Source organism: Vibrio penaeicida (genome assembly GCF_002933855.1).
Lineage (GTDB): Bacteria > Pseudomonadota > Gammaproteobacteria > Enterobacterales > Vibrionaceae > Vibrio > Vibrio penaeicida_A.
This window is the reverse complement of the sequence record NZ_BFAQ01000044.1, coordinates 1-57,671: the sequence shown is the minus strand read 5'-3', so window position 1 is coordinate 57,671 and position 57,671 is coordinate 1. Positions and strand designations below refer to the sequence as shown.

51 protein-coding genes, 1 pseudogene and 1 riboswitch (1 of these 53 running past the window's edge) are annotated in these 57,671 nt (G+C 43.7%); of the genes and pseudogenes, 25 read left to right on the top strand and 27 right to left on the bottom strand.

Going from position 1 to position 57,671, the window contains the following annotated elements; translation table 11 throughout:
• From VPNCDNU1_RS22900 to pspF, 3 genes are all read right to left on the bottom strand, one after another.
• Positions 1 to 638, bottom strand: the 5' portion of a protein-coding gene (locus VPNCDNU1_RS22900) for an ABC transporter permease (protein WP_104402497.1). 325 nt of this gene lie to the left of the window's left edge; the window shows 638 of its 963 coding nt (coding positions 1-638); its start codon is at positions 636 to 638; its stop codon lies off the left edge, out of view.
• A complete protein-coding gene (locus VPNCDNU1_RS22895) occupies positions 638 to 2,260 on the bottom strand; it encodes an ABC transporter substrate-binding protein (protein ID WP_104402581.1) in 1,623 nt (540 codons plus the stop codon). Before VPNCDNU1_RS22895 ends, VPNCDNU1_RS22900 begins: the two co-directional genes overlap by 1 nt.
• A gap of 176 nt (positions 2,261 to 2,436) precedes the next feature.
• Positions 2,437 to 3,453, bottom strand: a complete 1,017-nt coding sequence (pspF, locus tag VPNCDNU1_RS22890) for a phage shock protein operon transcriptional activator (RefSeq protein WP_104402496.1) — start codon at positions 3,451 to 3,453, stop codon at positions 2,437 to 2,439.
• Positions 3,454 to 3,633: 180 nt separating this feature from the next.
• Between pspF and pspA the strand changes: the two genes are divergently transcribed.
• The 7 genes from pspA to VPNCDNU1_RS22855 all read left to right on the top strand — a co-directional run bounded on the left by pspA (position 3,634) and on the right by VPNCDNU1_RS22855 (position 10,969).
• On the top strand, positions 3,634 to 4,305 hold the full coding sequence (pspA, locus tag VPNCDNU1_RS22885; protein ID WP_101115309.1) for a phage shock protein PspA: 672 nt from the start codon (positions 3,634 to 3,636) through the stop codon (positions 4,303 to 4,305).
• Between the two features lie 20 nt (positions 4,306 to 4,325).
• Positions 4,326 to 4,556 (top strand): envelope stress response membrane protein PspB, encoded by a 231-nt coding sequence (gene pspB / locus VPNCDNU1_RS22880; RefSeq protein WP_101115310.1) that lies wholly within the window; start codon positions 4,326 to 4,328, stop codon positions 4,554 to 4,556.
• Positions 4,553 to 4,945 carry an envelope stress response membrane protein PspC gene (pspC, locus tag VPNCDNU1_RS22875; RefSeq protein ID WP_101115311.1) on the top strand — a complete coding sequence of 131 codons (393 nt, stop codon included), beginning with the start codon at positions 4,553 to 4,555 and terminating at the stop codon, positions 4,943 to 4,945. The genes pspB and pspC overlap by 4 nt, the downstream gene beginning before the upstream one ends.
• A gap of 131 nt (positions 4,946 to 5,076) precedes the next feature.
• On the top strand, positions 5,077 to 6,111 hold the full coding sequence (locus tag VPNCDNU1_RS22870; RefSeq protein ID WP_104402495.1) for an efflux RND transporter periplasmic adaptor subunit: 1,035 nt from the start codon (positions 5,077 to 5,079) through the stop codon (positions 6,109 to 6,111).
• A gap of 1 nt (position 6,112) precedes the next feature.
• Entirely contained in the window at positions 6,113 to 7,192 is a 1,080-nt protein-coding gene (locus VPNCDNU1_RS22865) for an efflux RND transporter periplasmic adaptor subunit (RefSeq protein ID WP_104402494.1), read from the top strand.
• Positions 7,189 to 10,281, top strand: a complete 3,093-nt coding sequence (locus tag VPNCDNU1_RS22860; RefSeq protein WP_104402493.1) for an efflux RND transporter permease subunit — start codon at positions 7,189 to 7,191, stop codon at positions 10,279 to 10,281. The genes VPNCDNU1_RS22865 and VPNCDNU1_RS22860 overlap by 4 nt, the downstream gene beginning before the upstream one ends.
• Before the next feature lie 133 nt (positions 10,282 to 10,414).
• Positions 10,415 to 10,969 carry a DNA-3-methyladenine glycosylase I gene (locus tag VPNCDNU1_RS22855; protein WP_104402492.1) on the top strand — a complete coding sequence of 185 codons (555 nt, stop codon included), beginning with the start codon at positions 10,415 to 10,417 and terminating at the stop codon, positions 10,967 to 10,969.
• 81 nt (positions 10,970 to 11,050) lie between these two features.
• Here VPNCDNU1_RS22855 and VPNCDNU1_RS22850 read toward each other — a convergent pair whose 3' ends face one another.
• Together VPNCDNU1_RS22850 and cls are read right to left on the bottom strand one after the other, a co-directional pair.
• On the bottom strand, positions 11,051 to 12,259 hold the full coding sequence (locus VPNCDNU1_RS22850; protein WP_104402491.1) for a cystathionine beta-lyase: 1,209 nt from the start codon (positions 12,257 to 12,259) through the stop codon (positions 11,051 to 11,053).
• A 75-nt stretch (positions 12,260 to 12,334) separates the two neighbouring features.
• Positions 12,335 to 13,789 (bottom strand): cardiolipin synthase, encoded by a 1,455-nt coding sequence (gene cls, locus VPNCDNU1_RS22845; RefSeq protein WP_104402490.1) that lies wholly within the window; start codon positions 13,787 to 13,789, stop codon positions 12,335 to 12,337.
• Between the two features lie 431 nt (positions 13,790 to 14,220).
• Here cls and VPNCDNU1_RS22840 point away from each other — a divergent pair, with 431 nt between their 5' ends.
• From VPNCDNU1_RS22840 to VPNCDNU1_RS22825, 4 genes are all read left to right on the top strand, one after another.
• Complete coding sequence (locus tag VPNCDNU1_RS22840; protein ID WP_104402489.1) at positions 14,221 to 15,555, top strand: sodium-dependent transporter; 1,335 nt, start codon at positions 14,221 to 14,223, stop codon at positions 15,553 to 15,555.
• Between the two features lie 247 nt (positions 15,556 to 15,802).
• Positions 15,803 to 17,425: a methyl-accepting chemotaxis protein gene (locus VPNCDNU1_RS22835; protein WP_104402488.1), complete on the top strand. Its 1,623-nt coding sequence runs from the start codon at positions 15,803 to 15,805 to the stop codon at positions 17,423 to 17,425.
• Between the two features lie 206 nt (positions 17,426 to 17,631).
• Positions 17,632 to 18,330 carry a TIGR01621 family pseudouridine synthase gene (locus VPNCDNU1_RS22830; RefSeq protein WP_104402487.1) on the top strand — a complete coding sequence of 233 codons (699 nt, stop codon included), beginning with the start codon at positions 17,632 to 17,634 and terminating at the stop codon, positions 18,328 to 18,330.
• Complete coding sequence (locus VPNCDNU1_RS22825) at positions 18,327 to 19,259, top strand: class I SAM-dependent methyltransferase (protein ID WP_104402580.1); 933 nt, start codon at positions 18,327 to 18,329, stop codon at positions 19,257 to 19,259. Before VPNCDNU1_RS22830 ends, VPNCDNU1_RS22825 begins: the two co-directional genes overlap by 4 nt.
• 38 nt (positions 19,260 to 19,297) lie before the next feature.
• Here VPNCDNU1_RS22825 and VPNCDNU1_RS22820 read toward each other — a convergent pair whose 3' ends face one another.
• The 9 genes and pseudogenes from VPNCDNU1_RS22820 to VPNCDNU1_RS22780 all read right to left on the bottom strand — a co-directional run bounded on the left by VPNCDNU1_RS22820 (position 19,298) and on the right by VPNCDNU1_RS22780 (position 28,245).
• Positions 19,298 to 21,241 carry a tetratricopeptide repeat-containing diguanylate cyclase gene (locus tag VPNCDNU1_RS22820; RefSeq protein WP_104402486.1) on the bottom strand — a complete coding sequence of 648 codons (1,944 nt, stop codon included), beginning with the start codon at positions 21,239 to 21,241 and terminating at the stop codon, positions 19,298 to 19,300.
• A gap of 143 nt (positions 21,242 to 21,384) precedes the next feature.
• Positions 21,385 to 22,011: a thiamine phosphate synthase gene (thiE, locus tag VPNCDNU1_RS22815; RefSeq protein ID WP_104402485.1), complete on the bottom strand. Its 627-nt coding sequence runs from the start codon at positions 22,009 to 22,011 to the stop codon at positions 21,385 to 21,387.
• A gap of 88 nt (positions 22,012 to 22,099) precedes the next feature.
• Positions 22,100 to 22,885, bottom strand: coding sequence for a hydroxyethylthiazole kinase (gene thiM / locus VPNCDNU1_RS22810; protein WP_104402484.1), 786 nt, complete (start codon positions 22,883 to 22,885; stop codon positions 22,100 to 22,102).
• Positions 22,882 to 23,559, bottom strand: coding sequence for a thiaminase II (gene tenA / locus VPNCDNU1_RS22805; RefSeq protein ID WP_104402483.1), 678 nt, complete (start codon positions 23,557 to 23,559; stop codon positions 22,882 to 22,884). Before tenA ends, thiM begins: the two co-directional genes overlap by 4 nt.
• Positions 23,560 to 23,572: 13 nt before the next feature.
• Positions 23,573 to 24,559 carry an ABC transporter substrate-binding protein gene (locus VPNCDNU1_RS22800; protein ID WP_371410808.1) on the bottom strand — a complete coding sequence of 329 codons (987 nt, stop codon included), beginning with the start codon at positions 24,557 to 24,559 and terminating at the stop codon, positions 23,573 to 23,575.
• An 18-nt stretch (positions 24,560 to 24,577) separates the two neighbouring features.
• A pseudogene (locus VPNCDNU1_RS22795) lies at positions 24,578 to 25,300 on the bottom strand (ABC transporter permease); the annotation flags it as partial.
• Between the two features lie 100 nt (positions 25,301 to 25,400).
• On the bottom strand, positions 25,401 to 26,192 hold the full coding sequence (locus VPNCDNU1_RS22790; protein WP_104402579.1) for an ABC transporter ATP-binding protein: 792 nt from the start codon (positions 26,190 to 26,192) through the stop codon (positions 25,401 to 25,403).
• 19 nt (positions 26,193 to 26,211) lie between these two features.
• Entirely contained in the window at positions 26,212 to 27,063 is an 852-nt protein-coding gene (thiD, locus tag VPNCDNU1_RS22785) for a bifunctional hydroxymethylpyrimidine kinase/phosphomethylpyrimidine kinase (RefSeq protein WP_104402480.1), read from the bottom strand.
• 74 nt (positions 27,064 to 27,137) lie between these two features.
• Positions 27,138 to 27,235: riboswitch (TPP riboswitch) on the bottom strand.
• A gap of 140 nt (positions 27,236 to 27,375) precedes the next feature.
• Entirely contained in the window at positions 27,376 to 28,245 is an 870-nt protein-coding gene (locus VPNCDNU1_RS22780) for an AraC family transcriptional regulator (RefSeq protein WP_104402479.1), read from the bottom strand.
• 128 nt (positions 28,246 to 28,373) lie between these two features.
• Here VPNCDNU1_RS22780 and VPNCDNU1_RS22775 point away from each other — a divergent pair, with 128 nt between their 5' ends.
• On the top strand, positions 28,374 to 29,528 hold the full coding sequence (locus VPNCDNU1_RS22775) for an aminotransferase-like domain-containing protein (RefSeq protein ID WP_104402478.1): 1,155 nt from the start codon (positions 28,374 to 28,376) through the stop codon (positions 29,526 to 29,528).
• 112 nt (positions 29,529 to 29,640) lie between these two features.
• On the opposite strand, the gene VPNCDNU1_RS22770 is transcribed toward VPNCDNU1_RS22775, so the two are convergent.
• Positions 29,641 to 30,354: an SDR family NAD(P)-dependent oxidoreductase gene (locus VPNCDNU1_RS22770; RefSeq protein WP_104402477.1), complete on the bottom strand. Its 714-nt coding sequence runs from the start codon at positions 30,352 to 30,354 to the stop codon at positions 29,641 to 29,643.
• A 186-nt stretch (positions 30,355 to 30,540) separates the two neighbouring features.
• Complete coding sequence (locus VPNCDNU1_RS22765) at positions 30,541 to 31,431, bottom strand: LysR family transcriptional regulator (protein WP_104402476.1); 891 nt, start codon at positions 31,429 to 31,431, stop codon at positions 30,541 to 30,543.
• A 294-nt stretch (positions 31,432 to 31,725) separates the two neighbouring features.
• Between VPNCDNU1_RS22765 and ppk2 the strand changes: the two genes are divergently transcribed.
• Entirely contained in the window at positions 31,726 to 32,472 is a 747-nt protein-coding gene (gene ppk2 / locus VPNCDNU1_RS22760; protein WP_224055442.1) for a polyphosphate kinase 2, read from the top strand.
• Between the two features lie 35 nt (positions 32,473 to 32,507).
• On the top strand, positions 32,508 to 32,801 hold the full coding sequence (locus VPNCDNU1_RS22755) for a hypothetical protein (protein ID WP_104402475.1): 294 nt from the start codon (positions 32,508 to 32,510) through the stop codon (positions 32,799 to 32,801).
• Positions 32,802 to 32,917: 116 nt separating this feature from the next.
• Here the strand turns inward: VPNCDNU1_RS22755 and VPNCDNU1_RS22750 are convergent, their stop codons facing one another.
• The 11 genes from VPNCDNU1_RS22750 to VPNCDNU1_RS22700 all read right to left on the bottom strand — a co-directional run bounded on the left by VPNCDNU1_RS22750 (position 32,918) and on the right by VPNCDNU1_RS22700 (position 42,459).
• Positions 32,918 to 33,793 carry a BspA family leucine-rich repeat surface protein gene (locus VPNCDNU1_RS22750; RefSeq protein WP_272897584.1) on the bottom strand — a complete coding sequence of 292 codons (876 nt, stop codon included), beginning with the start codon at positions 33,791 to 33,793 and terminating at the stop codon, positions 32,918 to 32,920.
• Positions 33,794 to 34,058: 265 nt separating this feature from the next.
• Positions 34,059 to 34,724: a CDP-alcohol phosphatidyltransferase family protein gene (locus VPNCDNU1_RS22745; RefSeq protein WP_104402473.1), complete on the bottom strand. Its 666-nt coding sequence runs from the start codon at positions 34,722 to 34,724 to the stop codon at positions 34,059 to 34,061.
• Positions 34,717 to 35,364, bottom strand: coding sequence for an ATP-binding cassette domain-containing protein (locus tag VPNCDNU1_RS22740; RefSeq protein WP_104402472.1), 648 nt, complete (start codon positions 35,362 to 35,364; stop codon positions 34,717 to 34,719). The genes VPNCDNU1_RS22745 and VPNCDNU1_RS22740 overlap by 8 nt, the downstream gene beginning before the upstream one ends.
• A complete protein-coding gene (locus tag VPNCDNU1_RS22735; RefSeq protein ID WP_104402471.1) occupies positions 35,330 to 37,045 on the bottom strand; it encodes an ABC transporter permease in 1,716 nt (571 codons plus the stop codon). Before VPNCDNU1_RS22735 ends, VPNCDNU1_RS22740 begins: the two co-directional genes overlap by 35 nt.
• Before the next feature lie 48 nt (positions 37,046 to 37,093).
• On the bottom strand, positions 37,094 to 38,236 hold the full coding sequence (locus tag VPNCDNU1_RS22730) for an ABC transporter substrate-binding protein (protein WP_104402470.1): 1,143 nt from the start codon (positions 38,234 to 38,236) through the stop codon (positions 37,094 to 37,096).
• Positions 38,237 to 38,750: 514 nt separating this feature from the next.
• Positions 38,751 to 39,155 carry a GspS/AspS pilotin family protein gene (locus VPNCDNU1_RS22725; RefSeq protein ID WP_101115339.1) on the bottom strand — a complete coding sequence of 135 codons (405 nt, stop codon included), beginning with the start codon at positions 39,153 to 39,155 and terminating at the stop codon, positions 38,751 to 38,753.
• 4 nt (positions 39,156 to 39,159) lie between these two features.
• On the bottom strand, positions 39,160 to 39,456 hold the full coding sequence (locus tag VPNCDNU1_RS22720) for a YciI family protein (RefSeq protein WP_101115340.1): 297 nt from the start codon (positions 39,454 to 39,456) through the stop codon (positions 39,160 to 39,162).
• Between the two features lie 130 nt (positions 39,457 to 39,586).
• On the bottom strand, positions 39,587 to 40,063 hold the full coding sequence (locus VPNCDNU1_RS22715; RefSeq protein WP_104402469.1) for an NUDIX hydrolase: 477 nt from the start codon (positions 40,061 to 40,063) through the stop codon (positions 39,587 to 39,589).
• 56 nt (positions 40,064 to 40,119) lie between these two features.
• A complete protein-coding gene (yciA, locus tag VPNCDNU1_RS22710) occupies positions 40,120 to 40,506 on the bottom strand; it encodes an acyl-CoA thioester hydrolase YciA (protein WP_101115342.1) in 387 nt (128 codons plus the stop codon).
• A gap of 221 nt (positions 40,507 to 40,727) precedes the next feature.
• The gene (locus VPNCDNU1_RS22705; protein ID WP_104402468.1) at positions 40,728 to 41,258 is read right to left on the bottom strand and encodes a septation protein A; all 531 of its coding nucleotides are present in this window, start codon (positions 41,256 to 41,258) and stop codon (positions 40,728 to 40,730) included.
• Positions 41,259 to 41,337: 79 nt separating this feature from the next.
• On the bottom strand, positions 41,338 to 42,459 hold the full coding sequence (locus VPNCDNU1_RS22700; RefSeq protein WP_167404866.1) for a PQQ-dependent sugar dehydrogenase: 1,122 nt from the start codon (positions 42,457 to 42,459) through the stop codon (positions 41,338 to 41,340).
• 198 nt (positions 42,460 to 42,657) lie between these two features.
• Between VPNCDNU1_RS22700 and VPNCDNU1_RS22695 the strand changes: the two genes are divergently transcribed.
• From VPNCDNU1_RS22695 to VPNCDNU1_RS22645, 11 genes are all read left to right on the top strand, one after another.
• Positions 42,658 to 43,446: a TetR/AcrR family transcriptional regulator gene (locus VPNCDNU1_RS22695; RefSeq protein ID WP_104402467.1), complete on the top strand. Its 789-nt coding sequence runs from the start codon at positions 42,658 to 42,660 to the stop codon at positions 43,444 to 43,446.
• Between the two features lie 179 nt (positions 43,447 to 43,625).
• The gene (locus VPNCDNU1_RS22690) at positions 43,626 to 45,983 is read left to right on the top strand and encodes an efflux RND transporter permease subunit (RefSeq protein ID WP_104402466.1); all 2,358 of its coding nucleotides are present in this window, start codon (positions 43,626 to 43,628) and stop codon (positions 45,981 to 45,983) included.
• Positions 45,984 to 46,032: 49 nt separating this feature from the next.
• Entirely contained in the window at positions 46,033 to 46,812 is a 780-nt protein-coding gene (locus VPNCDNU1_RS22685) for an outer membrane lipoprotein-sorting protein (RefSeq protein ID WP_104402465.1), read from the top strand.
• Between the two features lie 9 nt (positions 46,813 to 46,821).
• Positions 46,822 to 47,976, top strand: a complete 1,155-nt coding sequence (locus tag VPNCDNU1_RS22680) for a hypothetical protein (RefSeq protein WP_104402464.1) — start codon at positions 46,822 to 46,824, stop codon at positions 47,974 to 47,976.
• Positions 47,977 to 48,531: 555 nt separating this feature from the next.
• Entirely contained in the window at positions 48,532 to 49,515 is a 984-nt protein-coding gene (pheS, locus tag VPNCDNU1_RS22675) for a phenylalanine--tRNA ligase subunit alpha (RefSeq protein ID WP_104402463.1), read from the top strand.
• Between the two features lie 18 nt (positions 49,516 to 49,533).
• On the top strand, positions 49,534 to 51,939 hold the full coding sequence (pheT, locus tag VPNCDNU1_RS22670) for a phenylalanine--tRNA ligase subunit beta (protein ID WP_104402462.1): 2,406 nt from the start codon (positions 49,534 to 49,536) through the stop codon (positions 51,937 to 51,939).
• Between the two features lie 200 nt (positions 51,940 to 52,139).
• On the top strand, positions 52,140 to 52,895 hold the full coding sequence (locus VPNCDNU1_RS22665) for an outer membrane lipoprotein-sorting protein (RefSeq protein WP_104402461.1): 756 nt from the start codon (positions 52,140 to 52,142) through the stop codon (positions 52,893 to 52,895).
• Positions 52,896 to 52,934: 39 nt separating this feature from the next.
• A complete protein-coding gene (locus tag VPNCDNU1_RS22660; protein ID WP_104402460.1) occupies positions 52,935 to 54,164 on the top strand; it encodes an ABC transporter permease in 1,230 nt (409 codons plus the stop codon).
• Positions 54,154 to 55,377, top strand: a complete 1,224-nt coding sequence (locus VPNCDNU1_RS22655) for an ABC transporter permease (RefSeq protein ID WP_104402459.1) — start codon at positions 54,154 to 54,156, stop codon at positions 55,375 to 55,377. The genes VPNCDNU1_RS22660 and VPNCDNU1_RS22655 overlap by 11 nt, the downstream gene beginning before the upstream one ends.
• 2 nt (positions 55,378 to 55,379) lie before the next feature.
• The gene (locus VPNCDNU1_RS22650; RefSeq protein ID WP_104402458.1) at positions 55,380 to 56,090 is read left to right on the top strand and encodes an ABC transporter ATP-binding protein; all 711 of its coding nucleotides are present in this window, start codon (positions 55,380 to 55,382) and stop codon (positions 56,088 to 56,090) included.
• Positions 56,087 to 57,280: a hypothetical protein gene (locus VPNCDNU1_RS22645; protein ID WP_104402457.1), complete on the top strand. Its 1,194-nt coding sequence runs from the start codon at positions 56,087 to 56,089 to the stop codon at positions 57,278 to 57,280. Before VPNCDNU1_RS22650 ends, VPNCDNU1_RS22645 begins: the two co-directional genes overlap by 4 nt.
• Positions 57,281 to 57,671: the final 391 nt, after the last annotated feature.

The window sequence follows — 57,671 nt, the reverse complement described above, 5'->3', positions numbered from 1 at the left end:
TAGTTCTGCTGCATTACTTCCGCTACCGAAGCCCTCATTAAACTGATGATTTGTGTGGTAGGTGCGAGAGCGAGAACGATACACGGTAATATTAGATGTTGCAGTACGCTATGAAGCGCGTGCGCTCTCAGCGGGCTTTCCGATAGCATGGCATCAATAATAGCAAACCCAGTGACGTGGTCGATCTCGTAGAGTAGGTCATAACGTCCTTCCACTGGAAAAAGCTCCCAATTTAACGAGAACACGAGAATCAGCATCAGTGCTACCCAAAATAGTGGGGCAGCAAAGCCAGACATAGAGGTAAATGAGATAACCGTATCAATCCATTTGCCTTGTCGAGTTCCGGCAACGGTACCAATAGGCAATCCGATCAATAGCGCAATAAGAAAGGCAAAAAAGCACAATTCCAACGTAGCAGGGAACACTATCATAAGGTCGTCCCAAATAGGTGTCCCTTGAGCGTTTAGACCGAAATCAAGTTGACTGATTTCACCGATGTATTGAAACCAACCAGGAATCAGATCATCCAGTGCCGCAGGTGAATTTGGGTCAAGCCTAAGAATACTGAACCCTACAAATGTAAGGATCAGCAAAGTGATGATGAATAAGTTCAGTCGTCGAATGGTATACAGAAACATTATTCGCTCCTTTCAACGGTATGAAATGAGCGAACATTAAACGGGCTCATTTGAAACCCGCTCAGCGAATTGTGGTTGGCTTGATACTGAATACCATGTGCAAGTGGAATGACAGGCATTTCTTGATTCAACAGATTTTGTGCCTGACGATATAGGTTTAGTCGATACCTTGGTTGGTTGGTTTCTCGGGATAAATCCAACAAAAAATCGAAATCTGGGTTACACCACATAGAGACATTCAACCCTGCTTTTTCAGCGTTACAAGATAAAAGCGGACGCAGGAAGTTATCTGGGTCGCCCGTGCTAGCTGTCCAGCCTGTAAGTAACATATCGACATTAGGTAAATTTTTATTTAGCTCCGCACGGCTAAACCTATCGTCAGTCAGCAAATTCAACGTTACCCCAATATCAGCAAAGCTTGCTTGTATTTGCTCCGCTGTTTTACGTGGGCTAGGGTTGTACGGACGAGGCTCCAACGGAACCCACATGGATAGAGTGAGCCCTTTGGATAGCCCAGCTTCTTCTAATAACGCCAATGCATAGTTGCGATCATAGCGAATCTGAATACTGTCTTTTTGATAAGCCCATGAGCTTGGTGGCAAAAGAGTATAAGCAATTGAGCCTGTACCGTAATAGACGGAATCTAAGATTACTTGTCGGTTAATGGCAAGGTTAAGAGCCTTACGTACGCGGCGATCTTTTAATGCAGGGTGTGACGTGTTCAAAGCAATAAACGCCACATTCATCGCTGGCTTTGCATGCAAAACTAATTCTTCATCTTCAATAATAATAGGCAACTGGCTAGAGACAGGCGAAGATAATACATCGCATTCATTGCGTAGCAATTTTGCCAACGTACCGGTTCCGCGCGTTGATATATCAAATACCACTTGCTCCATTGCGGGTTCACCTTGCCAATATTTTGCGTGCTTCTTCACTCGAATCAAATCACCCGTTTGGTATTCATCCAAGTAGAAGGGACCGGTTCCTATTGGTTGGGTATCAATGTGATGTTTGTTGCCTTGCTCGATCAATTTACTTGCGTATTCACTGGAGTGAATAACCGCATAGGGTGTCGCAATGTTAGGGAGAAAAGTATTGTCTGCTCGGGTGAGAGTAAACTTAACTTGATTGTCGCTAATCGCTTCGACCGATTTTACCAACCCTCTAAAATCGATACCCTCAAACCAAGGGTAGCGACCTTGCCCTAAATAGTGAAATGGGTGTGAACTTTTAAGAATGCGTTCGAAACTGAAGACGACATCATGAGCTGAAAAAGGTCGGGATGGAGTAAACCAAGGCGCGGTTTGAAACTCCACATTTTCTCTTAGATTGAAAAGGTATTCGGTTCCATCTTCATTGACGTCCCAACTTTTGGCTAAGCTCGATATTGGTTCGTGAGTTTCAGGCTCAAGCGTTAAAAGTGTATTAAATACTTGCTGGCTAAGTGCCTCAGAAGTTAATCCGCTGTCTACTTGTTGAGGGTTAAATGAAACAGGTGAACTTTGACCACAATAAACAAAGCCTTGTTTTTTTACGATGCTGTGATCAATATCATCGCTGCATGCACTGAGAATCCATGCACTGGCGACGGTTAAAGACAATTGTATGAACGCTTTCATAGAGACGAGAATTCTGGCACTTAACGAGGTAATAATGTATCTGCTCATTAGTACCTCTCGATCTGGCTAATTTAACATTTTTTACCTGACAGACCAAACGATTAGTCTGATTTCGAATGGGCAAATGAGAATCATCGCACACCCTTTTTCATAAAGGATAAAGCTGAAATGAAACTTTACTCAGATTGTTGACCAACGAGATTGTATTTTCTCAACATGCCCCTTAACTGATGGTAGCTCAAACCGAGCATTTTCGCTGCTTGTCTTTGATTATGTTTGGATTCGTCGAGGACTTTGTGCAGTAAGGCGAGATCTTGGTCCTCTTGCCATCTTTTGTAGTCGATAGGGAATTGCATGCGAGAAATATCGCTCATCGTGTCGTCGGTCGAAGGTTCATCTTCGTTTTGAACCAGTTCAGTTTGCCAATCTGTGCCAAAGGGATTGAATACCAGTTCATCAATAGGGTATTCCCCCGCGCCTTGCTGATAAATGGCGCGCTCTATGACGTTTTTTAATTCACGCACGTTGCCAGGCCACTGATAATCAAGCAGAGATTGTATTGCATGATCCGTGAAACCGACAAAGACGGGCAGAGACAGCTCACGGCACATTTTAATGGCGTATTGCTCGGCGAGTAAAAGGATGTCTTCTTTTCTATGGCGCAGCGGTGGGATGTGAATGACGTCGAACGCTAAGCGATCAAGTAAGTCTGCTCTGAATTCTCCATTTTCTGCCATTTCTGGTAGATCAGCATTGGTTGCACAAATCAATCTCACATCGGCAGAAAGCGTTCGGCTACCACCCACTCGCTCATATTCGCCATATTCGATTACCCTCAAGAGCTTTTCTTGCACAGATAGGGGAGCAGTAGCGAGTTCATCCATAAAAAGTGAACCATTTTCTGCACGCTCGAAACGACCTTGGTGTTTGCCTTTTGAACCGGTAAATGACCCAGCCTCATGCCCAAATAGCTCTGAGTCGATTAACCCTTCACTTAATGTTGAGCAGTTCATTGAGACAAGTGGTTGATCCCATCGCTTTGAAAGGTAATGTAAACGCTGGGCGATCAGTTCTTTACCCGTCCCCCGTTCTCCAATGACGAGAACAGGTCTTTCAATAGGCGCTAGCCTTGATACTTTATCGAGAACAGAGAGAAAAGAAGGGGATTCCCCTATAAGATTTTGCTGTTTCACGATACGTTCCTTAAGCTGGTGGCGAAATTTACCAAGTGTTGGTGCAATTAATCATAACATAGAAAATAAAAAATCATATTTTTATCTATCTCGTTGTATTGTATGGTAAATAAAAGTTGGCACGCATTGTGTATTATAGAAACCATACCAAGTTGAACAGTCATAAACAGGAGATCAATTATGGGTATTTTTTCTCGCTTTGCGGACATCGTGAATTCAAACATCAGCTCACTTCTCGACAAAGCTGAAGATCCTGAAAAAATGATTCGTCTTATCATTCAGGAAATGGAAGACACGTTGGTTGAAGTACGCACAAACTCTGCTCGCGCCATTGCGGACAAAAAAGAATTGTCTCGCCGTGTTGATACAGTAGAGCGTCAAATCGAAGAATGGCAAGAGAAGGCAACACTTGCACTTACCAAACAGCGTGAAGACTTGGCTCGCTCTGCGCTAATTGAAAAGCAAAAACTGGAAGAAATGGCGCGTGGCTTACACACAGAGCAAACGCTAGTTGATGAAACCATTACTAAGTTAACCGGTGAGATTGGTAAGCTTGAAGCCAAGATCAACGAAACTCGCGCCAAACAACAAGCGCTTGTGATTCGTCGCCAAGCTGCTGGTAACCGCCGTGATGTGCAAAAGCACCTGCACACTAGTCGCACCGCAGAAGCGATGTCCAAATTTGAGCAGTACGAGCGTAAAATAGATGAACTAGAAGCGGAAGCAGATAGCTTTACATCGACAGGACGCTCTCTGGATCAAGAGTTCGCAGAGTTGCAAGCACAAGACGAGATTGAAAAAGAGCTCGCAAAAATGAAAGAGCAAATGAGTCAAAATAAAGAAGACAAGTAATTAACTAACGGAGTCTCTGTATGTCAGCAGCGTTTATCACAGCCCCATTGATTGTATTTCTAATCTTTGTGGCACCAATATGGCTAGTGCTGCACTATCGCAGTAAACGTAAAACGGCGCAGGGATTGTCAGACGAAGACTTTGAAAAGCTGCAATCCATCACTCGCCACGCAGAGTCGATGCAGCAACGAGTTCAAACGCTAGAGCGTATTCTCGATGCTGAATCGCCAAACTGGAGGCAAAATCAATGAGCCAAAAGAAGAGCTTATATAAAGACCCTGAAAATGGAAAAATCGCCGGCATTTGTGCCGGCGTAGCACAGTACTTTGGTGCCGAAATCTGGTTAGTTAGGATTTTGGTCGTGTCAGCAGCGTTACTAGGTTTTGGCTTTTTTGTTATTGTCGCTTACATCGCGTTAGCATTAATGCTAGAGAAGAAACCGAAAAGTATTAAACAAAGTAGTGCACCTCAATTTGAGCACAAGTTGAAAAGCAAGCCTTGGCAGTCAGGAGGTACTCCTAGCCAAGTGATTCATAACCTAGAACGTGAACTGTCTGATCTCGAAGCTTCGATACAAAACATGGAAGCGTACGTAACGTCAGACGCTTTCAAAGTTAATCGAGAGTTTAAGAATCTCTAACATTCTGTACGTGTTTCAGGGAGCATGAAACAAGAAGTTAGATTTCATACATTTATCTCTGAATTGCACTGGAACGCATATCCGTTTTCATCTATGTTATTACGAAGTTTCAAAACATGGATGAACACGCTATGCGTTTCAAATTTCATATACTTGCTCTATCCGTCGTAACTTTAGCTGGTTGTGGTCGAGAGTTACCCCCTGTACCCGAACCAGAATCCCGACCTGCAAAACTCCTCACCATTTCCCTTAGTGAAAAGCAACTTTTCCGCGAGTTCCCTGCTACTTCTGAAGCTGGAGATAAAGCTGTGTTGGCGTTTCGTGTGCCAGGTCAACTTCAATCGATTCCTGCAACAGCGGGTAAGCAAGTCAACAAAGGCGATATTCTTGCCACGCTTAATCCTGATGAATACCAACAACTGTTGAAACAAGCGCAAGCGAATTTTAACTTGGCTGAAGTGCAATATTTACGATTCAAGAAACTTCGTAAAGACAAGGTAGTTTCAGAGCAAGACTTCGATAAAGCTGCTGCGAATCATAGCTCAGCGCTGGCGAGTTTAGATCAAGCGAAAGCAAATGTAAGTTATGCCTCGCTTAAAGCGCCTTACAGTGGAACCATTTCCATCGTTAATGCCCAAAATTTTGAATTTGTAGGCGCACAACAAGGGGTAATGAACATCCAAACTGATCGGATTTTGAAAGTTGTATTCCAGCTTCCAGAACACATATTCCGTCGTTTTTCCATTGGTGACGTTGTTTCTGCAGAAATGAAATTTGATACGTACCTTGATCGTACATTCCCTCTTACTTTCCAAGAAATAGACACGGAAGCGGATCCAAAAACCAACAGTTATAAAGTGACCATGGTGATGGAAAGACCAGAAGACGTCGGTTTACTGCCAGGTATGTCGGGCATTGTACGTGTAGAAATTCCTGAGGGGAGAGAAACAACGATTCCTTCAAGCGCTGTAATGATGAGTGAAGGGCAATCCTACGTATGGAAAAGAAACAGCGATGGCTCTGTTGAGAACACTTCTGTGAGCTTGGATGATAGCTATCACATTATCAGTGGCCTCGAAGATGGCGATCAGATTGTTATTTCCGGCGTTTCAAAATTGAAAGAAGGCATGAAAGTGCGCGAGTGGATTAAGGAGCGAGGTCTGTAATATGAATATTAAAGTACCTTTAACATTACTTGCGGTATCTATATTGTCGGGTTGCGGTCAAGTTACTGCGGTGGAAGATAAGCCTTTGCCCAGAGTGAAAGTCGTTGAACTCGGAGAGTCCATTCAAAAAGAACAAATGTTTTTCCCAGCCGTCGCTGAGGCGGCCGACAAATCCGCGCTGAGTTTTCGAGTGTCTGGCGAAATCAGTAAATTAACTGCAAAGGAAGGTGATCGCGTTAAAAAAGGGCAAGTTATCGCGCAGCTTGATCCTACCGACTACCAATTGAAAGTTAATAACGCTCAGGCAAAGTTCTCTGTTGCGGATAGTCAATATCGTCGGTCAGAGCCTTTGGTTAAAAAGGGGCTTCTAGCGCAATCGCAATTTGATGAACTTGCTGCTCAAAGAGAAATAGCATTAGCTGAACTTGAACTCGCCAAACTTCATCTTTCTTTTACCAAACTACTTGCTCCGATGTCGGGGATCATTTCTCGCGTTAACGTTGATCAGTTTGAAAATATTCAAGTTGGTCAGCACATCGTGAATATACACAGCACAGAGCAAGTGGATGTGTTAGTGCAGATACCAGACAGATTGTTTGTTGCACAGCCTAAAGATTTGGATATTGAAAACATTCAAGTTGTCGTGCGTTTGAAAGAAGGGGTGGAATACCCTGCGGTAATTAAGGAATACACCACCGAGCCTGACCCTAAAACCGCGACTTACAACGTAACGCTTACTATGCCAATGCCGGACGACACCATTATTCTGGATGGTATGGCTGTTGAAGTAGCGGCACAAGGTCAAAACCAGGGGCTTAATTTCCGTCTAGGAATTAGCGCTCCCATTGAAGCGATATTCAATAGCGACGGTGATAATTTGGACCGGAACAATAAGTTTGTTTGGGTAATAGACGAAAACAATATTGCGCAAAAAACACCGATCGTAACTGGGAAAGTAAACCTGAGCGAAGTTCAAATAATCGAGGGATTAGAGCAGGGGCAGCGGATTGTAACCGCTGGTGTTGCGAGATTGCGTAATGGTATGAAAGTAGAATTAGTCAAGCAGGGGGCAGGTCAATGAGTAATGCAAACCAGCCACTAAATCCTGAAGAGAAAGGCGTCGCTGCGTATTTCATTAAAAACCGCGTGATCAGCTGGATGGTAGCACTTATCTTTTTGATTGGTGGTGTATCGGCGTTCTTTGGGTTAGGTCGTTTGGAAGATCCGGCATTCACCATTAAAGATGCCATGATCATAACGTCTTACCCGGGTGCTACTCCACTTCAGGTTGAAGAGGAAGTCACTTACCCGCTAGAAAAAGCCATCCAGCAGTTAACTTATGTAGATGAAGTTAATTCGACATCTTCACGTGGGTTATCGCAAATCAGTGTGACGATGAAAAGTAATTATGGTCCCGACGATTTGCCACAAATATGGGATGAACTTCGTCGTAAAGTGAACGATACCCAGTCTCAACTGCCTCCTGGTGTTAACCCTACTCAAGTTATTGATGACTTTGGGGATGTTTACGGAATTCTGCTTGCTGTTACAGGGGATGGTTACACATACAAGGAGTTGCTGGATTATGTCGACTACCTTCGCCGAGATTTAGAGCTTGTTGATGGCGTCGGTAAAGTGAATGTATCGGGGCAACAGCAAGAGCAAGTGTTCATTGAGATTTCAATGAAGAGAATGAGTACATTAGGAATTGCGCCAAGCACGGTATTCAATCTTCTATCCACCCAGAACACCGTCAGTGATGCCGGAGCGATTCGAATCGGCGATGAATATATCCGTATTCAGCCAACAGGTGAGTTCGAAAACGTCGATAAGCTTGGTGATTTGATTCTGACGGAAGGGGGCGCTCAAGGGCTAATCTTTTTACGAGATGTCGCCGAGATAAAGCGTGGATACGTAGATGTTCCTAAAAATATCATTACTTACAATGGTCATGTTGCGCTGAATTTAGGCGTGTCGTTTAGCCAAGGTGTAAATGTTGTTGAAGTAGGCGAAAGGTTTGACCGTCGGTTAGCCGAGCTGAAATACCAGCAACCCATCGGAATTGAAATATCAGAAATATACAGCCAGCCGAAAGAGGTAGATAAATCGGTTAGCGGATTTGTGGTCAGCTTAGGGCAAGCTGTAGCGATTGTTATTGTTGTGCTTCTGTTCTTTATGGGGCTGCGATCTGGCTTGTTAATCGGCTTGATTCTGTTATTGACGGTATTTGGTACCTTCATATTTATGAAGTATCTAGCCATAGATTTACAACGTATTTCACTGGGTGCTTTGGTCATCGCACTAGGGATGCTGGTGGATAATGCGATTGTGGTTGTGGAAGGGATACTCATCGGCACCCAAAAAGGTCGAACGAGGTTACAGGCTGCGACAGATATTGTAACCCAAACCAAATGGCCACTTCTTGGTGCTACGGTTATTGCTGTTACGGCTTTTGCTCCAATCGGTTTGTCTGACGATGCGACGGGTGAATATTGTGGGACCTTGTTTACGGTTCTGTTGATTTCACTGATGCTGAGTTGGTTTACCGCGATTTCACTGACGCCTTTCTTCGCAGATATGTTCTTTAAAGAGCAGAAAACTGACAAGAGTAAAGAGCCTTCAGACCCGTATAACGGTATGGTATTTGTGCTTTACCGCGGTTTCTTAGAATTTTGTATGAAGCGCGCATGGTTGACTGTTGTTGTACTTGTCGTTGCTTTGATCGTCTCGCTATACGGATTCACTAAAATCAAGCAATCGTTCTTCCCATCATCGACAACGCCGATGTTTATGGTTGACGTTTGGATGCCCGAAGGAACGGATATAAGAGCGACAAACACCAAGTTGAAAGTGATCGCGGATTGGCTAGAGCAAGAAGAGGGTGTAGAACATATAACCACTACAGCTGGTCAAGGCTTACAGCGCTTTATGTTGACCTATGCTCCTGAAAAGGCATACGCGGCTTATGGTGAAATTACTACTAGAGTAACCAGCCATGAGAAGCTTGATCCATTGATGGGAGCTTTACGCGAATACATTGAGGCTAATTTCCCAGAGATTAACTATAAGCTAAAACGCATTGAGCTTGGTCCTGGCGGTGGTGCAAAGATTGAAGCGAGAGTTGTGGGATCCGATCCAACAGTGCTTCGACGTATTGCTGCAGAAGTTATCGACATAATGAATGCCGATAAAGGAACGCACAACATTCGCCATGATTGGCGAGAAAGAACCAAAGTGCTGGAACCCGTCTTTAACGAAAGTCAGGCACGCCGTTACGGTATCACCAAGTCAGATGTTGATGAGCTTCTTATGATGTCATTTTCTGGTAAAAATATAGGTGTGTATCGCGATGGCACAACGTTAATGCCTATCGTATCTCGCCTACCAGAAGAAGAACGCGTCGATTTGAGAAACATCGAGGGGATGAAAATTTGGAGCCCAGCTCTAAGTGAGTTTATTCCGTTGCAGCAAGTCACATTGGGCTACGACATTCGCTGGGAAGACCCGTTGATTGTAAGAAAAGATCGCAAGCGAATGCTTACGGTAATGGCAGACCCAGATCCATTAGGAGAAGAAACTGCCTCGACGCTACAGAAACGACTCATGTCCCAGATTGAAGCCATTGAAATGCCTTCAGGTTATTATCTAGAATGGGGCGGTGAGTACGAGTCATCTCGTGATGCGCAGGAATCCCTGTTTAAGACGATGCCTCTTGGCTACCTATTCATGTTCTTGATCACAGTGTTCTTGTTCAATTCAGTGAAGGAGCCATTGATCGTATGGCTGACCGTTCCATTAGCAGTCATTGGTGTAACGTGTGGTTTGTTGCTGTTCGATACACCATTTGGTTTTATGGCGCTTTTGGGCTTCTTAAGTTTGTCTGGGATGCTGTTGAAGAATGGTATTGTTCTTCTGGATCAAATTGAGATTGAGATGAAGTCGGGTAAGGATCCGTATATTGCGGTGGTTGATGCTGCGTTGAGCCGTGTAAGGCCTGTATGTATGGCGGCAATTACGACCATTTTAGGGCTTGTTCCACTCTTGCCAGACATTTTCTTTAAACCAATGGCGGTAACGATCATGTTTGGATTGGGTTTTGCGACAGTACTGACACTTATTGTCGTACCAGTGTTGTATCGTCTATTCCATAGAGTGAAGGTTGAAAGCTAAGCCAGCACGTAGATAGTACGCCATAGATGTTAGCCCACCTCACGGTGGGCTAACTGTATTTTTAGGTTACTTGGAATGGATGCTACTTGGGTATTAAACTGTTAAGACAGAAGTTGAACTTTAAGGAAATGGCATGACAGATACGACGTGTGCGTGGGCGACTAATCATGAATTGGAAAGGGCATATCACGATACTGAATGGGGTGTGCCTGTCTATGACGACCAAGTTTTATTCGAATTTATCACGCTTGAAGGCGCGCAAGCTGGTTTAAGCTGGATAACTATTTTGAAAAAGCGTGAAGGGTATCGAAGCGCCTTCGAAAATTACGACATTGAAAAGTTGGCTACGTACGATGAAATTAAAGTAGCGCATGTTTTAGAAAACTATGACGTCGTTAGACACAAAGGAAAAATCGCTTCTGTATACAGTAATGCGCGTGCAACCATAGAGCTTCAAAAGGAATTTGGTTCTCTATCGAATGCGCTTTGGCAATTTGTTGATGGTAAACCAAAGGTCAATAAATGGACGTCCGCGGATCAAGTGCCAGCGTCAACAGAACAGTCAAAAGAGATGAGTAAGTTTTTAAAAAAACGTGGCTTTAAGTTTGTTGGTGAAACCATCTGTTATGCGTTTATGCAGGCAGTTGGGATGGTGAACGATCATACAGTAGACTGCCCTAAATACTGAATAATCTGATCTAGCAACCGTAAGGCGTATATTGTATTAGAACCCCAGCAGCAGTGCTGGGGTTTTCATTTGGAAAAGGTATCATTGCCCCAACGTTGCTTTTTCTAGAACAATGGCATTGTAGCGCTCTAATCCCGCTTCTAGATCGGCGATCAAATCATCCGTATCTTCTAAGCCTATATGTAAACGGATCAATGTCCCTTCAAAATTAGGGTTGGCGACTGTCCTTAGGTAGTTAAAGCTCTTAGGTTCATTTGCCAAAATCAAGCTTTCAAATCCACCCCATGAATAGCCCATGCTAAAGTGCTTCATGCCATCCAATAGTGCTGTTGTGGCTCGAGGGTAAGAGGATTTCAGTACGAATGAAAACAAGCCATTTGAGCCTTTGAAATCGCGTTTATAGAACTCATGACCAGGACAAGATTCTAGAGCCGGATGTCTTACATGGTCCACCTCGGGGCGAGACTCTAACCATTTGGCAACTTTAAAGCTGTTCTCGTGGTGTTGGCGCAAACGAACATCCAATGTACGCAGACCTCGTAGACCTAAATAAGCATCATCGGGAGAGACACATTGCCCAAGCAAGTAGCTTTGTTCACGAAGTTGATCCCAGTACTTCTCTGAAGCGACTGCAGTGCCTAGCATAACGTCGGAGTGACCCACAATGTATTTTGTGGCTGCTTGAATGGAAATGTCCACACCGTACTCAAATGGAGAAAGGTTAACGCCCGCTCCCCATGTATTGTCCAGCATAACAATAATGTCGCTTTCGTGAGCAATTTTGGACAAAGTAGGCAAATCCTGCACTTCCATGGTGATAGAGCCAGGGGATTCGGTGAATAAAATTTTAGTGTTTGGTTGAATGAGGTCGCGAATTCCTTCTCCGATCATTGGGTCGTAATAGGTTGTCTCGACACCCATTTTTTTTAGCATCACGTTGCAGAAATCACGTGTTGGCTCATAGCAGGTGTCGACCATTAATATATGATCACCAGACTCAACAAAGGAAAGAATAGCGCTGGTAATTGCTGCTGTGCCACAAGGGTACAGTGCACAGCCAGCACCACCTTCGATTTCAACCATAGCTTCTTGGAAAGCAAAATGTGTCTGAGTGCCTCTTCGTCCATAAAAAAGGGTGTGCCCTTGGCGCTCTGAAGTGGCTTTATGTTTTTCTGCAACCGTATTGAAAACGACCGTTGATGCACGCTGTACTGGAGGGTTAACTACGCCATTTGTCCATTTCTTACTGCGTCCTGCTGTGACCAGCTTGGTCTGGTATTTCTCAGACATTCTTTTTCCTTGTCCCATTAAAATTTACTCTATTTAAACCATTTTAAGAGGGGGGAACGCAAGTGTTATTTCCCTTTAAAGAAGGGGGCTGAGTAAGAAATAGGCACGTTCAAAAATTCGATGGACAATTCCTCGCTCCGACCATGTAGCCGACTCGATTTTATGCGCATTTTCGATGTAAGACTCTTGAAGCCAGTAAAGCTCTTTTGTGAAAGAAGCGTCATCTACAGCTAAAGTTACTTCGAAGTTCAGCCAAAGACTACGCATATCTAGGTTTACTGTACCAATCAAGCATTGATGTTGATCGATGACGACCGATTTGGTGTGTAATAAACCGCCGCGGAATTCATAGATTTCAATACCTGAATTTAACAACTCGCTATAAAACGCCTTAGATGCCCATTTCACCATAATGGAATCATTGCGGTGGGGAATAATAAGTTGCACTTTAACACCGCGTTGTGCCGTCATTTTCAGCGTCTCTAGTAACTGATCGCTTGGGACAAAGTAGGGTGTAGTGATTCTGACGGATTCTTTCGCCTGATTGATGGAAAGAATCATAACTTGTTGAATTAGGTTTTCAGGCATCCCAGGACCCGATGGAACAACTTGAACTGGGTGCAGACCATTTTCTTGATCAACAGGACAATGAGGGAAGGTGGGAAATTCTCGTTTACCTGTTTCTACTTCCCAATCCCATGCGTGAATGGCCGACAAAACATTAACGGTTGGTCCAGAAATTCGGACCATGACGTCGATCCATTGCCCGACACCTGCACCTTGTTTGAAATGCGCAGGGTCGACCATGTTCATTGAACCGGTGTAAGCAACTTCGTCATCCACCACAATGATTTTTCGGTGTTGACGTAAATCCAACCGACGTAGGAATACACGCATAGGGGAAACGGCAAGTGCATGAATGACTTCAATGCCTGCTGTTTCCATCATGGCTTTCCAATGGCTTTTAAAAAAACGATGGCTACCAGCGGAGTCGAGAAGTACTTGAACTTTAACTCCTCGCTTTGACGCTTGTATCAAAGCGGATGCAACGGAGTCTGCCAATCCACCGGGGTGCCAGATGTAGAACTCCATTCGTATGTGGTGCTTTGCCGACTTAATATCTTCAATGACAGACTGAAGGATTTTTACAGGAGAAGTTTGCAATGAAAGCGTATTGCCACAAAGAGCAGGGATACCAGTACGATTTGAACACAGATCGTGAATTTGGGAAATTTGTCCTTCCATTAATTCTGGAAGGTGAGCTTGGCAATCGTGTAACTGATTAAACCAATATTCGTAGGGGGAAAACATACGTTGAGCGCGTTCAGCTCGTTTTCTTCCAAGGTTCAGTTCGCCAAACAAAAAGTAACATGCAACGCCAAGGATTGGGATGATGTAGATGATCATCAACCAAGCCAAAGAAACGCTGACAGCTCTGCGCTTAAGTACTACGCGAACGGTAACCCCTGCAACGAGCACCCAATAAGCAACCAGGCTGAACAGAGCGACAAACTGATAGAACTTTTCCATTTTCCTCGACAAATCAGGATGGTAACGAATTTATTCTACCACTATAAGCAGAAGGAGCTTAAGAAGAAACAACAACTACTCGCATATCCCTATTAAGAATGAGAAATGAGTGGAATAGCCCGAAGAGAAGAGAATGATACCGAGCAATTATATCCAAGTATCTTGAGGTTACTTGGTTATATGTAAACGAATTGTACAAATTTGTTGTAGTAATTAATTTTTCGTATTTTATTTTGTTTAAGATATAACACTAGATTTGATTAAAAAAGAAGCTAACGATGCTTTTTTGTGGGCTATTATTGACTAATTAGACTACGTGCGCTTCCAATTCTAGTCTCAAACTGTTTTACTTGCCATCGATCAGTTAAAAATAAGAAATTCAGTCTGTGTAAATATATTTTTACACAGGCTAATCCAATCAGGCGGTATTTATGGCATCAACATCTCGTGCTCAATTTTCTTCTAAATTGGGCTTCATTATGGCAGCAGCGGGCAGTGCTGTCGGTTTAGGTAATATTTGGGGGTTTCCTACTCAAGCGGCCAGTAATGGTGGTGCGGTATTTTTAATTACCTATCTTGTGATGGTTTTTGTGTTGGCGTGTCCAATGCTAATAGCAGAACTCACCATTGGCCGGTACGGTCAATCTAATCCCATTCAATCTCTTAAAGCAGTTTGGCCAAATGGTAAAATGGGTGCAGCTCTTTTAGGTATTGTAGCAATGACGGCGGCGTCCCTTATTCTCAGTTTTTACGCCATTATTGCAGGGTGGCTATTTGGTGAGTTTGCTGGAAGTGCGTTAGAAATTGTGGGGCTAAATGAGGCATCTACATGGCTAACAAGCTTTGGAGATAGCCGAAACCTGTTTCTAATGATCATGTTTATGATTGCCACTATGTATGTAGTAAGAAGCGGTGTCGCTAATGGTATTGAGCGTTGGTCTACCCGATTAATGCCTGTGCTACTTGTCTTGTTTGTAGTGATGATAGGATACATTCTTACTCAAGAAGGCGCTTCCGAAGGGCTTAAAATGTACCTCGTTCCTGATTTCTCACACTTTAATTCCGATTTAGTGGTGAGTGCGATGGGACAAGCGTTTTTCTCACTTTCTTTGGGCGTTGCAACCATGATGGTGTATGGCTCTTACCTAAAGAAAGATACCAACATTCCTAAAACAGCCGTTCAGGTTTCCCTTGTTGATACTGGAATCGCCATTTGTGCCGGTTTGCTTGTTTTGCCTGCGATGTTTGTAGCAAAACAGCATGGTGTTCAAATTTTCGATGAAACTGGCGCTCTACTAAGTTCTGACACATTGGTGTTCACCGTACTACCCGCAATGTTCGATACCATGGGCAGCTTCGGCATCGTAGCTAGCATGATGTTTTTCGCACTTATGATGATCGCAGCACTAACATCATCCATTTCAATGTTGGAAGTTCCTGTTGCTTGTGCGATAGAAGAATTAAAGCAAACCCGTACTGCTGCCGTTATATGGATAGGTGGAGTGATTACGTTAATCTCAGCGATTATCGTTCTGAACTTTGGCTCGTTATTTGGTTTAGTCGTACAGGCAACAACTGTATACGCTCAGCCTATATTGGGTCTAGTTTGGGCACTGCTTGTCGGTTGGATTTGGCATAGAAATAAAGTACTTGAAGAAATACGTCAGGGTTACCCTGAAGTAGAGAACTCGGTATTTTGGAAAATCTGGCCTATCTATGTACGAGTAGTTTGCCCTGTATTAATGCTTGTGGTGTTCTTTGCGTAGAAGATCACAGCTTAATAATAAGATTATTAAAAAACATTCCTGCCCTAGTTTCTAGGGCTTTTTTGTGTTCGAATATAAATCGAATGTCATATTGTTAATGCAGTAAAGTTCATTCTAAACGTAGGTAGGCTTTTGTACACCTACAACACTTATTGAAACACTTTTTCTTGCATATGATATGAGCTCTACCATTCTTATTATTTTAATTTTTTTAAGCTCTACACTGGGCTTTTTTTAAGGACGCTCTATGAATCTTTCAGTCAAGCAAAAACTGTCGGCCGCTTTTGGCAGCATCATATTTTTAATGGCTATATCCGTCACGGTCGTCTTTTTTCAGGTTAAATCTGCACATGATTTAGAAAACGCCATTCGTACAGATGACGTCCCGGGTATGGAGCTATACCTGACCTTGATAGATGAGTCTGGAGACATGCAGCGCGATGCCTTGAGAATCATTCTAGGTGATAGCTCGGCACAATCAGATTTCGTTGATAATTACAGCCAATTTGAAAGTGCGCTGAACAGTCTAGCGCAAATTGAAACGAGCTCCCACGCGAAAAATACCGTCAATCAAATTAGGAGTTTTGGCTCGGAATATAAACGCTCAATAGAGTCCCTGTTTCCTATCGCAAGTCGTGAAGGGAATACAGCGGAGCAAATGAAAGAGCTGTACGCCAAGAAAATGGCAATAGAATCAAAAACCATGGCTCCAATGGAAAAAATTCTAGACCGCGAATCAGCGGCCGAAAAAAGCGACGTTGAAAACGGTCTTAATACACTAAATGATTCATTAGCCTCTATGAGCAATACGATGATTACGCTACTGGTAGTGGGTTCATTTATTGCTTTGGTTATTGCCTATCGTTTGTCTTCTTCTTTAACAGGGCGAATCGAAAAGCTGGAAGCGGTTGCAAAAAATATTGCGAATGGCGATCTAACGTCTGAAGAGATTGTAGACAACAGTGGCGATGAGCTCTCAAATCTTGCTGAATCCATCAATGCGATGCAACGTTCATTGAAAACGCTGTTGACGTCTATTTCGCAGGTTAGTGAGCAAGTTGAAACAGTCACAACGGATCTCTCTCAGGTCACGACTTCTATTTCTCAGGGCGCGACAGAGCAAGCCGATAAGGCGAACTTGATTTCTACAGCGTCTGAGGAGCTCACCCTTACGATTGGTGAAGTTGCGCAGCAAAGCGTCGCAACCGCAGACAGTGCTTCGCAATCTGGCGATGCAGCGGAAAGTGGTCGCAATGTTATTTTAGGAATGGTTGGTAGCATCGAGAAAGCATCAACTCAAATGGCTGAAATGTCTGTGAGTATGCGTGAGCTGAACGAGCACGGTGAGCAAATTGGCAGTGTTATCAAAGTGATTGAAGGCATTGCCGAGCAGACCAACTTACTAGCGTTGAATGCGGCTATAGAGGCTGCACGTGCCGGTGAGTCTGGCAGAGGTTTTGCTGTCGTTGCAGATGAAGTTCGCGCTCTTGCCGAGCGTACAACGCAAGCAACTCAAGAAGTTTCTGAAATTATCCAAGCTATTCAGCAGGGCACACAAAAGGTGATGTCTTCTACTTCCGATAGCGTTGAATTGGTTGAGAAGGGTGTTGAACAAAGCGCGGGCGCAGGAGCGGCTCTCGATCAGATAGTGGCAAGTACAAACCAAGTTCAAGGAATGATTGCTGCTATTGCGACAGCGACAGAAGAGCAAACAGCAGTAACACAGGAAATTGCTAACGACATTAGTACCATAAATGATATTTCTGCGAACTCATTGCAACTGGTTGATCGCAGTACGCACGACGTAACAGGCTTAAGCGAGCGTGTGAATGAACTTAAGGGCTTAGTCTCGAAGTTTAAAATTTCATAAGTAGCCTTAGGTTTTCCAATAGCTTTGTTTCTCCAATAACTTAGGTTTTCAAATAGATTAGGTTTTCAAACAGATGAGGTTCTCCAATAACCTAGGCTGGTAATTCTTCTAAGCTTGTAAATCACGTAAGTTTGTAAGAGCTTACTGTATTTAATGGCTTCTTCTGTAGGAATCGCTATAATTCAGCGCCTGCGAAGGAGCCATTTATGTTTGATATCCTCTATACCCATTCCGATTTCCTCATTATTAATAAACACTTTGGTATCAGTGTGCACAAAGATGACGGTGACGTTAGCTTGCCTTTTGAGGTTGCGAAAGTATCAGGGGATGAACAGCTCTATCTTGTCCATCGCTTAGATAAAATGACATCTGGGATGCTCATAATGGCAAGGCATGCTGAAGCGGCTAGTAAGCTCTCATCGTTATTTGCGCAGCGTGATATAGAAAAATTCTATCTAGCTATTGGTGCAAAAAAGCCTAAAAAGAAGCAAGGTACGATTACCGGTGATATGGAACGTTCTCGCCGGTCCAGTTGGAAGTTGATGAGCAGTAAAGCTAACCCTGCTATTACTCAGTTCTTTTCTTCTGCAGGGGAAGCGGGAGAGCGGGTATTTTTATGTAAGCCTTACACAGGTAAAACCCACCAAATCAGAGTGGCATTAAAGTCCGTAGGTTCACCAATTATTGGCGATGATATTTATCATCCTTCTTCCGTCTCGGACCGCGGGTATCTCCATGCGTATGCGCTCAGGTTTACGTATGATGACCATCTTTTCGAATTCCTCTGTAACCCTGCCGAACATGCTCACTGTGGCGAAAAATGGCAGTCACCAGTAATAAAAGAAGCCCTAGAGGCGTGGAAAACTCCTTGGAACCTAATATGGCCAACAGTGAAAACAAAATGAAAACGAACTCTCTTATGCAGTTATGGGCTGTACTTGACTCAGCCATTGAGCAAACGCCCGATGAGGTAAGACGCTTATTTCATGGCCGCGGGCGATGCTGGGAAGGGTTAGAACAAATCACCGTAGATTGGCTACAGGGGCAACTCGTTGTTCATCTATTCAAATCTGTAGATCCCGAATTTCTGAATGAACTAAAAGTTGGGTTACTAGGTTTAGCAAAAAACGAGGTATACCTGCAACGTGGATTGAATGCCATCTTGCTGCAACACCGTTATCAAGATGGTGCGCCATTTGAAGCTATTTTTGGCGAGCCAAACCTTAAACCCGTAGTGACGGAATCGGGGTTAAAGTATCAATTGGAGCTGGGTAAAAATCAGAATTTTGGCTTATTCCTAGATATGCGCTTTGGCAGGGATTGGGTACGTGAGCGCGCAAAGCACAAAAAGGTACTAAACCTATTTGCCTACACTTGCGGATTTTCAGTGGCAGCTATTGAGGGTGAAGCCGATCAAGTGGTTAACGTTGATATGGCGAAATCGAGCTTGAGCCGAGGCAGGGACAATCACAAATTAAATGGGCATAACCTGAATTCCGTCAGTTTTATGGGGCATGATATTTTTAAATCATGGGGGAAAATAAAGAAGTATGGACCTTATGATATCGTCGTTATTGACCCGCCGTCATTTCAAAAAGGCAGTTTTGCGCTCACCAAAGACTATCAAAAGATCTTGCGCCGTTTACCCGATTTACTCACAGAGGGTGGGGAAGTACTCGCGTGCGTCAATTCACCCAGCGTAAGCCCCGACTTCTTAATTGAAGGGATGAAGAGAGAAGCGCCTGCACTGACTTACCAATACCGATTAGAGAACCCACCTGAATTTAAAGATAAAGATGAAAATTCGAGCTTAAAAGCCATGGTGTTTTCTTAAATCATCGAAAAGTGGGCGTCTAGATAGTGAATTCAGATTTACTCACTTTTGGGGAAAACGGCTCTGTTTTTCCCTGAACGTTTAGCTTCATAAAGGTTTTGATCCGCTTTGCGAAAGCTATCATCGCTATCGCAAAGCTCACTTGGAAGAGCCGGTTTGCTAATACCAATGGAGACAGTAATATCGAGCGCTCCAGCTTGCGTAAGAAAAGCTTCACTGTTGATGCATTTCAACATGGCATTGATGCGAGTTTCTAAGTGATTATCGGATCGTATTAATACCAAAAACTCTTCACCTCCCCAGCGGATAAGCAGTTCAGCGCTGGATACAAGACCGCTCAAGCGTTTAGCCGTTTCAATAAGTACTTCGTCTCCTACGTCATGCCCGAAGGTATCATTGACCGATTTAAAGTTGTCTAGGTCAAATAAGGCGATTTGATAATATTGCTCTCGACTTAAAATGTCGTCGCTAGTTAATTGACGTTGGTAATGTCGCCGATTATTGAGTTGGGTGAGTTCGTCGATATACGATAGGTCATGCAGTTCTTTGTTTTCACTCTTAATATGATAAGTTCTGCGAAAGGCGTAAACAATGGCGATTACAGCGATCAAGATCCAAGTGCAGGCGATTTGAAACCGCAATTTCTCTTTCGCTAATTGTGCTGCTCCCAGCTGGTTTTGAATGTTCAGCAAATCCTTTTCTTGTCTAATGTGCTGCGTTACAAATGCATGTTCCAGATCGTAGACTTTACTTAACAAGTGCTGTTTATCTTGCTCATAGTATTGTTTGTACATGACGAGTGCATCATCGACTTTCCCCAGTAATTCAAGGATATCCGCTTTTTGTTCATAGGCTCTTATTAGCCAGCGCTTGTGATTGATAGAAGAAAAGGTGGCAATGGAATCATCGACGTTATAAAGCGCTTTTTGAAGATGACCGAGCTCTTGCAATGCCTTCGATTTAACTAACTGGCATTGTCCCTGTTGTATTGGTAGCTCAAATATTTCTGGTGCGGTTAAGCAGCGGTTGGAAGCTTCGATGGTTTTAAGGTATTGCTTGCTCGAAAGATGGAGTAGGGTTTCCCCTTTTATTTGAAGAATTTTACGCCTAGGGTTGGCCGCTTTCTCATCATAATATTTTAACGAAGCATAGTAAGATTCGCGTAGCTTTTCAGCGTTGTTTAGCTTGTAGTATACGTACGCTTCGTTCAAATGAATGAGTTGAAGAAGTCCGTTTCTTTCGCGACTGCGTTGAGGTGCAACCTTACGTGCTTTCTCCATAAACTCCAAAGCTTTGTCCCATTTTTCGATGTGCAGGTACAGTAGCCCCAAGTTATTGTAAAACGAGCCGAGTAATTTCTCGTCTCCGATTTTTTTGGACACATCTATTCCAAGCATGAAGTGGCGCTGCGCATCCATTAACTGGTTATCAGCGTTACTTAAAAAACCTGCGGTATTATGAGCTTTAGGTAACAGATAGAGAATGTGCCTTTCCGTAGCAAGCCTAATGGCTTGGTTGATAAGTTTTGTGCCTTGTTGAATTTCGCCTCTTCTTCCAAGGTTAGTACTTTTGTCGATCATCATTACGAGAGTTAGCCATGTAAGGTCTTCTTGTTCTGAAAGCTGATTAAGTTTTTGAGTGTACTCTTCAGCAAGTTGATGTTCTTTCTTGTCTTTGGCTAAGCTGCGTAAAGTGAAAAGGCGGTAAGCCGCTTCAGTAGGAGTCAGTGAAGGTTTGGTTTTAGCATCAAAAGCCTGGAGGGCTTGTTCCGTTTCTAGGGTAGAGATATCTAGCGTTTTTCTAATTTGCAAAATATCTCGACCATTTTGCGTGTCTTTTAATTCGTTTTCAGGGTGGAAAACGATGATTTGTGCACCCGTCAAATCTTCAATTGTGGGTTCAAAGAGCACAACATAAGCAGTTAAAATACTGAGGAAGCTCAAGCCCAAAAAGGCGGTTATATATAACGCACGTTTTCCCATTGATGAACAGTTCCGGCAGTACCAAGGCTGCCAAATGGTACTATGCCAACCATGCACTTACAACATTATGAACGGTATGCGTGTTATCTCTAGATTGATTGTTCTCTTGAAGCTCAGATTTGACTCAATTCTCATCTGTCTTCTTATTTTTGTGCAGAAAGAATTTTGGAAAGAAGATTCTCAGTAGCAACTTTTGGGCTTGGCGCATGACATATCGCAGAGACCAAAGCAATGCCGTGGACCCCAGTGGTCACAACATCCACTAGATTGGATTCATTGATCCCTCCAATCGCAACGGTTGGAAATGGGCTCTCTTTTACTGCATGAACCAATCCTTCTATTCCCCATTCGTACTTTACGTCAGACTTTGTTGGCGTTGAAAAAATGGCACTGATTCCGAGATAATCGACAGGCAACATTTTTGCTTCTTCGAGCTGCGATTTGCTTTCCACTGATAAACCCAAGATTTTGTCTTCACCGAGTAGCTTTCGGGCGAGGGTTACTGGCATATCGGATTGACCGAGGTGAACACCGTCGGCATCGACCGCAAGTGCCACATCCACTCGATCATTAATAATGAGTGGAACTCCCGTGCCAGTAAGTATCGACTTAGCGCACAAGGCTCTTTCGATAAAAGCGCGGACATCTCCATGTTTCTCACGGACTTGTACCATAGTGACACCACCTTTCACGGCTTCAGTTAGCACTGATGAAAATGTATCGATGTCCTGTTTATCGTCTGTGACTAGGTAGAGAGTGTAGGGGCTCATACCGTATCCTCAATGAGTTTGGTGAGTAGAATGAGGTGTTAAAAAAGCGCTGTAATACAACGCTCTTTAGTGAATTGCCACCAGATTGCTATGACAACTTCAGCCGTTCAATCAAGGTTTTTTCATCGAGTTGATACAGGGTATCAAGCAAGGAGACTTGTAAGCTGCCAGGACCTGTGGCGTTTTCTGCCGCGATTTCACCTGCAACACCTAAGACGGCAGCCGCTGATAACCCAGTTTCATCACCAATTGCTGCAAAAGCACCGGTTAATGCGCTCATGGTACAGCCCATTCCCGTAACGTACGGCATCATTGCGTGACCATTCGATAGCGTGTAGATCTTCGATGGTGTGACAACGTAGTCGACCTCTCCTGATACCACGACATTGCAGTTTAACGCCTTAGCTAAGTGATTTGCTGCACCAACGGCAGTGTCACTGCTATCCAATGCATCGACACCTTTGCTCTGAGCCTGCTCACCCGCCATGGCGATGATCTCTGAAGCATTACCACGAATGATCAGTTTATTAGCTGATTGAGCTAGTTCGCGCGAGATTTTAGTTCGAATGGTGCTTGCGCCACATCCTACCGGATCAAGTATGACGACTTTACCATTTTTGTTTGCTTGATCGACCGCATACTGCATACGCGGAATCCAAACACTGTCTAGTGTGCCTATATTAATGACAAGTGCACCACAGAACGTCATCATTTCTGCTAGCTCTTCACGGGAATGCGCCATGATTGGCGATGCACCAATGGCGAGCAGCGCATTCGCTGTATTGTTCATCACCACATAGTTAGTGATATTTACGACGAGAGGTTTATTGTCTCTAACGGCACTGAGTGCCTTTGCTATGTCTTGAGTATTCATATCTTTCCGTCCTTGATCGCATTCAGCCCTTGTTGCCAGAATGCCACTTCCATACGGGTTGCGGTTTTAAACACCTGAATCAGGTTTCTACCACGAGGGCTATCGAGCTCTACTTCCGCCAGAAGCTTATCAATGGTTTTCGTACCTTGTGCGACACTTTGTTGGAATTCTTCACCGCCATATAGCTGAATCCAGCTTGCGTAGGGGTTCCCTTCTATTTTTGTTGCAGGGTCGTTCAACAGTTGTCGACCGATTTCTGCATATCCAATAGAGCAAGGTGCAAGAGCTGCATACAAATCGATGAGATCGCCTGTCATTCCTGCGTCTAACACATAACGAGTGTAGGCGACAGTGCCGAAATCTTCCGCTTCGGCTTCCAAGTCGGCTTCGTTTAGCCCCCATTCCTTACAATATGAGACATGATGACCGATCTCTGAATCTAGTAGAGCATGAACGCTGGGTAGCGCGTCCCGCATGTCTTCCAAGGTTCTCGCTTTATAAATAGCAAGTGCGTATGCGCGAGCATATTGTTTTAAGAATAGAAAATCCTGCTTCAAATAGTGCATATAGCAAGGTTGCTCGAGCGAACCATTAGCCAATTGCTGAACAAATGAATGCTTGGTGTATTCTTCCCAGTCACTGCGGCATGCTTGGATCAAGTCTTGATGATTCATAGTGATACCTCAATCAGTTGAAGCTTGGGACGTAGTCTTCAGCTTTAGGTAGTGATTGAATGATTTTCTTGTCAAACATGAACTGGGCGTAATCGTCGTATCGTTTGTGATCGACTGCTGATGGGCGCAGTGCAAAGCGTGTTAGCGTGTCGTTCCAAGCGCGTTTGTTCAGTTCGTTGTTGAGTGTGTCTGGCGAATATGCCACAAACTCATTCCAAGACTGTTTAGGGTGGTTCACGATGTATGTGGTGGCTTTTTCTAACGCACGGTTAAATGCCTTGATTGCCTCTTTGTCGTGCGTTTTTGCGTTGGCAACAAAAACTAGCTCGTCGTAAGTGGGTACGCCATGTTCTTCTGGGAAAAACGCTTTCGCTTCATAGCCTTCAAGTGCTAACTGGTTGCTTTCAAAGTTGCGGAATCCACCCCAAATAGCATCAACTTTTCCAGAAGCTAAAGAGGAAGAGAGTGCCCAACCTACATTGATGATTTCTACGTCGCTGTATTTTACATTACCAGTTTCGAGCATGGTGCCTATTGTGACCTCTTCATTACCCGCTATCGCGATACCGATTTTCTTTCCTTTAAGATCGCTCAAGCTATCTATTTTCTTGTTATTCAAGACCGTAAGCGTATTTAATGGTGTAGCAACCAATGTTGCGGAGCGAATTAAAGGCAGACCTGCTGCTACATCAATCGTGAGGTTGGGTTGGTAAGAAATCGCAAGATCAACTTTGTTTGCAGCGACCAGCTTCGGTGGTGTGCTTGGATCAGCAGGTTCTTGAACCTCCACTTTTAAGCCTTCTTCTTTAAAGTAACCGCGCTCTTTAGCGATAACAATAGGGCCATGATTAGGGTTTACAAACCAATCGAGCATTAAGGTGAGTTTTTTTTCTTCTGCGCTTACGTTAAATGAGAATGCAGAGGCAGCAAGTGCTATTGCACTGATAATGTTGTTCTTTTTCAAAATATTTTCCTTATAAGATATACCCAAATTAGGCATTGAAATCGTGGGATACGTTTACCCTTCCCAAGGGATAAGTTTTTTAAGTGCTTCGTCAGCAATGAAATACAAAGACACAGACAAAGCAGACAAAATAAAGAGCGCCGCAAACATTTCATCGATCATCATTCGAGCATTGGCTTGCAACATGAGATAACCCAGACCTTCGCTAGACCCAACCCATTCACCACATACCGCGCCGATTGGCGCAACCACAACGGCCACACGTATTCCCGATGCGAGGGTAGGTAACGAAGCTGGCAGCTGAATGTGGCGTAGTGTTTGCCATTTTGAAGCGCCCATGGTTTTTGCCAAATCCAAATACCCTGTTGGCGTATTTCTCAGACCGTCATAGCAACAAGTGGTAACAGGGAAGAAAATGATGATGGCTGCCATCACAACTTTTGATGTGATTCCGTAGCCGAGCCAAAGCATTAAAACAGGCGCTATAGCAAACACGGGAACAGCTTGGCTGGCGACGAGAATGGGAAGTAGCCAACGCTTTAGTGGATTGAACATCAGCATTTGAAGCGCAAAAACCAGCCCCATTGAAAGCCCGAGCAGTAACCCAAGTAAGATTTCTTGTGCGGTAACCCAAGTGTGTTTTAACAGGACATCTTGCCTTTGTATCAGCCGCTCAAATACGTCCAACGGCGCTGGAAGAATGAACGATGGCATAGCGAAGATGACGACAATCGCCTGCCAAATCCCGAACATCACTCCAACGCTAATGATTGCGCGGATAATCGGATACGTAACGTTATCGCTATGCCTAATGGTTTTCGATAAAGACAGGGCTTTTGATAATGCCTTTGATTGTGATGTATCTGTTTGGTTGGAGCTATTCATAATCTTTTTCCAACCTTTCAATAATGCTTTGTTGTAGCGCAGCGCATTCGGCGTCGAGCTTTCTAGGCACCGCCGAAACGGGCAAGGGAAGTGACTGTGCTTGAGTAGGGGTGTTGTGCATAATGTAAAGCTTGGAAGCTAGTCGAATGGCTTCTTGAGGATCGTGGGTAATGAGTAACACGGTTTTATCTTTTAGTAATTCGCAAGCTAGGTTTTGTAACTTATGTCGGTTCACTGCATCGAGAGCGGAGAAGGGTTCATCCATAAGCACGATTGGCTTGTCTTGCATTAAAGTTCGGGCAATAGCGACACGTTGTCGCATCCCTCCAGACATCGTTTGTGGGAGAAGAGACTGTTTATCGAATAATCCAACTTGATTAAGGAGATGGAGTGCTTTTTCTCTTTGTTCGTTTTTACAATTACTCGCAGTGCCCACAGTATCAAAACCAGAAAAACGAGTACTGATCAAAACATTATCCAGTGCCGATAACCAAGGCATCAATAAATCTTGTTGTCCCATATAGGCAATTTGATCATGAATGGCAACCGCTTTACGATGCTCCACCGATTCCAACACAACCTGCCCATCCCAATTTGCTTTCTCATTAAGCAAACCTGCTAGATAGCGCAACAAAGTACTTTTTCCACAACCGCTTCTACCGAGAAGGCATGTCCATTCCCCTATAGGAATAGTCATGTTGAAACCCGAAAGCGTCGGTGCTTTGGCATCGATATACTGGAGGTGACCTTCTTCAATTTTTAAGTGAAAGCCCTTCCCAGTCATGGCGGAAAACTCCGGTTTGTCACCGTACATCTGAGTGTCCATTAAAGAAGTGATGAACCGGCCCGTGTCCTATACCAATATCTAACTCATCAGAATGCTGGATGGCTTGAGAAATATAAGACTTTGCTAAGGTAGCAGCGGAAATTAGGTCGTGACCTTGGGCAAGGTAGGAAGCGATCGCAGAAGATAACGTACAGCCCGTGCCATGAGTGTTTTTCGTATCCACCCTTTTTGCGGATAACGTTTCTACGGACTCCGAAAAAATAAGCAAGTCATCACTGTTACTGTCGCTTTCCAAATGACCGCCTTTAAGCAAAACAGAAGAACAACCAAGTGCTCTAAGCTTTTCGACCATTTGATCCATTTCTGACAATGTTGTTGGCACCGGAGATCCCGTTAACGTTGCACCTTCAGGTAAGTTTGGCGTAATGACATCGGCAAGCGGAAGGAGCTCTGTTTTTAGAGTGCTGATGGCACTTTCTTCAAGCAGTAAATCTCCGCTGGTGGCAACCATTACAGGGTCGACGACCAAATGTTTCGGTTGATATTGCCTAATCTTGTCAGCGACGACTTTTATGATGCCAGAATCGGCCAGCATTCCGACTTTTACCGAAATCACATTGAGATCGGAAAACACGGCATCTAACTGGCTTGCTACATGATCCAAAGGAATAGGGAAAATAGCGGAAACACCACGTGTATTTTGTGAGGTAATGGCAGTAATTGCGGAACAAGCGAAGCTGCCTGTCGCCGAAATGGCTTTGATATCGGCTTGAATACCCGCGCCGCCGCCACTGTCCGAACCCGCAATGGTTAAAACGATGGGCGTATCACCAGTATGGCTTGTGCTTGCTTGATTAGAAAATGTCATATAACGCTCCCGCATACAGACGCGCGAGAACTTTTCTGACTTGAGAGTGGATCGGTGCCGAGATCAATCCATCGAAAGTGAGAGGTATAGTTCCCTACGTCAGTGTTAACTGAATCAGGTTCAACGGGTCTCGCTATGCGATCTCAGCCCAAAGGCTCCCCGACTATTTATTTCGCGATGATATCAATTCTTGTTAAAAGGGCAACGAATTGATCCTCAGTATGATTCGCATGTCTAATAATTGAGCTAATTGTCATTAAGGGTTGAGAGGTTAAAGGCGTAGTAAATGCATTTTTATGCGTATCTTTAGGGCTAAAAGAAACGTACTGGAAGATAAAAGTCGAGTTCGAATGCTTCATCATCATTGAGAAAATGGTTTTTATGATAATGCACATAAGCCGGTGTGGAGCGAAGTTTAAAGCCTGATTTTGGTAGCCAGTTTTCTAACACGGCGCTAATTTGAGGAAGCAGTTCGCCATAAATCCCCGTTAAACGAAATACGGCGTGTAACCCTCCGGGAATCACCATTTGGTTAACCACTCCACGATATTTTAGTGGCTCCGTTATACCAACACAGGCGACGTATCGGCATTGATCAAGCTCGACCCAAGCTGGATTTGAGTGGTGCAAGCCATATTGATGGGTGAACGTCACATCCTCGCTGTTTGCCCACGCTTGCAGCGTCAGCCACGCATTTCGAATGGAGCGGCTATAACCACTGTGTCTTACATAAGCGGCCATTCTATCTGGGACGTCCGTTATTTTTGGGGCGGGTAATTTGCGCTGCGATACACGTTCATACCCCCGCGCGATTTCTGCATCCTTTAGATAGGGTTTATCGGATATTTTCAAATCATGCTTACGCCATTCGCCTGGTGACATATCAAACGTCGCTTTAAATGCGCGGCTGAAAGAAGAGAGAGAGGCAAACCCACAGTGTGTGGCTATATCCAGAATGGGCGAGTTGGTATCGAACATCAATTGGTTTGCTGCGTACTCCATTCTCGTTCGTCGAATATATTGGTGAATGGATTCACCAACAACACTCTTAAACACTCGGTGAAAGTGCTGTTCAGAGTATGCGGCAATCGACATAAGCTCTTTGACACTTAGAGTTTCACTAATGTCTTGGTGTATATGAAAGAGAACATCGTTGATGCGTGAGACATGCTGTGAGTTCATAACTAGGTGCTCTCTTCAGAAATAACAATTAGCATAAATGGACATAATGATAAGCATAAATGGACAAACAAATATTTACAACTGTGCGTAATATCAATGACAGTACCCAATACTGAAACGGAACAAAAATGGAAGTCGCTCAATCGTTAAAACAAGTCCAGTCATCGTATATTCGTGAAATTTTAAGTGCGGCGAGCGACAAAAGCGTGATATCGCTCGCCGGTGGTTTGCCCGACGAATCGACGTTTCCCATTTCATTGATGAAGCCCGTCTTGGAGCAGCTTTCTGATCAGCCCAATGTTTTTCAATATGGGTTAACGGCCGGTTACCCACCGTTACTGGATTACTTATCCTCCGCTTATGAATTGCCAGAGACACACCAAGCAATGGTGTGCACAGGTTCGCAACAAGGTCTAGATTTGATTGCAAGAGCCTACGTTAACCCTGGCGATAAAGTAGTCATGGAAGCGCCTAGTTACCTTGGTGCTATGCAAGTTTTTGGTTTTGTGCAAGCTAATATAGTGACGGTGTCACAGGGGGCGGATGGGCCAAACCTTCAAGAGCTTGAAGCGTGCTTTGTATCTGAGCAACCCAAAATGTTTTATGCGGTGCCCGATTTCCACAACCCAACCGGAGTTTGCTGGTCGTTAGAGATACGCAAAAGTGTCGCTGAACTCTGTAAGCAACATAATGTGGCGTTTATAGAAGATGCGCCATACCGAGAGCTCAGGTTTGAAGGTGATGCATTACCTATGGTTTCAGATTTTTGTCCGCAACATTCCATTGTTTTAAGATCATTTTCTAAAATTGCCTCTCCAGGTTTACGTATGGGTGTTGTGACCGGAAAACAAGAATATCTAGAACCACTTATCAAAATTAAACAGGGTGCAGATTTGCATTCTAGTGTCCCCATGCAAGCGGTGCTTTTGGGGTTACTAACGCACAATGATTTCGAGCAACACTTAACAGCGATTCGACATTTATACCGCCAACGTTACTTATGCTTAAAGAAGGCGTTGGATACGCATCTTCCATCAAGTTGTGATGCACAAGCTGTTCAGGGTGGGATGTTCATCTGGGTTACGCTACCTGAATGTGATAGCTACGAGCTTGCGAAAAGCTTATTAGAAAATGGTGTAGCGGTTGTACCAAGCCCTGTTTTTTATCCAAGCAATGAAGGGCAAAAATCCGCAATTCGACTGAATTTTACCAACGCCAATGAAGATGAATTGGTCGAAGCCGTAAAACGACTGGCTACCGGGCTGAACAAGGTGGTTTGTTAACGTGTTTGATTGACGAGACAAAAAAGGGTGAACAGACAATCTGTTCACCCTTTGCGTTTTTAAAATGTCACCTTTATGTTCTTTAGAACAGCTCTACCTATGCTTATTTCAATTAGGCTTTTTCTAAATCAATGACTTTGCATCGAATAGGGAGCATTGCCATTGCCGCACCGGAAGAAAGATTCATAACAAAGTTGACCGCTTTCGACAGGTCATCGATTTCAATTTTTTCTGCATTATCAATGCGACCATCGTTTGTCATATCCGTATCGACCACGCTCGGGCATAAGCAGCAAACTTGTACGCCACAAGGCAACATTTCTGTATAGAGCGACTCGGTGTAGCTAACGATTGCGGCTTTTGAAGCAGAGTAGGCAGCAATTTTACTCACAGGAGATAACCCAGCCGTTGAGCCGAGGTTAAAAATATGCCCGTGTCCTTGCTTTTTCATTTGCTGCGCAATTTGATTTGTCACTTGAATTGTAGAGACAAGGTTGATGTTTATCAGTGTAGACAGTGCTTCCAAAGAAACATCAATGTTGCCAGCGGTTAAAATGCCAGCACTGTTTACCAATACATCAACGCGTGGGTGCACGTTCAAGATCTGCTTCAGTGTTTGCTCTACTTTTTCTGGCTGCGCAAAGTCCACTGGGAAAATATCTATATCGATCTTTGGGTTCAGCTCTAGTATTTCGGTGCGGGCAGTAACCAAGTTATCTTTGCTTTTTGCAATTAAGCTGAGTGAATATCCTTGCCCTGCGAAATATAGTGCAAGCGCTTTTCCAATGCCACGGCTAGCACCTGTGATGATGGCATGTTTTACCATGAGTTTACCTTTCGAGTATTTATTAGATTCGATCTATTTTGGTTGGCGTGATTCCTCGCGTAGCAAGCAATACAAAAATCGGCGGAATCGCGTTTCGCCAATATATCACAGGTTGAGGGTTTCAAAAGGGAGTGTTAAATCACCGCTAAATTTATCTTGAAAGATCAACAGATCCTTATTCCAATCTTATGTTTTTTCGGCAAAATTGAGCAGCTCTTTGATGAATACTTCTAATGGTGTGGATATGTCTTTAGCTGCAAGGCGGATAATTGAAAGAGGGCGCTTTGAATCGATGTCGGTTACACGGATGCGATGAAGCGTACCTTTTGAAACTTCTTCTTTAACGGTTTCATTTGGCAAAATAGAAACCCCAATCTCCGCTTCCACCGCTTTTTTTAGAGTGTATACATTATTGTGTGTCTTTCGGATGTTCACATCGACGTTACTATCTTGCAAAAGCTTATCTATAACAACGCGTGTTGGAATACCTTCTCCAAATGCTACAAAAGGCTCATTTTTTAGCTGCTGAATGGAAATGGATTTTTTACCGCTGAGCCTGTGTTTCTTTCCCGTGACCAACACCAACTCATCTTCTGAAAATGGAATGGACTCGATTAGATGGTTTGGCTTTGGGTAAGCCACAATACCGATGTCGATTTTTTCCTTTCGAACCGCTTCATAAATCGCTTCACTGTGTTCGTACTCTAAATGAACACAGACTTTAGGAAATGCCTTCATAAAACCAGAAAGAAAGTCTCCCAGCTCATACATGCCTACACTATGTATAGCGGCTATTCGAATGTGCCCTTCTAAAACACCAGTACTGTAATTTGATTTTATTTTGATGTTCTCGCATAAGCGCAGAATTTCTCGCACATCTTCCAAAATAAGCAGTCCCTCAGGGGTCAACTGGGTCGTTTGAGAAGTACGAGAAAGTAGCTGCTGACCAAGTGCATCTTCAAGTTTTTTAACATGGACACTTACGGCAGGCTGGCTAATGTGGTTCAACTTAGCCACTTTAACAAAACTCTGTTCACGAGCTAAATCACTGAAAAGCTTAAGCTGTATTAAGTTCATGGCAATAATTAAAAGTTATAGAAGTTATAGGATAATAACATTTAATTTACATGAATAACCATAGCATAATTAAGGTAAAGAAATAGACATCTTTGTGAAGCTCACCGGCTTTAGCCCCAAAAGCAAGTCCGTATGAAAAGGAAAGCGCAGTATATGAGTCAAACTAATTCAAATCCTGTGTCTGTAATTCAGACCGCTAAAAAGCAAAAATCGGCAGAAATCTTATTCGACCTCAACGCGAAAAACGGCAAGATTCCGTGGAATGCGGACGGCAAATATCCTTATAAAACAAAAATGGATGTTGTGGAATACGAACGTCACAAGCACGAACTGCAAATTGAGTTACTTAAGTTGCAAGGGTGGGTTAAAGAAAACAACGAGCGTATTGTCATTCTTTTTGAAGGGCGAGACGCGGCGGGTAAAGGTGGAACCATCAAGCGCTTTATGGAGCACCTTAATCCTCGTGGTGCCCATGTTATTGCACTTGAAAAACCAAATGCAAGAGAAAGAAATCAGTGGTATTTCCAACGCTATATTCAGCATTTGCCAACCAAAGGTGAAATCATTTTATTCGACCGTTCTTGGTACAATCGAGCAGGCGTTGAAAAGGTAATGGGGTTTTGCGAAGACGACGAGTACTTAGAGTTCTTGAGACAAACTCCCGAACTAGAGCGCATGCTCGCCAATTCAGGTATCCGCCTATTTAAGTATTGGTTTTCTGTAAGTCGAACTGAGCAATTTCGCCGCTTTAAATCTCGCCAGAACGATCCTCTTAAGCAATGGAAATTGAGCCCTGTGGATATGGCTTCTCTTGCCAAGTGGGATGATTACAGCCGTGCGAAAGACGCAATGATGTTCCACACCGATACCAAAGACGCGCCGTGGACTGTAATTCGTTCCGACGACAAAAAGCGAGGACGGATCAATTGTATGCGCCACTTCTTGAGCCTGATTGATTACCCAGGGAAAGATCACGATGTGGTTAATAGGCTCGATCCGAAGGTTGTTGGAAGCCCGAGAGACATGACCAAAGCAGGATAAGACCAGCAGGCTGAATGAGAAAAGGAGAAAACACTATGCCAGTAAACGATCTAAAAAAACTAAAGAAGCTGTTTGAGAAGAGTGAAAAGGAAGTCGAGAAAACGGTTCAACTTGCCAAACAAGCTGCAGAAGAAGCTAAGCGCGCCATGGAACAAGCTGAAAAAGCAGAGGTTGCCGCTATTGCTGCAAAAGACAAATTAAAGAAAGCAAAGAAAGAACTCAAGCAAGCGCAATCATTTCAGGCTGCTCAGAAGAAGGTTTCTAAGAAATCCGCGATTCGCCGAGCGAAGAAGATCAGCAACCGAGAGAAAAAGCCAGTCGCAGTTTAGGTTTGATGGCTAGCAGGAAAATGGTTTTTGAGGGCTACTTTTGGAATTCGGTATCAGCCATTTAGCTAGACGCCATCCGATCGCCCTCGAAATCTAAATGCTAGGCTAGCCACAAGTTAACGAGAAAAATCAAAAAAGTAAGGGATATCGGGGCGGTGCTTTTCTTGGAGCCCACTTTCGTGTGAAAACCGAAGGTAAGCATCTACTTTAGACACATTCCATCCACTGATATTTTGATCGAATGCCTTGGCGCCGATGAACATATCCGCCATGTTAAGTACATTTGAAGTATCCCACCGACTGATATCCTTATTAAACGATATGGCATAACTAAACATTCCCCACATATCAGTCACTTGTGAGGTATCCCAATTACCTATGTCTTGGTTAAATTTTATAGCGCCAGCAAACATACTGCTCATGTTACTCATTTGAGAAGTGTTCCATTTACCAATACTTTGATTAAATGATTCATTGCCACCAAACATTCCGGACATACTCGTCACTTGTGATGTATCCCATTCGCCAATAGGTTTGTTGAATGTAGAGGCCAAAAAAAACATCATTCGCATATTTTCTACTGAGGATGTATTCCAGTTGCCAATATCTTGATTAAATTCTCGGGCACTACGGAACATTCCCTTCATGGTTTCTACTTTTGAAGTGTTCCATTGACTTATGTTTTGATTGAATTTGAAGGCTTCGTAAAACATATTCGACATACGCGTGACGGTTGATGTATCCCAATCACTAATATCTTGATTAAATGTGTGATCTTTATAAAACAGTGCTGTCATGTCGGTTACATGTGAGGTACAGAACCGAATCTCGCCAGCTTTAAGTTTAGCGAGATTTTCTTCAAATCTAATTGTTTGATTATCTACAACTAAATAGCTCTTATTTTGGTGGTAAATAACATCGCCAATTGCATTCTCAGTACACGAGATTGTGTGGGGTGTTTCTTGGTTAACAGTACAACCAGTTATAACCATTAAAATTGAGCTAAAGATACATTTTTTATTCATATTAGTGATTTATTTGCTATCTAAGACATAAAAACGATTGGCTAAAATAACGACCACCCAAAATCTTGACATATGTAAAGGTTTTGGGCGACCTGATTTCGGCTTAGGATGGGCGCCAATTTGCACAAATGATATCTATAACAAAGTATTATGGATAGATATGCTAGGAAAAATTATTAGGTTCGGCACGCGCCAATAAGAAGTGTTTTTATGACGCTTGCGGTTATTAGACTTAAGCGCTAGTTTCTTCAGACCTATCATTAAAAGTATCTTTATCGATTTTTTTCTCAATATTCTTCAAAGTATGGAAACCAGACCAGATTCGAGTAAATGTGGTTATCCAGCATAGAGAGCCAAACACAAAGGCAATGACCGCGAAGTATTGCGGGAACAAGCAGAACAGCACAAAACACGCTATGGTTTCGGTTCCTTCGGTAATGCCGCTCATGTAGTAGAGGGATTTGTTGGTGTAAACCGGGTTATCAATATTGTGTTTGCCCGCCATCACCGCAAATGCCAAAAAGCTACACCCAGTACCGATAAATGAAAAAATCAAAAAAGCACCTGCGATAGCGTTGGCTTCTGGATTGGCAACAACGAATCCAAAGGGGATTAACGAGTAGAAGAGAAAATCCAAGCTGATGTCGAGAAAACCGCCAGAATCGGTGATGCCGTGCCTTCTGGCGAGCGCGCCATCAATGCCATCCCCAATTCTGTTTAATACAATAAATAGCAGTGCCCAGCTGTATTCTTGAAGAATCAATGCTGGAAATGCCAAACAGCCGATAAGAAACCCCACGAATGTCGCCTGATTGGCAGTCACGTTTAACTTATCTAGCGATTGAGCCACCAAATTGAGTGGAGCGCGAATTACCTTAATACTGAATCTATCAAGCATGGGCTTTCTCCCATGGCCAGCTCAAGCAAGCACTATTGGCTGGAACGTCGGCTTCATCGTGTGTGACCATTAAAGCGGGTATGTTTGCATCCTTTAACTGTTGGAATACCCATTCTCTAAACTGAACGCGTAAATCTTTATCTAACTTACTGAATGGTTCGTCAAGCAAGGCGACTCTTGGTTGAGCAAGTAACATTCGAAGCAAACTTACACGGGCTCTTTGCCCGCCAGATACTTGATTAGGGAACGAGTTTGCCAGTTTTTCTAATCCAACTTTTTCTAAGGCCAACATCGCTTGTTGGTTTCGTTCTTGACCTTTCACTGAGTTAGGCAAAGCAAATGCCAAATTTTCCCAAATATTTAGATGAGGGAACAGCAAGTCATCTTGGAATAGAAACCCAACTTTACGTTTGTGGGGGCTAATGTCGCCGACCTCTTTATCTTCAATCAAGATATTACCTGAATATTTGAAGTCGTCGGAAAGGTGCCCTGCAATCGTACTGAGTAATGACGATTTACCGCATCCACTGGGTCCCATCAAAGTAAAGACTTCGCCGTCTCCGACCTCAAAAGAAATCGGATTGAAAAGGGCTTTGTTTTCTCGATCATGGATGACGAGGTTTTTTAGCTGAAGCGTCATGAAGGCTTTCTGTCCTTACTAATTGTGTACGACGTAAACGTCTGTTTTGTAACTGATTGGTGAGCATCGCAAAGGTGAAGAATATCAGTGGTAAAAGTGCCTGCCAAAGAGCATAAATAGCAGTGACTCGTCTGTCGTGCCCACTGGTTAATGCGACGGCTTCTGTTGTTATGGTCGCGATCCTTCCTGCACCAAGCATTAGCGTAGGTAGGTATTGAGCCAAGCTCACACTAATACCCACGGCCCAAGCATAAATGATGGCAGGGAAGAGAATGTGTGCTTTAACCGACCACCATGCTCGGAACGGGGATTTCCCCAAGCTGAGTGCGGCTTGAGTTAAGCGATTGTCGTAGCTGCGCCAAGGACCGTCTAGCGACAGAAATACGTATGGGAAGGCGAAGAATACATGCGCCCAACAAACCCAGAAATAGTAAGCGTCTGATGAAAAAAGCAGCGTGGTAATCTGGAGCCCAAATAAAATAGACAGCTGAGGCACTAACATCGGAATCGCAATAATGAACCCCGGAACATGCACACGATGTCGAATACGGTATTCGTGACCAACCAAAGCGAGAATAAGGGCAATGGTTGATGAAATAATGGCTATCGACAGGCTATCAAGCACCGTTGGTATGATGCCTTGCCATTCGTTTGACCAAAAACGCTCACTTAACCGTGTTGGGAACAAGTCGGGAAAACGCCAGCGCTGAGCAAAACTCCAAATGACCATCAAAGGCAACGTGAGAAATGCAATTAACGTTGTGCCCAAGAACAGTGTTTTACCGGGCATTTTGATGCCGAATCGACCGCCAACCTGCCAAGCTCTGCATTTTTTAACTGAAAGTGTCTCCACGCCACGCAAGACTGCGATTAACAAAGCGCAGACGAAGAATAAAATAACGGCCCCTGCTGCTGCGCGAGGAAGCAAAGAAAGATCGGGATCGTTAAACCATTGCCAAACCAAAACCGCAAACGTCGGTGGGTTAGTTGGCCCTACAATCAAGGCTAAATCAACGACTGAGGCACCGTATGCCAATACGGCGAGCAACGGAAACCGGAGTTTAGGCAGCCATTGAGGGAAAATACATTTCCACCACATTTGAGCATCGTTATATCCAAGGCTATGCGCGACTTGCGTGGTTTGGTTGATTTTTAGCTGCTGTAAAATAGGAATGCTCATGAGCAGCAAAAAAGGGATTTCTTTTAGAGTCAGTACCGCGATTAATCCCCAACCCACTTGATTGTGAACGATATTAAAATCCCAAACGGTATCGCCAAAAATAGGCATCATGTCCAGAATAGGGTGCAGCGCTCTTACGATCATTCCCGTTGGAGCAAACAGAAATGAAAAGCCGATAGCGAAGGCAACATGAGGCAAAGCGAGTAGGGGAGAAAGGGTGAGTTCGACCTTTTGCCAAAACGTAGAGCGCCAACAGGCTTGCAGAATGAAAAACGTCAGTATGCACGCCAAAAACGTACTCACTAATGTTGTAAATACTGTTAGAGAGATAGACTCCCATACTCCACTCCAAGCAAATACGGCGGTAAAACCGTTTGTTGATGGTTGGGTATAGCCAAGCGGTGGAATGTAATTTATCGATGACAGAACCACACCTACAAACCCAGGGATTGTAGGGGCGATACATACAGCGATCATCAAAAAATATAGGAGTCTTAACATCATGACTTTCTGTGTTGAACCTCCCCCTAAAAAGAGGGAGGAATAGGTTTATTGACCGTAGCGCTTAAGCCATTCTTGCTCTAACGCGATCTGCCAGCTTGGGTGTGGCTCGGCAACGGATTTAAACAATTTAGTGTTCTTTGCACTGCCTGTTAAATGCTTAGATTCCAGTACCGCTGGGTCGCCCCATATTTCCAAGTCGCCTTTGCGAGATTGTGCTTCTGGGCTAAGCAAAAAATTGATGGCAACTTTGGCCCCTTCTTTCGCACGTGCGTTCCACGGGATGGCTAGGAAATGGATATTCGATAGTGCGCCAGAGTCCATTGCATAAGCTTTGGTGCTTTCCGATAACGTCCCATCTGCTTGAGCAGAAAAGACAGCGTTAGGGTTGAATGTAATGGCTAAATCCAACTGGCTGTCATCCAATAACTGCATCGTTTGCTGTGAACCCGATGGGAATTGCTTACCTTGTTTCCAGCTATTTGGGTGTAGCTTATCTAAGTATGCCCAAAGTGGTTGAGTTACTTGTGTAAATTCAGCGTCCGACACAGGCTTCATCAAGCGAGCGTCGTTATTTGTTAGCTCAATAAGCAGTGCCTTTAAAAAGCTTGTACCGTGAAACTGAGGTGGCTTAGGGTAACTAATACGGTTAGGGTAGGCCTGCGCATAACTTAATAATTCTGTAAATGTCGCTGGTGGGTTATTCAGCTTTTTAGAGTCGTGGATGAAAACAAGTTGTCCAACGCCCCATGGTGCTTCTAGCCCAAGTGTTGGCTCTGAGAAATCGCTATCGACAGGTAATGACTTATCGACATATTGCCAACTAGGTAACCCTTCCACAAATGGACCATGTAACAACTCATTGGTTTTCATCGATTTGAAGTTTTCACCGTTAATCCAAACCATATCGACGCTGCCGTCACTATTTTTTCCTGCCGTTTTTTCGGCTAATAGGCGCGAACTGGTTTCTGCAATATCAGTGACTTTTACGTGTTTCAGTTCAACACCGTAGCGGCGTTGCAATTCCTTGTCGGCCCAGCGTAGGTAGTTGTTGATTTGTTGGCTGCCACCCCAAGCATGGAAAAATACGGTTTGACCTCGGGCTTTTAATTCAATGTCTTTCCATTGCTCTGCAGCCGCTGCTGGCAGTGAAAGCAATGCAATACACAATGAAGAAATGAGCTTTTTCATGATTATCCTTTTAAATGTATAAATACAATGCGCAATCACTTAGTTCCTGATTTGACTTTAATCCTTAAACGTCTTTAAGAAAGCAGTGACTGCGAACATCCAATTTCGTTGTAAAACGAATCCCCTGAAAAGTGAAAACAACATCGAGACAGTGAATTATTCCATCGCAATATCAGACCTCATTCACGCCTGTTTCCTTTCAATTATGGCTTAATTTTTCAAAAATTTAACTTTAAGACCATGAAAGAGGGTCATTTTTGATTGATTGGGTGAATTAATCGTCTAATGCGGAGGGCTTTCTCTGAAGTTCTTTAGGTTCTGTTGAACTTTCATGGTCGAATTTTGTTCGAGTTCTAGACCTCTTAATCGCACCGCAAGGTGTGAAGCCTAGTCATAGTAATAAAAAACGCGCCGAGTTAGGCGCGTTTACAGGAGCAGTGTCGTTTATTACGAGCAGTGCCAAGTGAACGGATAGAGCGATATGGCTAAGCCAATTCACATAGTTGTTGTTAATCTATTTTTTGTCGCAGTGCTCAATAGCAACTGCCTGATCGACGATTAACTGCCCTCGAGTATTTCGCAACATTAAGCGATATCGCACGCCCTGTTCTAAGGCAGCTTTCACTTCATTGCTTGAACAGTAGTATTTGATGGCGTTATGCATAAGCTCTTGTGGAGCAATTTTTCCCTGATCTTGATTGTAAATCATGAGCAGTTCAACCACGCCAGACTTGGCTCTTGCTTTCATGATATTAAGAGCACCAACTTCAGTCGGGAGACCAGCAGAAAGAACGCTAGCTCTATGCTGCGCAATAAGCTCTATTTGCTTTTGCTTACTGTCCGAAGAAGCACACCCTGCAAGTAGCCCAACAGAAAGCAATGTGGTGCCAATCACTTTGGCTAAAGAATATTTCGACATAAAGTTAGAACACTTTCTTGAAAGGTTTTACGATGACGTTTTCGTATACACCAGCTTCTATATATGGGTCTGCGTCTGCCCAGCTTTTTGCATCTTCTAGAGAATCAAATTCTGCAATCACAGTTGAACCTGTGAAGCCCGCTGCACCAGGATCGTTACTGTCTACTGCTGGCATTGGTCCTGCTGTAAGTAAACGACCTTCATCTTGGAGTGTTTGCAATCGAGCAAGGTGTCGCTCACGAACACTTAGGCGTTTTTCTAGTGAATTCTCAACATCCTGAGAAAAAATCACGTACCACATAGATAAGACTTCCTGTTCAAATTGATTAGTTAGAGAGATACTAAACCGATTCAAAGCAAAGATCTTGTTCTGCAAAAGATATTTACTTTTAAATGGCTTAAAAATGTGAGTTTCAACTAGAAAAGCTTTATCACTTTTGTAGTTTATCTTCTTTGATGAACTCTAAGTGATTTGGAAGGTCACTCAAGCGTTCTTTCAGAAACTCTGGATAGATAGTGAGCTGTTTGGCATCTTCTATTGGAAACCATTTGAAAACTAATGGGCTGTCTTCCTCAACACCAGAGAACTCTTTATCTTTGGGTATCGCTTGCGGTGTGTCCAAGTTCATGAGAAAGCAGTTGGATATTTCGTGGTATTTACTTCCGTCGTATTCGAAGAAATTTTCGATGTACCACAGGTGCCTTTGTACTACGGCTTTGAGACCCGTTTCCTCTTCGATTTCCCTAACAAGGGTGTCGTCAGAGTGTTCAAAAAATTCAACCCTACCACCGGGTAAAGACCAAAAATCGTCGTTCTTGCTGGTATGCAGGAGGATATGCCCTTCATCAATAATGATGGCTGCACTCCTGAAGTTGAATCGAGACTGTCCTTGTCGAAAATGAATCATCTGACACCTTGCTTCGTTAGTTCGTTAGTTCGTTAGTTCGTTAGTTCGTTAGTTCGTTAGTTCGTTGGGATTGGACGCGGTTTTCCATCACTGTCGATGGCTACATAATTGAATGTCGCCTCACATACTTGAAATCGGTCTTTAACACCATCTTCTTTGACGGGTTTAACCCATACCTCCAGCTCAATACTCATTGAGGTGCGCCCGATTTTGGTACATTCCCCATAACAGCACACCACATCGCCTACCTTTACTGGTTTTTTGAAAGTAATACTGGAGACGGAGACCGTAACAATTCGTCCTCCTGAAATTTCTTTAGCTAAAATCCCGCCGGCCAAATCCAGCTGAGACATAATCCAGCCGCCAAAAATGTCGCCATTGGCATTGCAGTCGCCTGGCATAGCTAAAGTTCGAGTAAGGAGTTGCCCTTTTGGTGTGCTCATATATGGCCACCCATTATTTTTGTTAGGTAATAACGCATCTATTTTTCCAAAACAGCAGAGGCAAATTGCCTCATAAAGAAGTCGGGTTAATTAGGGGGAGGGGATACTACCAAGACAAAAGGCCTCAAACAACGTTTGAGGCTTTCTAAATAACCTGAACTTAGAATAAGAAACTAGAAAGCTGAATTAATCTTTGAGCAAACGGGCTATTGGCTATCTTTCTACTGGTCTTTAGGTATCTGCTTATAGATGTAGATACCAGTAAGAATCATAAAGCCAAATGTGGCTGCTAGTAAGCCGAATACTTTGAAGTTTACCCAAATATCTAAAGACATTGTAAAGGCAACATACACATTTAAAGCGGCACAAAATGAGAAAAAACCAATCCAAGCGTAATTGATTTTGTTCCATGCAGAATCCGGTAGGCTGATTTCTTTGGCTAGCATGCCCTTAACAAGAGGTTTACCCATTAGTTGAGTGACAAACAAACCAATTGCAAACACCAAATAGACAATAGTGACTTTCCATTTAATGAAGCTTTCATCTTGCAGAAACAACGTCATACCGCCAAACACCGCGACCATAACAAATGTGATCAGCTGCATTTTCTCGAATTTTCTATAGACGAGGAAGGTCAACACAATTTGAATGGCGGTCGTGACAATAAGCGCCCCCGTTGCTACATAGATGTCGTACATCTTGTAGAGCACGAAGAAAATAATGAGAGGAATAAACTCTATCAGTTGTTTCATTTACATCATTTTCCTTTCTTGAGGTTACAAGCCAGTCTACATAAAGCCTGCACCTCAAGATAGCTGTAGCATCAGATCTCTATTCCATTTTAGCTGTTGATATTTGGTAGATATTCCCATTATCTGTACCGAAATAAAGGTGTTCGCTCGGTGATATCGCTATTGAACGGATTCTCTCACCAAGATCGGTAAACAATCGAGTTTCATCAAATGACTGTGGGTCGACCACATTTATGTGAGTCAGCTTCAAAGCACCGATAAGAATTTTCCCGTTTAGCTCTGGGTAATGCTTTCCCCGATAAAGCACTAGGCCACTAGGTGCAATCGAAGGTACATAAACTTTCTTCGGTGGCTCTATTCCTGCTTTTTCTTCAGACTCACCGACAGAAATTGGTCCCCAATACTCTTTTCCATGAGAGGTGATAGGCCAACCATAGTTTTTGCCTTTCAAAATGAGGTTGATTTCATCTCCACCGCGAGGTCCATGCTCGACAGACCAAAGTTGCTGAGATTGTTTATCAAAAAATAAGCCTTGAGGGTTACGGTGACCGTAGCTCCAAATCTCTGGAAGTGCCTGCCCACCTAAATCTGGGTTACTGGCTGGTTGTGCTCCATCGAGGGTTAATCGAAGTATGGAACCCGCATGTGTCGTCAAATCCTGACCATTGGGTCTTTCACCTCGATCACCGATACTGAAAAACAGGTGTCCATTTTCATCAAACGCGATTCTGCTCCCATAGTGGCGGCTTGTGTCAGTGATTGATTGGGTGACGATAATATCTTTCCAATCTTTTAGAGTTGCGCCCACCAACTTTGCGGTTGCCAGTGCAGTGGCAGAGCCTCCTTTAGCAGGTTTGCTGTAGGTGAAATAGAGCTGTTTGCCATTCTTGTTCGTTATAGCCGAGTTACCTGACTCAAGGTTTTGCGGGGAAATTGCGACATCCATTAATCCCCCTTGTCCTTGCGCGTAAACGTCGGGGAGCCCAGATACGCGGGTTAAACCGCCTGTTTTAACATCTAGAACATAGCCATTCCCTTCACGAGTTGTCACAAACGCTAAACCGTCTTCAATGAAGGTTAGCCCCCAAGGTACACCTTTCACTTCACCCACTTTATCAAGAGAATACATGGTTTGAGAAAATGAATGAGTACTGAGTGCCGCTAACAAAAACAACATAAGTAAACTGGATTTTCGAAACATTACGCTGACCTCTTACATTCACGGTATTAATACTAAATATTATTAAATCATAAAAACTGCTTGATATGTTCAATTGATCATCTATTATGACGAAGTGTCAAAAATGACGTATCGTCACGAAAGTGTCATCCTATACAGAGATAGTGGACGTGTTACAATGAGATAGGAGCAAGTTTATATTTATACGGTGATCGACCCATGTTCGGATTTGGTTGTAGCAAAGACAGTAAGTACGCAAAGCAAAAGTGCTCTTTGTCGATGACAAAGAAACAACAAGCTATTGCAAACAGAGAAATGGAACTGATTGAGCTCGCTCAAGAATTAGTGAAAGAGCAAGGTTTTGCCAATTTCACTATGGATAAGCTAACATCTCGCAGCCCATACTCTAAAGGTACTATCTATAACCACTTTTGCAGTAAAGAAGACGTTGTACTTGCACTTTGTATTCATTCTTTGAAAAAAGAAGCCATGATGTTTAGTCGTTCAATGGCTTACGAAGGTACAACACGCGAAAAAGTAATGGCAATGCATACCGCATATAGAATTTATGTACGGTTAGAGCCTGTTTTATCTGATTGCGTGATAACGTCGAAAACGCCTTGGGTTTTGGAGAAAGCTTCTCCTGAAAGAGTAAAAGAGTTGAATGACTTAGAAGAACAAGTCATTGATCAGGCAGATAAGTTGGTGCAACAAGCGGTTGAAGTTGGGGATTTAAAGTACAGCCCAGGTCTAAGCTCCGATGCCATCGTATTTGCAAATTGGTCTGTTGCGTTTGGCTCAAACGCACTCGCTAAAAACTCGACAAACAGTTACTGTATAAATCGCTTGCAAGACCCTTTCTCAGTGTTACAGAACTCCAATATTGTTTTGGATGGGCTTCAATGGAAGCCACTGTCTACTGAATGGGATTATCGCAAGACCTGTCAAAAGGTTGAGCAAGAGATATTTGCTGAAGAAATTGCTTACCTTGAGTCTATAGGGCGTTAAGTAAGCTTTCTAATAAACCCGCTTAGGCGGGATTATTTAGGCTCTTTGGTGACGATTCGTCATATTTTGCATGGTATCGAGGAATAATACCTCGAATCGATCTAGTAGAGTAATTTTAACCAGCATGAGCTGGTTTTAAATTACATATAAATGACGAAACGTCACAAACGGAGAGTGTGATGAAAGTTGAACAAAACCTTTTCACTAGGTTATTAAGAAGCCCTATTAGCCATACGCCATGGGTTCTACTGATAACCACCGTCTTATTGATTGCAGCTATTATAGGCGGTAAAAATCTTTATTTCCGTGGCGACTACAACATTTTCTTTGATGGTAGTAACCCACAACTTCAGGCTTTTGAAGAAATTCAAGCCACATTCAATAAAACCGACAATCTCGCGATTGTTCTTGCCCCTGCCGATGGAAATGTCTTTAGCGAAGAGACCTTAGGGTTAGTTAAAGCGCTGACTGAAGATGCATGGCAAGTTCCTTTCTCAAGCCGCGTGGATTCACTTTCAAATTATCAACATACCGAAGCGTTTGAAGATGACCTCTTAGTGGAAGATCTTCTGTTCGAAGATTATGAATTAACACCGGAAAGAATTAATAAAATTAAAGAGATAGCACTTTCAGAGCCAGTACTTGTAAAGTCTGCTGTTTCAGAGAATGGTCACGTAACGATTGTTAACGTAACGCTTCAGCTGCCTAAAAAAGATGAAACAGCAGAGCTCATTGAAGTAGTGGCATTTGCAGACGAGTTGATTGCAAAGTACGAAGCCCAATACCCGAATGTAAACTTCTACAAAGCTGGGATTGTGGCACTGAATGATGCCTTTATGGTCTCTGCTCAAAAAGACAGTTCAACCCTCGTACCTGCAATGCTCGGTGCCATCTTGGTTTTCTTAACCATCATGTTACGTTCATTCCTAAGTGTGGTTGCAACGCTTGTCGTTATCATTGGTTCTGTCGCCGCAACAATGGGGCTATCAGGTTGGGCGGGTATGTTCCTGAGCACCGCTACAGTAAATATACCGACACTAGTTTTGACGCTTGCCGTCGCGGATTGTGTTCATGTTATTGCAACTATGCGTCAGTCAATGCTTGAAGGAAAAAGCAAAAATGAAGCAATTTCGCATAGTGTTTGGTTGAATTTCACGCCTATTTTGATCACATCAGTAACGACCGCTCTTGGGTTCCTGATGATGAATATGTCTGACTCTCCAGTATTAAGAGATTTCGGTAACCTTGCGGCTTTAGGCGTGATGATTGCGTGCGTGCTATCAGTAACGCTTCTTCCTGCTCTTCTAAAAGTACTTCCAATAAAAGTTAAACCGCAAGAGCAGGGTAAAACGAGCTATATGGATCGATTTGGTAGCTTCGTTGTAAACCAAAGAAAAGTCCTGCTTCCGTTATCTGTCGTTGTGATTGTTGCGTCTGCTGCTTTGATTCCTCAAAACGAAATCAACGATGAATCCGTGAAGTATTTCGACCATACCAGCGAGTTTCGCCAAGCAGCAGATTTCATGGAAGCGAACGTTTCGGGTATGACGAACATAAACATCGCGATTAAAACCGGAGAATCTCAGGGTATCGCAGCACCAGCCTTCTTAGAAACGTTAGGAAGCTTCACCGATTGGCTTCGTGCTCAGCCAGAAACCGATCATGTTGCTTCTCTTGCTGATGTTTACAAGCGATTGAATAAAAACATGCATGGTGACAATGAATCCTATTACACGCTTCCTCAGGACAGAGAACTCGCAGCTCAGTATTTGTTGATGTATGAAATGTCGTTGCCTTATGGCTTAGATCTCAACAACCAAGTCAATGTGGACAAATCTTCAGTGAAGTTGGTTCTGACTACTCAGAACCTAGGGAGCAAAGAGCTGGTTGATATCGAAAACCGGATCTACGACTGGTTCGCAACGAATGCACCACAATATGAAATCTCTGCCTCTAGCCCAACCTTAATGTTTGCCCATATTGGGGAAACGAACATGGCAAGCATGCTGGCAACGCTTCCAATCACCTTAATTTTGATTTCTGCACTCATGATATTCGCACTCCGCTCTGTTCGATTAGGAGTGATCAGTATCGTTCCTAATATGGCACCAGCAGTCATCGGGTTTGGAATGTGGGCGCTTTATTCAGGCGAGATCAACTTAGGCTTGTCTGTTGTGGTTACTTTAACGCTGGGAATTGTCGTGGATGATGCGGTTCATTTCCTCAGCAAGTATCAACGTGCCCGCAATGAAGGTAAAGACGCTGAGCAAGCGGTTCGATATGCGTTTAACACCGTTGGAAGAGCGTTAGGTATTACTACTGTCGTTTTAGTTGTTGGATTTTCAATTTTGGCAATGTCGAGTTTCCGTCTGAACTCTGATATGGGGCAATTGAGTGCACTTGTCATATTCCTAGCGTTGGTTGTCGATTTCTTATTCTTACCGACACTTTTGATGCTGTTTGATAAAGACAAAGTGGAAGAAGAAAAAACCGAACGCACTGTTTCCTTGAACAAACCTGGAACAGTCTCTCAATAACATTTGTGCAGGTGGTGATGCCGCCTGCTTTGAATTAAAGGATTACACCATGAAATTTAAATATACCTCTGTTTTACTGGCTAGTGTTTTGTTCTCTGGACAGGTCTTTGCTGATAGTGCCAAAGGGCTTGAAATTGCTAGTGAAAGAAAAGCGAGAGATACAGGCTGGCAAGATTCGATCGCGACCATGAGCATGGTATTAAAAAATGCACAGGGTGAAAGCAGCTCAAGACTAATGCGATTGAAATCTTTAGAAATCGATGGGGATGGTGATAAAGGGTTAACGATTTTTGACGAACCCCGCGATGTAAAAGGAACGGCGTTTCTTAACCATTCACACGCAACTGAACCGGATGACCAATGGCTTTACCTTCCAGCATTAAAACGAGTGAAGCGCATATCTTCGCGTAACAAATCTGGTCCTTTTATGGGCAGTGAGTTCGCTTACGAAGACCTAAGTTCGTTTGAAATAGAAAAGTATCAATTTAGCTATATTCAAGATGATGTCGTAGAAGGGGAACCTGTCTTCCTTCTTGAGCAAATCCCGACGGATAAAAACTCAGGCTACACCAAACAGCTTGTCTGGCTTGATCAAATGCATTACCGCCCATTGAAAGTCGAGTTTTACGATAGAAAGCGTTCATTATTGAAAACACTGACGTTTTCAGACTATCGCGTATATGAGGATAGATACTGGCGTGCTCATACAATGAAGATGGTGAATCACCAATCAGGAAAAAGTACGGTTCTAAGCACCGAAGAACTCGCTTTCAAAAACGGGTTAAGCGACAGTGATTTTAGCAAAAATACGTTAAAACGAGTGCGATAAGGAAATGCGATGACAATACGAATAGCAACGGTTTTAGCAGCTTTAATCACATTGCCTAGCGCAGCAGAATTCAGCGGTCAGGTGAATTTGGAGCACAGGCAGTTTTTCCAATCCGGTCTTGATGGGCAGGGAAAAGAGCAATCCTCATTGGTACTAAAGCCTCAATGGTATTGGGCGACTGAGTCTGGTAATGGTGAATGGAGCTTTATGCCATTTGCTCGATTAGATAGTTTAGACAAAGAAAGAACACACGCAGACATTCGAGAGCTCCAATATTTGCATGTGTTTGACAGCTACGAAGTGCGCGCAGGTATTGGCAAAGTGTTCTGGGGAGTAACAGAGTCGGCACACCTAGTGGATGTGGTAAACCAATCAGATTCGGTTGAGTCTTTGGATGGGGAGCAAAAGCTGGGTCAGCCCATGGTGCAGGTAACAATGGATCGTGAGTGGGGCATTGTTGATGCCTTGGTTCTACCGTATTTCCGTGAACGAACGTTTGCTGGAAAGGATGGAAGGCTGAGATTACCCGTTTCTGATGATGCGCTATATGAATCATCAAAAGAAGAACAACACGTTGATTTCGCTTTTCGATACAGCCAAATGCTTGGAGATTGGGATGTAGCGCTTTCTTACTTTAATGGTACGAATCGCGATCCCTATTTTCGAATGGATAATGGTGAAGTAAAACCGTATTACGCCCAGATGTCTCAAGTTGGTTTCGACCTTCAAGGGATTGTAGGTGATTGGCTATGGAAACTCGAAACGATTTACCGTGACAGTTTCGATAACCACACTGGGGTTGTCGCGGGGTTTGAATATACGCTGGTGGGTTTTGCTGAATCCGATTGGGACGTAGGAATGATTGCCGAGTATCTTTACGATTCCCGAGGAAACAATGCACAAAATATAGGGCAAAATGATGTGTTTTTTGGTGCTCGTCTTGTCGCTAATGACGCAGAAGGAACAGAGTTTCTTGTTGGAGTAACGCAAGACTTAGACAATAGCGATGTTTTTAATGGAAGAGTGGAAGCATCTAGCCGAATCAATAATCAATGGAAGTGGCGAGCAGATGCTTGGTTACTGCAAAATGATACACCGACAGATTTGCTTTATTTTGGTCGGCAAGATGACTTTGTAGAGCTGTCACTGGAGTATTATTTTTAAGGCTAAAATGCTGTAATTCAAAAAAGTCGCTTCAATGCTGTAAATACGTAAAGCGACCTAAAAAACAAAGCCGGGCAATGCCCGGCTTTAAAGTGTTTTGCGAGTAAGACTGTAGCTTGCGCCACATAAGTAATCCTAGTTTAAACCCTCAGTATTTCAAACAAAAATAAGTAAATTTCCGTTCATTTCTGAGCCCCAAAATAAAGACTTAATTTTTATTTATAATTTTGTGAGCATATTAAAGCTTATTTGTTCCAGGTGTTGCGCTTTCTCATATTTGATCACCTTGGTTTTTGGGGATGGGTGATATGAATTTCATAAACCCAAACCAAGTAGATTAAACCTGTGAAAGCAGCGCTTTTTGCTAACAATGGGTATCAAACGCAATTTTTTGATGTTTTTTCACCCGTAAAGCGCATGAAAGTGGAATTGGGTTTGGATTTAACCATCGCTTTGATTACTATGTAAAGCTATTTGAAAATACCCAAGAATCCCATCAGGGAAACCTTATAGACACTACCACTTATGTTCTTTACATAGGTAGATGAGGAAACGATGCAACATCTAGAAGAGATCATTGCTAATGCGAACGCAGCGATTGAAGCGGCGGATTCGTTAGTTGCACTTGATGAAGTGCGTGTTCAGTATCTAGGCAAAAAAGGCGAGCTTACCGCTCAGCTTCAAAGCCTAGGTAAACTACCACCAGAAGAGCGCCGTACTGCTGGTCAAGAAATCAACAAAGCGAAAGGCGTAGTTCAACAAGCTATCGCAGCGCGTAAAGATGCACTACAACGTGCAGAACTTGAAGAAAAATTAGCTGCTGAAACTATTGATGTAACACTACCAGGTCGTCGTATCGAGAACGGTGGTTTGCACCCAGTTACGCGTACAGTTGAGCGTATTGAGCAGTTTTTTGGTGAGCTAGGCTTTAACACTGAGTCTGGTCCTGAGATTGAAGATGCATTCCATAACTTTGATGCACTAAACATCGCAGAAGATCACCCAGCGCGTACTGACCACGACACGTTCTTCTTTAACCCAGACCTTATGCTACGTACTCATACGTCTGGTGTTCAGATCCGTACAATGGAAAATGGTAAACCACCATTCCGTTTCATCGCTCCGGGCCGTGTTTACCGTAACGATTACGACCAAACGCACACGCCAATGTTCCACCAAGTGGAAGGCATGCTAGTCGACGAGAACGTAAACTTCGCACAGCTAAAAGGCATCCTGCATGATTTCCTATGTAACTTCTTTGAAGAAGAAGTAGAAGTTCGCTTCCGTCCTTCTTACTTTCCATTCACAGAGCCTTCAGCAGAAGTTGACGTGAAAGGTAAGAATGGAAAATGGCTTGAAGTTCTAGGTTGTGGCATGGTTCACCCGAACGTATTGCGTGCCGTAGGCATCGACCCTGAGAAGTACTCTGGCTTTGCATTTGGTATGGGCGTAGAGCGTCTAACTATGCTTCGTTACGGCGTAAACGATCTTCGTGCGTTCTTCGAGAACGACCTTCGTTTCCTAAAACAGTTCAAGTAATCCAGGGGATACATCACAATGAAATTTAGCGAATCATGGCTTCGTGAGTGGGTAAACCCTGCGGTATCGACTGACGAACTTACACACCAAATTACGATGGCGGGTCTAGAAGTAGACGACGTACTGCCTGTTGCTGGTTCTTTCACTGGCGTTAAAGTAGGTAAAGTGGTTGAGTGTGGTCAACACCCAGATGCAGATAAGCTACGTGTAACAAAAGTAGATGTTGGTGCTGAAGAACTACTAGACATCGTTTGTGGCGCATCTAACTGCCGCTTAGGTATCAAAGTTGCTGTAGCAACAGTTGGTGCTGTTCTACCAGGCGATTTCAAAATCAAAAAAGCAAAACTACGTGGTCAACCATCTCACGGTATGCTTTGTTCATTCTCTGAACTAGGTATCGATGTAGAATCTGATGGTATTCTAGAGTTATCTGAAGACGCTGTTATCGGTACTGATTTCCGCGAATTCCTAGGTCTTGAGGACGTAACAGTAGACGTAGACCTTACGGCTAACCGCGCTGACTGTTTCAGCATCCGTGGTATGGCTCGTGAAGTTGGCGTTTTGAACCGTGCAGACGTTACAGAGCCAGCAGTAAATGCTGTTGCTCCAGCTATCGATGACACAGTTTCGATTGAAGTAAAAGCGCCAGCAGCATGTCCACGTTACCTAGGTCGCGTAGTTAAGAGCGTTAACGTTCAAGCTGAAACACCACTTTGGATGCAAGAGAAACTTCGCCGTTGTGGTATTCGCTCTATCGATCCAGTGGTAGACATCACCAACTTTATTCTTCTAGAGCAAGGTCAACCGATGCATGCATTCGATCTAGCGAAGATCGAAGGTGGTATCGTGGTTCGTCTAGCAGAGCAAGGCGAGAAGCTGACTCTTTTAGATGGTAATGAAGCAGAGCTAAACGTAGATACTCTGGTTGTCGCAGACCACAACAAAGCACTAGCAATCGCGGGTATCTTTGGTGGCGAAGAGTCTGGTGTAACGACTGAGACTAAAGACGTTCTACTTGAGTGTGCGTTCTTCGCACCGGATCACATCCGTGGTCGCGCTCGTAGCTATGGCTTACACACTGATTCTTCAATGCGTTTTGAGCGTGGTGTGGACTTCGCACTACAAGCAAACGCAATGGAACGCGCGACAGAACTTCTTGTTGAGATCTGTGGTGGTGAAGTCGCGCCAGTAGTGGGTGCTGAGTCCGAGGCTGACCTACCAAAAGCAAACACAGTTGCACTGCGTCGCACTAAACTAGATAGCTTACTAGGTCACCATATTGCAGATAGCGATGTGGCTGAGATTCTAGAGCGTCTTGGTTTATCGGTAGAAAGCACGAACGAAGGCTGGACAGCAACAGCGCCAACTTGGCGTTTCGATATTGCTATCGAGCAAGACTTAATTGAAGAAGTGGGTCGTATCTACGGTTACGATAATATTCCTAACCAACGTCCAGCTGCTGCACTTCAGATGCACAACCACGTCGAAGCGAATATCCCGCTAAAACGCGTTCGTAACCTACTTGTTGACCGCGGTTACCAAGAAGCGATTACGTACAGCTTCGTTGAACCAGAGCAGCAAAAGCTCGTTGTTCCTGGTGTTGAACCGTTAATCCTGCCATTCCCAATTTCTGCGGACATGTCAGCGATGCGTTTAGGTCTTATCCAAGGTCTATTAAACACAGTAGTTCATAACCAGAAACGTCAACAGCCACGTGTTCGTCTATTCGAATACGGTTTACGTTTCATTCCGTGTGAATCAGCTGAAAACGGTATGCGTCAAGAGCCGATACTTGCAGGTGTTATCGCAGGTACTCGCGGTGAAGAGCACTGGGATATCGAGACAAACACAGTGGACTTCTTCGACCTTAAAGGCGATCTAGAAGCCGTTCTTGAGTTAACTGCAAACGAAGTCGCTTACTCTTTCGCAGTGCTTTCTGCTGAAGATAAAGCAGCGAACCCAGCGCTTCACCCTGGTCAATCTGCGGCACTAATTGTCGGTGGGAAGCAGGTAGGTGTAATCGGTACGGTTCACCCAGAACTTGAGCGTAAGTTTGGTCTAAACGGTCGTACTATCGTATTCGAAGTTGAATGGTCAGCGATCAACACGAAAGTGATTCCTGAAGCAGTACAGCTTTCTAAGTTCCCATCAAACCGTCGTGACATTGCCGTTGTTGTTGATGAAGCTGTCGCTTCTGGTGACATCGTTGCTGCATGTTTAGCACAAGGTGGTGAGTTCTTGAAAGGTGCTAAGCTATTTGACGTTTACGTAGGTAAAGGCGTTGAAGAAGGCAAGAAGAGCCTAGCTATCGCGCTAACACTACAATCAGTAGAGCGCACGCTAGAAGATGCAGACATCGCGGGTGCGGTTGATGCGATCGTCGCTCACGTCTCTGAGAAGTTTGGCGCTTCACTACGTGACTAGTTGATTCTCACCAAATAGACAAAAAGCAGGCGAATTAGCCTGCTTTTTTTGTACCTGTTATCCCGTTTTCATTCAGATAGTTGTAAATCGTCTGGCAATTTGATCTTCCTTAACGCATCGTTAATCCAAAATATATCATCATGTTCATATATCCAAATACCTTGGGGCTACTTGGATATGTATCTTTTACAGGAGGCAACATGAAGCGTTGGCTAGCGATACTTTTATTGGCACTTCCCCTCACGAGTGTTTCGTCTGAAAAAACACTGAACGCAACGGAAATTATTGAGCGTTCCGATCAGCAAATGAGAGGCGAATCGAGTTACACCGTTTCTACAATGAACATTGTCCGCCCTGATTGGACTCGTTCTATGAGCATGAAATCTTGGAGCAAAGGGCAAGATCTTTCTTTGGTTTTGGTCACGGCGCCTGCAAAGGACAAAGGGTCTACCTCATTAAAAAGATATCGAGAAATGTGGAACTGGATACCCGGAATCGAGAGGGTGATTAAAATTGCGCCTTCCATGTTAGGGCAATCTTGGATGGGGTCTGACTTCACCAATGATGATCTCATTAATCAGTCTTCCATTGTTGTCGACTATACCCATGAACTGGTGGGAGAAGATACGTTTGACTCGGTATCAACATGGAAGATCGAAGCAACCGCCAAACCAGATGCGCCTGTTGTTTGGAGTAAAGTGACATTATGGATTTCACAAGACACTTACCTTCAAAGAAAGGTGGAGTTTTATGACGAGTTTGATGAGTTAGTGAACACATTAAGCACATATGAAGTGAAAGAGCTTGGTGGTCGAAATATCGCGACCCGAATGGAAATGATTCCGGCAGATAAGCCGGGTCAGAAAACAGAAATGATCACGCATGAAGCCCAGTTTGATTTTGAGATAGGTGACGACTTTTTCTCACAATCACAAATGAAAACATTACGTGACTAAACTCAGAATCGGCAGTCTTTACTCCTTTAAGGACATATCATGCTATTTACGTTAGCTTGGCGTAACTTATGGCGACAAAAGCGCAGAACGCTACTCACAGCTTCTGCATTAGCGTTAGCTTTATTTCTTTCGCTCGTTATGCGCTCGTTACAAGAAGGGACCTACACCAACAGTATCGAAAACAGCGCTCGTTTTTCTACAGGGTTAATTCAGTTGCAGCACCCAAATTTTGGTGAGAGCAACAGTATTGATGATTTGATTCCGGGTTCCCCTGAGTTTATTTCCCCAGTAACAAAAGACCCTGAATTTACACACGTACTCCCTCGTATTGAATCATTTGCATTGGCAGCAGCGAAAGAAAAATCCAAAGGTGTCATGGTTATTGGCATCGCCCCAGACCTTGAAGATGATTATGCAAAGCTCGGTGAAAAAGTGACACAAGGTCACTATCTGAACCCAGAAGGTCAGGAAGTACTGGTGGGTGAATCGTTAGCACGGTATATGAATTTATCTGTAGGCGATGAGTTGGTGCTCTACGGTCAAGGCTACAGAGGACAAACCGCGGCAGGGCTGTTTAAGGTGGTAGGGCTAATTTCGTTTCCTATGCCCCAGTTAGAAAGCCAGCTGGTTTACATTCCGCTTGAGCAAGCAAAGTTAATGTTCAGTACAGAAAATCAAATCACCAATTGGGTTATGCACGTTGAAGATCTTAATGACTTAGACCGAAAGGTAAAAGAGTTAAAAGACGCCTTTGGTTCAGATGTGCGTGTGAGGGATTGGCGAGACCTTTCTCCTGAAACCGCCCAGAACATTCAAATGGATAAAGCAGGGGGCATTTTTATGATGCTAGTGCTTTACGGTGTTGTTGGCTTTGGGCTATTTGCCACTATTCTAATGATGACGCTTGAGCGACAACGTGAGTTTGGTGTCATGCTAGCAACAGGATTGCTCAGAAGCCGCTTACTTGTATTGATTGGCATAGAGTCCATTTTCATTGGTGCGCTTGGCGCTTTTATTGGAATGTTGTTAGCAACACCAGTCTTAATTTACTTTTACTTCAATCCTATCCAGCTAACCGGTGATACTGCAACGCTTATGCTGGAAGCGGGTATGGAGCCCATTCTTCCCTTTGCATTATCTGCAAGCCTATATGTGAACCAGGTTTCCATCATTATTGGTCTGTTAGTTTTATGCCTGCTTTACCCAATGTTTAGGGTGTATCGGATGGATTTAGTGAATGCACTAAAAGGGGGTGTACATGCTGATTAAACTCGCTTGGCGCAACTTGTGGAGAAATAAAATTCGCACAGGGATTATGCTGGGTGCCATGGTATTTGGGTTACTTGGGGTGGTTTCCATCATGGGCTTTATGAATGGCTTAATGGATAGCATGCTGAGTAACGCCATCTCGTGGCAAACTAGCCACGTTCAAATTCATCACAAATCTCATTCTGACAACCCAGATCTCAATGCGCTCATTCCAGATTCGGAGGCGATGTTAAAGGCAATCGAAAGTCGTTCCGATGTGGTGCAAATGTCAGCTCGGTTTCTTGTCCACGGAATGGTTGCGTCTGCGAGAAGCAATAGAGGCATAAAAATCAATGGAGTGGATTTGGACTCTGAGCGGAAAATAACGCCGTTGTCATCTCACATTATTAAAGGGGACTGGTTAAGTAAGGAAGGTCGGAACCCCGTTCTCGTTTCTGAAAAAACAGCGCAAAGGCTTAACTTGAGGGTCGGATCAAAGGTGGTGCTCACTTTTTCAGACACCAATAATGAGGTTGCTGGTGCAGCGTTCCGAGTAAGAGGTGTGTTCAAAACGCCTTCAAGCAGTTTTGACGACGGCAACATCTATGTAAGGAAATCCGATTTAACGAAGTTAGCCGGCATTGAAGGTTCACATGAAGTGGCCATCCTACTAAAAGATCCATCGGCCGAGTCAATAGAAGCATTTTTAGAATCAATAAACACCATATTGCCTAATGAGAGTGAAGCGCGAGGTTGGCGTCAAATTCAGCCGATGCTTGCGTCGGCGCAAAGTTCAATGGCGACGAGTAACGGCTTAATTTTGGGTGTGTTTGTTATCGCGATGGGCTTCGGGATTGTCAATATTCTCCTAATGTCTGTTTTTGAGCGTACACGAGAGTTTGGTGTGCTCATGGCAGTAGGGATGCAAAAACATCGAATATTCACGCTCATTCTATGCGAAGCAACGTTCTTAGGCGCGTTAGGGGCATGTTTGGGTGTGCTAGCCAGCGTAACCTTGATTCTCATTTTGAATCATACAGGGCTTGATCTCCGCATCATGTCAGATGCGTTAGGTGCTTATGGTGTGGACACTGTGTTGTATCCACGCATCCAGCTATCAGAGTATCAACTTATTGTGTTTACGGTCGTTCTTGCCAGTGTCATTGCTGCACTGTATCCGGCAAGGCAAATTCTTAAGCAACAACCAGTGCAAGCTATGTCGGAGAAGCATTAATTATGACTATTCAAATAGATGGGCTACGCAAAACCTATAACCAAGACAGTGACTTTCCCGTGCATGCGGTTAAAGCGCTAGATTTGACGATTGAACAAGGAGAATTCGTCGCGGTTATGGGGCCATCCGGCTCTGGGAAAACCACGCTCTTGAACATGCTTGGTGGAATCGATACACCTTCCGCAGGAAAGGTCAGCATTGATGGTTGCGATATTTGTGATTTACCGGAAAAAGAGCTGATAGCGTTTCGTCGGGATCATATTGGGTTTATCTTCCAAGACTACAGTTTACTTCCAGTATTGACCGCTTTAGAAAATGTTGAATTTGTCATGCAGTTGCAAGATCGACCGGCTCAGGAGTGCGAAAGCAGAGCGTCAGCACTACTCGAAAACGTTGGGTTGAAAGATCAGATGCACAAAGTGCCTGCCAAACTATCTGGTGGGCAGCAGCAACGGGTTGCGGTGGCGAGAGCGCTTGCTCCCGGACCTCGCTTTGTAATGGCAGATGAACCAACGGCAAATTTGGATGCAAAAAGCACGGCAGAGCTGTTAGATATTATGGAGCGTTTGAACAATGAAGAGGGGACAACATTCATATTCTCCACTCACGACCCAAGGGTCATCAAACGCGCTAAGCGCGTGATCGTTTTTGAAGACGGTCAATTGACAGAAGACAAGCAACAAAATGAACGAGTTGACGTGGAACTGGTATGAAATCTGTAAGTTATCTGTTTTCAGCGAGCTATCTAATTGCAACTTGTGCGTCGTTTTCCAGCTTTGCCCAGATTCCAGGGTTAGTACCCGAAAAAAGTTGGGATCTGGGGGGCTATATTAAGTATATGGCGACTTTTAATACGGCTGATTCATCAAGCACTCACTTAACGGATCATCTCTTACACCAAAGGTTTAACTTTGAATATCGCTTTAGCTCATCCCTCCGAACCAACGTTAGCATGAGAAACCGCTTTATTTGGGGAGATTCCGTCACTAACAACCCCAATTACGGAAGCGTAGTCGGTCAGGATGATGGGTTCTTTGATTTAACGAGCAACTGGCATGACAACGGTAGGCAAATTGGAACCACACAATTTGACCGAGCCTATCTTGACTATTCCGGAAGTGGATGGCGAGCCAGAGCAGGGCGATTTCGTGTTAACTGGGCGATGACGACGATATGGAACCCAAACGATATATACAACACTTACTCCATATATGATTTTGATTACGAGGAGAAAGGCGGAGCAGACGCATTACAACTCAGCCGAAGTTTGGGTTATGCGAGCAGCTTTGACGTAGTGTATTCACCCAGCGAAGACGATGACCAAAGCAGTTACTCGGCGCGCTATTTAGGAAATGACTCTGGTTGGGATTACCAATTAATGGTAGGCAAAGCCAAGCTGGATTGGGTAATAGGAGCAGGTTTTGCAAGTGACATTAAAGGCGCTGGTGTACGAGGTGAGGTAAGTTATTTTTCCCCGACTAAAGACAAATGGGAAGATTTAGAACTAACGAATAGTATTATAGCCAGTGTCGAAGTGGATTATAGCTTCGGTGGGCGAAGAAACTGGTTGGGAAGAGTCGCTGCGCTTTATATCTCTGAACCACAAGAGCCAACTAGCGCGCCGAATTATCTTAACAAGCCAACTTCACCGAGAACCATGAGCTTCGATAAGCACACCGCCTATGCAGACCTAGGGTTCGATGTATCCCCACTCATGCGCCTAACAGTCAGTTCTACATTATATGGTGATGGTTCTCTATTTTTGGGTGTGAACACAAGTTACTCTATTTCAGATGAGGCGCAGCTGATCGGAGTGATTCAGCGCTTTGATGGAAGAGCAAATAGCGTGTTCGGTAAAACATCCGGTACCGCTGTTTATGCTCAAGTCAAATGGAGTTTCTAATTTGGAACGCACTGGCTAAAGCCGGAAATCGAATTGTGGCACTTGGTTTGTAAATTGATCCATAAAAAGCAGCAACAAGCTCCGATTGTTGTGTGTTGCTATGCATTTGAACTATCTGATTTTTGTTTCATAAATGATGTGTCTCTAATCGCAAAAGTTCGCAAATTTTGTCTCAACTTTATGAATTACCTAATAAAACATGTAAAAAGTACACAAAATTTACAATAGTCTAATCAACTTTTATTTGTTTAATGAGTGGGTTTATATTTTGGTAATTTTAATTATATCGGAATATTTATCTTTAAAACATTACTTCTGTTGAGTAAATTATCAGCTACTTACAGTTTGCGCTTAATATGGCATTAGAAAAAAATTGGCGAAAATCATAAGC

Excerpts from the sequence above, each read along its gene's own strand:
- VPNCDNU1_RS22895 (WP_104402581.1), bottom strand. The coding sequence starts at position 2,260 with ATGAAAGCGTTCATACAATTGTCTTTAACCGTCGCCAGTGCATGGATT.
- pspA (WP_101115309.1), top strand. The coding sequence starts at position 3,634 with ATGGGTATTTTTTCTCGCTTTGCGGACATCGTGAATTCAAACATCAGC.
- pspB (WP_101115310.1), top strand. The coding sequence starts at position 4,326 with ATGTCAGCAGCGTTTATCACAGCCCCATTGATTGTATTTCTAATCTTT.
- pspC (WP_101115311.1), top strand. The coding sequence starts at position 4,553 with ATGAGCCAAAAGAAGAGCTTATATAAAGACCCTGAAAATGGAAAAATC.
- VPNCDNU1_RS22870 (WP_104402495.1), top strand. The coding sequence starts at position 5,077 with ATGCGTTTCAAATTTCATATACTTGCTCTATCCGTCGTAACTTTAGCT.
- VPNCDNU1_RS22865 (WP_104402494.1), top strand. The coding sequence starts at position 6,113 with ATGAATATTAAAGTACCTTTAACATTACTTGCGGTATCTATATTGTCG.
- VPNCDNU1_RS22860 (WP_104402493.1), top strand. The coding sequence starts at position 7,189 with ATGAGTAATGCAAACCAGCCACTAAATCCTGAAGAGAAAGGCGTCGCT.
- VPNCDNU1_RS22855 (WP_104402492.1), top strand. The coding sequence starts at position 10,415 with ATGACAGATACGACGTGTGCGTGGGCGACTAATCATGAATTGGAAAGG.
- VPNCDNU1_RS22850 (WP_104402491.1), bottom strand. The coding sequence starts at position 12,259 with ATGTCTGAGAAATACCAGACCAAGCTGGTCACAGCAGGACGCAGTAAG.
- cls (WP_104402490.1), bottom strand. The coding sequence starts at position 13,789 with ATGGAAAAGTTCTATCAGTTTGTCGCTCTGTTCAGCCTGGTTGCTTAT.
- VPNCDNU1_RS22840 (WP_104402489.1), top strand. The coding sequence starts at position 14,221 with ATGGCATCAACATCTCGTGCTCAATTTTCTTCTAAATTGGGCTTCATT.
- VPNCDNU1_RS22835 (WP_104402488.1), top strand. The coding sequence starts at position 15,803 with ATGAATCTTTCAGTCAAGCAAAAACTGTCGGCCGCTTTTGGCAGCATC.
- VPNCDNU1_RS22830 (WP_104402487.1), top strand. The coding sequence starts at position 17,632 with ATGTTTGATATCCTCTATACCCATTCCGATTTCCTCATTATTAATAAA.
- VPNCDNU1_RS22825 (WP_104402580.1), top strand. The coding sequence starts at position 18,327 with ATGAAAACGAACTCTCTTATGCAGTTATGGGCTGTACTTGACTCAGCC.
- VPNCDNU1_RS22820 (WP_104402486.1), bottom strand. The coding sequence starts at position 21,241 with ATGGGAAAACGTGCGTTATATATAACCGCCTTTTTGGGCTTGAGCTTC.
- thiE (WP_104402485.1), bottom strand. The coding sequence starts at position 22,011 with ATGAGCCCCTACACTCTCTACCTAGTCACAGACGATAAACAGGACATC.
- thiM (WP_104402484.1), bottom strand. The coding sequence starts at position 22,885 with ATGAATACTCAAGACATAGCAAAGGCACTCAGTGCCGTTAGAGACAAT.
- tenA (WP_104402483.1), bottom strand. The coding sequence starts at position 23,559 with ATGAATCATCAAGACTTGATCCAAGCATGCCGCAGTGACTGGGAAGAA.
- VPNCDNU1_RS22800 (WP_371410808.1), bottom strand. The coding sequence starts at position 24,559 with ATGCCTAATTTGGGTATATCTTATAAGGAAAATATTTTGAAAAAGAAC.
- VPNCDNU1_RS22790 (WP_104402579.1), bottom strand. The coding sequence starts at position 26,192 with ATGACTGGGAAGGGCTTTCACTTAAAAATTGAAGAAGGTCACCTCCAG.
- thiD (WP_104402480.1), bottom strand. The coding sequence starts at position 27,063 with ATGACATTTTCTAATCAAGCAAGCACAAGCCATACTGGTGATACGCCC.
- VPNCDNU1_RS22780 (WP_104402479.1), bottom strand. The coding sequence starts at position 28,245 with ATGAACTCACAGCATGTCTCACGCATCAACGATGTTCTCTTTCATATA.
- VPNCDNU1_RS22775 (WP_104402478.1), top strand. The coding sequence starts at position 28,374 with ATGGAAGTCGCTCAATCGTTAAAACAAGTCCAGTCATCGTATATTCGT.
- VPNCDNU1_RS22770 (WP_104402477.1), bottom strand. The coding sequence starts at position 30,354 with ATGGTAAAACATGCCATCATCACAGGTGCTAGCCGTGGCATTGGAAAA.
- VPNCDNU1_RS22765 (WP_104402476.1), bottom strand. The coding sequence starts at position 31,431 with ATGAACTTAATACAGCTTAAGCTTTTCAGTGATTTAGCTCGTGAACAG.
- ppk2 (WP_224055442.1), top strand. The coding sequence starts at position 31,726 with ATGGATGTTGTGGAATACGAACGTCACAAGCACGAACTGCAAATTGAG.
- VPNCDNU1_RS22755 (WP_104402475.1), top strand. The coding sequence starts at position 32,508 with ATGCCAGTAAACGATCTAAAAAAACTAAAGAAGCTGTTTGAGAAGAGT.
- VPNCDNU1_RS22750 (WP_272897584.1), bottom strand. The coding sequence starts at position 33,793 with ATGGTTATAACTGGTTGTACTGTTAACCAAGAAACACCCCACACAATC.
- VPNCDNU1_RS22745 (WP_104402473.1), bottom strand. The coding sequence starts at position 34,724 with ATGCTTGATAGATTCAGTATTAAGGTAATTCGCGCTCCACTCAATTTG.
- VPNCDNU1_RS22740 (WP_104402472.1), bottom strand. The coding sequence starts at position 35,364 with ATGACGCTTCAGCTAAAAAACCTCGTCATCCATGATCGAGAAAACAAA.
- VPNCDNU1_RS22735 (WP_104402471.1), bottom strand. The coding sequence starts at position 37,045 with ATGTTAAGACTCCTATATTTTTTGATGATCGCTGTATGTATCGCCCCT.
- VPNCDNU1_RS22730 (WP_104402470.1), bottom strand. The coding sequence starts at position 38,236 with ATGAAAAAGCTCATTTCTTCATTGTGTATTGCATTGCTTTCACTGCCA.
- VPNCDNU1_RS22725 (WP_101115339.1), bottom strand. The coding sequence starts at position 39,155 with ATGTCGAAATATTCTTTAGCCAAAGTGATTGGCACCACATTGCTTTCT.
- VPNCDNU1_RS22720 (WP_101115340.1), bottom strand. The coding sequence starts at position 39,456 with ATGTGGTACGTGATTTTTTCTCAGGATGTTGAGAATTCACTAGAAAAA.
- VPNCDNU1_RS22715 (WP_104402469.1), bottom strand. The coding sequence starts at position 40,063 with ATGATTCATTTTCGACAAGGACAGTCTCGATTCAACTTCAGGAGTGCA.
- yciA (WP_101115342.1), bottom strand. The coding sequence starts at position 40,506 with ATGAGCACACCAAAAGGGCAACTCCTTACTCGAACTTTAGCTATGCCA.
- VPNCDNU1_RS22705 (WP_104402468.1), bottom strand. The coding sequence starts at position 41,258 with ATGAAACAACTGATAGAGTTTATTCCTCTCATTATTTTCTTCGTGCTC.
- VPNCDNU1_RS22700 (WP_167404866.1), bottom strand. The coding sequence starts at position 42,459 with ATGTTTCGAAAATCCAGTTTACTTATGTTGTTTTTGTTAGCGGCACTC.
- VPNCDNU1_RS22695 (WP_104402467.1), top strand. The coding sequence starts at position 42,658 with ATGTTCGGATTTGGTTGTAGCAAAGACAGTAAGTACGCAAAGCAAAAG.
- VPNCDNU1_RS22690 (WP_104402466.1), top strand. The coding sequence starts at position 43,626 with ATGAAAGTTGAACAAAACCTTTTCACTAGGTTATTAAGAAGCCCTATT.
- VPNCDNU1_RS22685 (WP_104402465.1), top strand. The coding sequence starts at position 46,033 with ATGAAATTTAAATATACCTCTGTTTTACTGGCTAGTGTTTTGTTCTCT.
- VPNCDNU1_RS22680 (WP_104402464.1), top strand. The coding sequence starts at position 46,822 with ATGACAATACGAATAGCAACGGTTTTAGCAGCTTTAATCACATTGCCT.
- pheS (WP_104402463.1), top strand. The coding sequence starts at position 48,532 with ATGCAACATCTAGAAGAGATCATTGCTAATGCGAACGCAGCGATTGAA.
- pheT (WP_104402462.1), top strand. The coding sequence starts at position 49,534 with ATGAAATTTAGCGAATCATGGCTTCGTGAGTGGGTAAACCCTGCGGTA.
- VPNCDNU1_RS22665 (WP_104402461.1), top strand. The coding sequence starts at position 52,140 with ATGAAGCGTTGGCTAGCGATACTTTTATTGGCACTTCCCCTCACGAGT.
- VPNCDNU1_RS22660 (WP_104402460.1), top strand. The coding sequence starts at position 52,935 with ATGCTATTTACGTTAGCTTGGCGTAACTTATGGCGACAAAAGCGCAGA.
- VPNCDNU1_RS22655 (WP_104402459.1), top strand. The coding sequence starts at position 54,154 with ATGCTGATTAAACTCGCTTGGCGCAACTTGTGGAGAAATAAAATTCGC.
- VPNCDNU1_RS22650 (WP_104402458.1), top strand. The coding sequence starts at position 55,380 with ATGACTATTCAAATAGATGGGCTACGCAAAACCTATAACCAAGACAGT.
- VPNCDNU1_RS22645 (WP_104402457.1), top strand. The coding sequence starts at position 56,087 with ATGAAATCTGTAAGTTATCTGTTTTCAGCGAGCTATCTAATTGCAACT.